The 47542-nt window shown below is 36.1% G+C and carries 44 protein-coding genes and 1 other annotated feature (1 of these 45 running past the window's edge); of the genes, 35 read left to right on the top strand and 9 right to left on the bottom strand.

Translation table 11 applies throughout. The features are described from left to right. Positions 1-452: 452 nt before the first annotated feature. Positions 453-815 carry a winged helix-turn-helix transcriptional regulator gene (locus tag BCI01S_RS17715; RefSeq protein WP_047943915.1) on the bottom strand — a complete coding sequence of 121 codons (363 nt, stop codon included), beginning with the start codon at positions 813-815 and terminating at the stop codon, positions 453-455. 195 nt (positions 816-1010) lie between these two features. Between BCI01S_RS17715 and BCI01S_RS17710 the strand changes: the two genes are divergently transcribed. From BCI01S_RS17710 to cydC, 21 genes are all read left to right on the top strand, one after another. After that, positions 1011-2195: an MFS transporter gene (locus BCI01S_RS17710; RefSeq protein ID WP_061800427.1), complete on the top strand. Its 1185-nt coding sequence runs from the start codon at positions 1011-1013 to the stop codon at positions 2193-2195. Further along, complete coding sequence (locus BCI01S_RS17705) at positions 2192-3031, top strand: aldo/keto reductase (RefSeq protein ID WP_061800421.1); 840 nt, start codon at positions 2192-2194, stop codon at positions 3029-3031. Before BCI01S_RS17710 ends, BCI01S_RS17705 begins: the two co-directional genes overlap by 4 nt. Positions 3032-3662: 631 nt before the next feature. Continuing rightward, on the top strand, positions 3663-3878 hold the full coding sequence (locus BCI01S_RS25355) for a DUF3923 family protein (protein ID WP_053215769.1): 216 nt from the start codon (positions 3663-3665) through the stop codon (positions 3876-3878). 330 nt (positions 3879-4208) lie between these two features. Next, positions 4209-4655: a ribose 5-phosphate isomerase B gene (gene rpiB / locus BCI01S_RS17695; RefSeq protein ID WP_047943918.1), complete on the top strand. Its 447-nt coding sequence runs from the start codon at positions 4209-4211 to the stop codon at positions 4653-4655. A gap of 237 nt (positions 4656-4892) precedes the next feature. After that, positions 4893-5756: a 6-phosphofructokinase gene (locus tag BCI01S_RS17690; protein ID WP_235844536.1), complete on the top strand. Its 864-nt coding sequence runs from the start codon at positions 4893-4895 to the stop codon at positions 5754-5756. A gap of 75 nt (positions 5757-5831) precedes the next feature. Next, entirely contained in the window at positions 5832-7847 is a 2016-nt protein-coding gene (gene tkt, locus BCI01S_RS17685) for a transketolase (protein ID WP_061800415.1), read from the top strand. A 392-nt stretch (positions 7848-8239) separates the two neighbouring features. Then, positions 8240-10294, top strand: coding sequence for a BglG family transcription antiterminator (locus BCI01S_RS17680; protein ID WP_061800414.1), 2055 nt, complete (start codon positions 8240-8242; stop codon positions 10292-10294). Positions 10295-10321: 27 nt separating this feature from the next. Further along, positions 10322-10789: a PTS sugar transporter subunit IIA gene (locus tag BCI01S_RS17675; RefSeq protein ID WP_047943922.1), complete on the top strand. Its 468-nt coding sequence runs from the start codon at positions 10322-10324 to the stop codon at positions 10787-10789. Positions 10790-10804: 15 nt separating this feature from the next. Next, on the top strand, positions 10805-11104 hold the full coding sequence (locus BCI01S_RS17670) for a PTS sugar transporter subunit IIB (protein ID WP_047943923.1): 300 nt from the start codon (positions 10805-10807) through the stop codon (positions 11102-11104). Positions 11105-11150: 46 nt separating this feature from the next. Further along, positions 11151-11432 carry a PTS sugar transporter subunit IIB gene (locus tag BCI01S_RS17665; protein ID WP_047943943.1) on the top strand — a complete coding sequence of 94 codons (282 nt, stop codon included), beginning with the start codon at positions 11151-11153 and terminating at the stop codon, positions 11430-11432. 102 nt (positions 11433-11534) lie between these two features. Continuing rightward, positions 11535-12812 (top strand): PTS galactitol transporter subunit IIC, encoded by a 1278-nt coding sequence (locus BCI01S_RS17660; RefSeq protein ID WP_047943924.1) that lies wholly within the window; start codon positions 11535-11537, stop codon positions 12810-12812. Between the two features lie 95 nt (positions 12813-12907). Next, a complete protein-coding gene (locus tag BCI01S_RS17655) occupies positions 12908-13960 on the top strand; it encodes a galactitol-1-phosphate 5-dehydrogenase (protein ID WP_061800413.1) in 1053 nt (350 codons plus the stop codon). Then, positions 13961-14992, top strand: a complete 1032-nt coding sequence (locus BCI01S_RS17650; protein ID WP_047943926.1) for a zinc-binding dehydrogenase — start codon at positions 13961-13963, stop codon at positions 14990-14992. It abuts the gene before it with no gap. A gap of 304 nt (positions 14993-15296) precedes the next feature. Further along, positions 15297-15743, top strand: a complete 447-nt coding sequence (gene rpiB / locus BCI01S_RS17645) for a ribose 5-phosphate isomerase B (RefSeq protein WP_082138413.1) — start codon at positions 15297-15299, stop codon at positions 15741-15743. A 90-nt stretch (positions 15744-15833) separates the two neighbouring features. Further along, the gene (locus BCI01S_RS17640) at positions 15834-16721 is read left to right on the top strand and encodes a 6-phosphofructokinase (RefSeq protein WP_061800411.1); all 888 of its coding nucleotides are present in this window, start codon (positions 15834-15836) and stop codon (positions 16719-16721) included. Beyond that, entirely contained in the window at positions 16718-18730 is a 2013-nt protein-coding gene (gene tkt / locus BCI01S_RS17635; RefSeq protein ID WP_061800409.1) for a transketolase, read from the top strand. Before BCI01S_RS17640 ends, tkt (BCI01S_RS17635) begins: the two co-directional genes overlap by 4 nt. A 228-nt stretch (positions 18731-18958) precedes the next feature. Continuing rightward, the gene (locus BCI01S_RS17630; protein WP_061800407.1) at positions 18959-20152 is read left to right on the top strand and encodes a PDZ domain-containing protein; all 1194 of its coding nucleotides are present in this window, start codon (positions 18959-18961) and stop codon (positions 20150-20152) included. Between the two features lie 374 nt (positions 20153-20526). Continuing rightward, a complete protein-coding gene (locus tag BCI01S_RS17625; protein ID WP_061800405.1) occupies positions 20527-21879 on the top strand; it encodes a cytochrome ubiquinol oxidase subunit I in 1353 nt (450 codons plus the stop codon). Next, positions 21876-22889 carry a cytochrome d ubiquinol oxidase subunit II gene (locus BCI01S_RS17620; RefSeq protein WP_047944877.1) on the top strand — a complete coding sequence of 338 codons (1014 nt, stop codon included), beginning with the start codon at positions 21876-21878 and terminating at the stop codon, positions 22887-22889. Before BCI01S_RS17625 ends, BCI01S_RS17620 begins: the two co-directional genes overlap by 4 nt. Positions 22890-22904: 15 nt before the next feature. After that, complete coding sequence (gene cydD / locus BCI01S_RS17615) at positions 22905-24635, top strand: thiol reductant ABC exporter subunit CydD (RefSeq protein WP_061800403.1); 1731 nt, start codon at positions 22905-22907, stop codon at positions 24633-24635. Next, positions 24635-26353 (top strand): thiol reductant ABC exporter subunit CydC, encoded by a 1719-nt coding sequence (gene cydC / locus BCI01S_RS17610; RefSeq protein ID WP_061800399.1) that lies wholly within the window; start codon positions 24635-24637, stop codon positions 26351-26353. Before cydD ends, cydC begins: the two co-directional genes overlap by 1 nt. Before the next feature lie 115 nt (positions 26354-26468). On the opposite strand, the gene BCI01S_RS17605 is transcribed toward cydC, so the two are convergent. Beyond that, the gene (locus tag BCI01S_RS17605) at positions 26469-27509 is read right to left on the bottom strand and encodes an NAD(P)-dependent alcohol dehydrogenase (RefSeq protein WP_061800397.1); all 1041 of its coding nucleotides are present in this window, start codon (positions 27507-27509) and stop codon (positions 26469-26471) included. A gap of 228 nt (positions 27510-27737) precedes the next feature. On the opposite strand from BCI01S_RS17605, the gene BCI01S_RS17600 reads away from it, so the two are divergent. From BCI01S_RS17600 to zupT, 5 genes are all read left to right on the top strand, one after another. Continuing rightward, on the top strand, positions 27738-28148 hold the full coding sequence (locus BCI01S_RS17600) for a MerR family transcriptional regulator (RefSeq protein ID WP_047944882.1): 411 nt from the start codon (positions 27738-27740) through the stop codon (positions 28146-28148). Between the two features lie 89 nt (positions 28149-28237). Continuing rightward, on the top strand, positions 28238-28663 hold the full coding sequence (locus tag BCI01S_RS17595; RefSeq protein ID WP_061800395.1) for a MaoC family dehydratase: 426 nt from the start codon (positions 28238-28240) through the stop codon (positions 28661-28663). Between the two features lie 194 nt (positions 28664-28857). Then, positions 28858-30375 (top strand): flavocytochrome c, encoded by a 1518-nt coding sequence (locus BCI01S_RS17590; RefSeq protein ID WP_061800393.1) that lies wholly within the window; start codon positions 28858-28860, stop codon positions 30373-30375. Positions 30376-30567: 192 nt separating this feature from the next. Then, positions 30568-30789, top strand: coding sequence for a hypothetical protein (locus tag BCI01S_RS17585; protein WP_061800391.1), 222 nt, complete (start codon positions 30568-30570; stop codon positions 30787-30789). A 285-nt stretch (positions 30790-31074) separates the two neighbouring features. Then, positions 31075-31884, top strand: a complete 810-nt coding sequence (gene zupT, locus BCI01S_RS17580) for a zinc transporter ZupT (RefSeq protein WP_047944888.1) — start codon at positions 31075-31077, stop codon at positions 31882-31884. Between the two features lie 108 nt (positions 31885-31992). Here the strand turns inward: zupT and BCI01S_RS17575 are convergent, their stop codons facing one another. Beyond that, positions 31993-32211 carry a hypothetical protein gene (locus BCI01S_RS17575; RefSeq protein WP_061800389.1) on the bottom strand — a complete coding sequence of 73 codons (219 nt, stop codon included), beginning with the start codon at positions 32209-32211 and terminating at the stop codon, positions 31993-31995. Between the two features lie 293 nt (positions 32212-32504). On the opposite strand from BCI01S_RS17575, the gene BCI01S_RS24875 reads away from it, so the two are divergent. The 5 genes from BCI01S_RS24875 (at position 32505) to ystJ (ending at position 35267) form a co-directional block, all read left to right on the top strand. Then, positions 32505-32675 carry a DUF1657 domain-containing protein gene (locus BCI01S_RS24875; protein WP_082810088.1) on the top strand — a complete coding sequence of 57 codons (171 nt, stop codon included), beginning with the start codon at positions 32505-32507 and terminating at the stop codon, positions 32673-32675. Beyond that, the gene (locus tag BCI01S_RS17570; RefSeq protein WP_061800387.1) at positions 32650-32907 is read left to right on the top strand and encodes a YetF domain-containing protein; all 258 of its coding nucleotides are present in this window, start codon (positions 32650-32652) and stop codon (positions 32905-32907) included. Before BCI01S_RS24875 ends, BCI01S_RS17570 begins: the two co-directional genes overlap by 26 nt. A gap of 2 nt (positions 32908-32909) precedes the next feature. Continuing rightward, positions 32910-33023 carry a DUF1657 domain-containing protein gene (locus BCI01S_RS26030; RefSeq protein ID WP_082810087.1) on the top strand — a complete coding sequence of 38 codons (114 nt, stop codon included), beginning with the start codon at positions 32910-32912 and terminating at the stop codon, positions 33021-33023. A gap of 91 nt (positions 33024-33114) precedes the next feature. Beyond that, on the top strand, positions 33115-33801 hold the full coding sequence (rpiA, locus tag BCI01S_RS17565; protein WP_061800385.1) for a ribose-5-phosphate isomerase RpiA: 687 nt from the start codon (positions 33115-33117) through the stop codon (positions 33799-33801). A 230-nt stretch (positions 33802-34031) separates the two neighbouring features. After that, positions 34032-35267, top strand: coding sequence for an NADP-dependent malic enzyme (gene ystJ / locus BCI01S_RS17560; RefSeq protein WP_061800383.1), 1236 nt, complete (start codon positions 34032-34034; stop codon positions 35265-35267). Between the two features lie 45 nt (positions 35268-35312). Here the strand turns inward: ystJ and BCI01S_RS17555 are convergent, their stop codons facing one another. Continuing rightward, positions 35313-36644: a nucleobase:cation symporter-2 family protein gene (locus BCI01S_RS17555; protein WP_373694334.1), complete on the bottom strand. Its 1332-nt coding sequence runs from the start codon at positions 36642-36644 to the stop codon at positions 35313-35315. 151 nt (positions 36645-36795) lie between these two features. Further along, positions 36796-38442 carry a PucR family transcriptional regulator gene (locus BCI01S_RS17550; RefSeq protein ID WP_061800374.1) on the bottom strand — a complete coding sequence of 549 codons (1647 nt, stop codon included), beginning with the start codon at positions 38440-38442 and terminating at the stop codon, positions 36796-36798. A 246-nt stretch (positions 38443-38688) separates the two neighbouring features. On the opposite strand from BCI01S_RS17550, the gene BCI01S_RS17545 reads away from it, so the two are divergent. From BCI01S_RS17545 to BCI01S_RS17530, 4 genes are all read left to right on the top strand, one after another. After that, entirely contained in the window at positions 38689-39924 is a 1236-nt protein-coding gene (locus BCI01S_RS17545; RefSeq protein ID WP_061800373.1) for a Zn-dependent hydrolase, read from the top strand. Between the two features lie 499 nt (positions 39925-40423). Then, the gene (locus BCI01S_RS17540) at positions 40424-41614 is read left to right on the top strand and encodes a pyridoxal-phosphate-dependent aminotransferase family protein (protein ID WP_061800425.1); all 1191 of its coding nucleotides are present in this window, start codon (positions 40424-40426) and stop codon (positions 41612-41614) included. A gap of 216 nt (positions 41615-41830) precedes the next feature. Further along, positions 41831-42048, top strand: a binding site (T-box leader). Between the two features lie 84 nt (positions 42049-42132). Then, entirely contained in the window at positions 42133-43566 is a 1434-nt protein-coding gene (gene proS / locus BCI01S_RS17535) for a proline--tRNA ligase (protein ID WP_061800372.1), read from the top strand. Positions 43567-43795: 229 nt separating this feature from the next. Next, on the top strand, positions 43796-44560 hold the full coding sequence (locus BCI01S_RS17530) for a TraX family protein (RefSeq protein WP_061800370.1): 765 nt from the start codon (positions 43796-43798) through the stop codon (positions 44558-44560). Between the two features lie 219 nt (positions 44561-44779). Here the strand turns inward: BCI01S_RS17530 and BCI01S_RS17525 are convergent, their stop codons facing one another. From BCI01S_RS17525 to BCI01S_RS17510, 4 genes are all read right to left on the bottom strand, one after another. After that, positions 44780-45658, bottom strand: a complete 879-nt coding sequence (locus BCI01S_RS17525; protein WP_047943751.1) for a cation diffusion facilitator family transporter — start codon at positions 45656-45658, stop codon at positions 44780-44782. A gap of 196 nt (positions 45659-45854) precedes the next feature. Continuing rightward, positions 45855-46706, bottom strand: coding sequence for an anti-sigma-V factor RsiV (gene rsiV, locus BCI01S_RS17520; protein WP_061800368.1), 852 nt, complete (start codon positions 46704-46706; stop codon positions 45855-45857). 12 nt (positions 46707-46718) lie between these two features. Further along, a complete protein-coding gene (sigV, locus tag BCI01S_RS17515; RefSeq protein WP_047943753.1) occupies positions 46719-47204 on the bottom strand; it encodes an RNA polymerase sigma factor SigV in 486 nt (161 codons plus the stop codon). A 180-nt stretch (positions 47205-47384) separates the two neighbouring features. Next, a protein-coding gene (locus BCI01S_RS17510) for an MMPL family transporter (RefSeq protein WP_061800367.1) crosses the window boundary here: on the bottom strand, positions 47385-47542 show its end. 2044 nt of this gene lie beyond the right edge of the window; only the last 158 of its 2202 coding nucleotides appear in the window; its start codon lies beyond the right edge, outside the window; its stop codon occupies positions 47385-47387.

Raw genomic sequence — 47542 nt, 5'->3', positions numbered from 1 at the left:
ACCTTAAGATACTATTAGGTTTTTCGGATAATTGTTCGGGTTATTTAATTTAAAGAAAGAAGAGTTGTGGAAATCACCCGCAGGCTGAATATGCTTCGCTTTCCATGGGGCTGCACTTGAACTTCTTTATCACTGCATTGTGCATGATGAAAAAGTAGGTTCATAATAAAGAGGAAAGAAGAAAATTTGAAAGAAGTAAGTATTTTACATAGATAAAAGGAAGAAGTAACAGAGGAATGTGCTCTGTGCCCGCTCCCAGAAGAAAAAGTGCAAAACCCCCTCATGCTGACCAAAATAATAAAGAAATACCTAAAGATACTGCGTTCTAAAACTTGCTATCCGGCGCATAGAGTGATTGCAGCGCAATGGAAAAAATGGTTTTCCTACTAAGTTAGAGGATGTTCATTTTTACTCATTTTATATTTTGTTTTGTCCACAGTCTCAATAATGTTTTATTTATTTAACACACTATCTTCCAGCATTAAGTTCTTATCTCCGTATATTTTTGTGATATGAGTATCTCCCCATTCACAAAGAGCATTTAAAATGGGCTCTAAACTTTTTCCATAGTCACTTAATTCATATTCTACTTTTGGTGGTATTTGTTGATAGATTATACGATTGATAACACCGTCTTCTTCCAATTCCCTTAATTGCTGTGTAAGCATTTTTTGCGTAATATTTGGCATTAAGCGTTTTAATTCACTTGTTCTTTTTTTGCCATGTGTTAAGTGGCACAAAATTACACACTTCCATTTACCGCCGATTACTTCCAAAGTTGCTTCAACTGAAATATTATATTTTTTATTTTCCATAATACCCTCCATTTTTTATAGGAACTTTTTTGTACCTATATTACCTTTAGGTTCCTACATTACAAAAAAGTACGTACTTTTCTATTTATCTTATATGATTCATAATAACACTTGCCGGTTAAAATGCAAAACTACAAAAAATACCACTAGTGGTTAGATATATGTAAGAGGAGGAAAAGGAAGTTGAAGCAAAATATGAATACTTTTGCGTTAATAGCCTTGGCTGTTAGTGCTTTTGCTATTGGTACTACTGAATTCATAAGCGTTGGATTATTACCTTTGATTGCCGATGACTTTCGGGTAGGGATTACAACGGCAGGATTAACTGTTTCTATTTATGCACTAGGCGTTACATTTGGAGCACCTGTTTTGACAGCTATTACCTCTAATATTTCACGTAAATCTTTATTATTGGGGATCATGATTGTTTTTATTATTGGTAATAGTATGGCTGCATTTGCTCCTAATATCACTATTTTACTGATTGCACGTATTGTATCAGCTTTTGCTCACGGTATATTTATGTCGATTGGTTCCACGATTGCAGCAGATTTAGTAGCGAAAGAAAAAAGAGCAAGTGCTATCTCTATCATGTTCTCCGGATTAACGGTTGCCACTGTAACAGGTGTTCCCTTTGGGACATTTATCGGTCAGCACTTTGGCTGGAGATTAGCATTTATCACCATTGTTATTATTGGAATCATTGCGTTTATCGCCAATAGTTTACTTGTGCCAAATAACTTATCGAAAGGTGGCCGTGCAACCTTTAAAGATCAGTTGCAGTTAGTTACAAATCCACGACTATTAATGCTTTTTTTAATTACAGCATTAGGCTATGGAGGAACATTTGTGGTTTTCACGTATCTTTCTCCATTACTGCATGAAGTAACTGGCTTTCAGCAAAATACAGTTGCAGGAATTTTACTATTGTATGGTGTAGCAATTGCCATAGGTAATATGATTGGCGGCAAGCTATCCAACAAAAACCCGCTTCGGGCATTATTTTTTATGTTTATTATCCAAGCTATTATCCTATTTGTTTTGTCCTTTACCCTTCCATTTAAGGTAATTGGCTTAATAAGTATACTTTTTATGGGCTTATTAGCATTCATGAATGTTCCGGGGCTGCAAGTTTATGTAGTAATGCTCGCAGAACGTTATGTACCAAGTGCAGTAGATGTAGCCTCTGCTGTAAATATTGCAGCTTTTAACGCAGGAATAGCAATCGGTTCTTACTTGGGAGGGATAGTGACCAATTCACTAGGGCTTATCCATACTTCGTGGGTAGGCGGAATCATGGTTATTGCCGCTATTCTCCTAACTGGTTTCAGCTTAATTTTAGAAAAAAATTCATTGAAAAAAGGAGTTATTTCACGATGAAAAACTTACAAGATACAGTTCAACTAACAAACGGAATCAAAATGCCTTGGCTAGGATTAGGTGTATTTAAAGTGGAGGAAGGGCAAGTGCTTGTGGATGCTGTAAGCTCTGCAATTAAGAATGGCTACCGTAGTATTGATACAGCGGCTATTTATGCTAATGAAGCAGGGGTTGGCGAAGGAATAAAGAAAGGCATGAAAGAAGCAGGCATTACAAGAGATGATTTATTTATTACTTCAAAAGTATGGACAGACGATTTAGGATATGAAGAAACAATAAAGGCATATGAAGTAAGTTTAGAAAAGCTCGGACTCGATTATTTAGATTTATATCTTATTCACTGGCCAAAAGAAGGAAAATATAAAGACGCATGGAGAGCTTTAGAAACACTATATAAACAAGGCAGGGTTAAAGCAATTGGAGTAAGTAATTTTCAAATCCATCATTTAGAAGACTTGATGAAAGATGCGGAAGTGAAACCAATGATTAATCAAATCGAATTGCATCCAAGGCTTACACAAAAAGAGTTAATAGCATATTGCCAAGAGAAAGGAATACAAGTGGAAGCATGGTCTCCGTTAATGCAAGGACAATTATTCGATCAGCCGGAATTAGTGGAAATAGCTGCAAGACATCAGAAATCTGTTGCACAAGTAATTATTCGTTGGGACTTGCAAAATGGTATTATTACGATTCCTAAATCCGTTAAAGAGCACCGTATTATCGAAAATGGAAATGTTTTTGATTTCATATTATCAAAAGACGAAATGGAACAAATTGATGCCTTAAATTTGGATCAACGAGTTGGTCCTGACCCAGATAATTTCGATTTTTAATGGAGTGTTAATCCCATTTCTGAAAAGAAACAAATAGAAGTAGTACAAAAGGGTGGGACATAAGTATTTCAATCAAATATAGCCCCGAACAATTATACGTACACACTAAAAAATATTCGTATAATTGTTCGGGGGTTAATTAAATTTAAGAAAGAAGGTTTGAGGTAATCACCCGCAGCCTGAATACACTTCGCTTTCCATGGGGCGAGCGCCAAGCCTCCTCGTCACTACGTTCCTGCGGGGTCTTGGACTTTCTCGCAGCTCCCATAGGAGTCTAAGTGTATTCAGGCTGCTCTGTTTTTTCCTAGTAATTTTAGTTTGCTGAAAAACAAATAATCTTTAAAAATGGAGTGTCTGTAGTGTAATGGAACGAATTGGTTTCACCACTAAATTAGAGATTGTTCGTCTTATTCATTATATATTTTGTTTTGTCCAAGACATTTTTAAAAACATCTGATTAAGCATACAAATAAATTCGCAACCAAATTAGTATAATAACAGCTAATAAGTCATTATATCAATTACTTATATTCTAAAATCATGGTGGGAATCTAAAAAAAATGTAACCTTTCTCTCGAATTACCGTAATACAATTTGTGCAGAAAATAGTAATGAAGGAAGGAGAAAAAAGGTGAAACTCTGGTGGATTGCAAATGTTTTTTGGGTAGTCGTTTTTTCAATACTATCGATTATCATCGCAACAAGGCAAATAGATGGATCGGGGGCTGTGCAAACTCCTGAAATCAGAATTATTACATTTATAATTTTGGCTGTTCCATTTGTATTTATCCTTATAGTCCAATTAATCTGGTTTTATTTTATTCGTAAAAGAACAAGACATTCCTAGTTCAGCTATCCTATGAATAAATAACTGTAATGCTTTCTTGTAAACTAATATATTTAGTTCACAAGAAAACATCCAAACAAAGAACGAGAGAATTTTAAAATTCATCGTTCTTTGTTTGTTTTTAAATATTACTAAATACATTGGGTTGGACTAAAGTATGTTATCACACAAATTTCTATATGATCTGGGAATTGTTTAGGTATAGATCTTATTCCCATTAGTTTGTGGCTGAAAATTAATAAAGTTTTCACATGCAACCGAATACAAATAGTAGTTTTTATGTTAGAATACATCTGAAATAGAACCATCTTATCTAGAAAGGATGAGTTTATGAAAATTGCAATAGCCAGTGATCATGGTGGATATCAGTTAAAGGAAGCAGTAAAAGCCCATCTTCATAATGCGGGGATGGAAGTAGAAGATTTTGGTTGCTATAGTAGAGAAAGTGTGGATTTTCCGGATTATGCAAAAAGTGTTGGTGAATCAATTGTGAATGGTGAAAACCAACTAGGTATTTTATGCTGTGGAACAGGAATAGGCATGAGTATTGCTGCCAATAAAATCACTGGAATTCGTGCAGCGGTTGTTGGTGATGTCTTCTCAGCAAAGGCAACAAGAGAGCATAATGATAGTAATATCCTTTGTTTAGGAGAAAGAGTGACTGGGGAAGGATTAGCGTGTCTAATAGTAGATACCTGGTTAAATGCAGAATTTCTAGGCGGCAGACATGAAAAGCGTATCAGTGGAATTAAAGAATTAGAATCATATTATTGTTAATAGTAGGACAAATTAACCTCGGATTTGTTAAATGAAACATATTATAACTTGTACGTACTATTAATAGGTTATACTAAATATGTATGGTTTATTCTTGGGAAGTTGTATGCTATAATGGTTTTGGAAAAATATATGATGGAGAAGAAAAGGGAAAATTAGTCCTTTTTCTTCAAAAAGTATGTACTTTTTTTCTGTATATTATTAGTTACTTATAGCTTGTAAAGGTTAGGGGGTAAGGTGTTGAAGGTTGGTGTAATTGTCTTAGGTTGTTTGCCTTCGGGAGTAAAGCAAATTCTTCATCGATTATATGAGGAGTTATCTTCTAAGCATCAACTATTTGGAATGGAAATAGATAGAGGGTCCGGTGAAGTCAATTATACGGAGATAAAAGAAGTGAGTGATTCACCATACTTAAGCCATACTATCTTAAAGGTAAGCGCTGCACCAGTAAATAATCAATGGGAACAAACACTTGCTCCGATGGATATGACTGTTGTATTGGGAGATGCGCAGGCAAAAGAAATATGGCAGACTTCTATAGCCGATAAAGAAGCGCTGCGTACATTATTTGTCCCAGTTTCCATTTACAATAATATTAAAGGAAATGATTGGACTCTAGGATATGATACCGCACTTAACAGTATTACTCAGAATGTGTTAAAGGTGCAAGATACCATTCATTCTCTTAAATATGATAAGCCAAGATTATTTGGTTTTTCAATAGAGGGGAACCCATCGACTAATATGCTGCAGGATATCTCTCTTGCGGTGGATGGTAACTATTTAGCAGTAGATTACGAGGAAGAAGAAATTACCACTTTATGTGATGCGATAAAGAAAAGCTATACATATACTAAAACTTCTAATGTTCTAATATATAGCCAAGCTTTACAAGAGGTAATTGAAAATTCAGTTATTAGTAAGCTAGAGGTAGATTGGAAATATACAGAAATTGACGAAGCACTATGTATGGGAGTAAACCCAACAGCCATCGATCGAATCCTTGCAAATGAACTTGCGGATGAAATCTTGCGATGGATAAAAAATAATTGTTTAACAGGTGAACTCACCGTTCAAAAGGATGGAATTCAATTTAAATAAACGCTAAGCCAAAATGAATAAATTCTTTTACTAATTTAGGGTTAGCATTAAATAAATCAAAAAAGGATGAGGAAAATGAGTAATCAAGTAAAAACAGATATCGAACAATTAGCTATTAACACAATCCGTACTTTATCCATTGATGCAATTGAAAAATCTAATTCTGGTCACCCAGGAATGCCAATGGGGGCAGCGCCAATGGCTTATACATTATGGGCTAAGGAAATGAATCATAATCCTGCTAATCCTAACTGGTTCAACCGTGACCGTTTCGTTTTATCAGCTGGACATGGTTCTATGCTTCTATATAGCTTGCTGCACCTTTTCAATTACGGTGTTACTGTAGATGACTTAAAGAACTTCCGTCAATGGGGAAGCAAAACTCCAGGACATCCAGAATTTGGACACACACCAGGTGTGGAAGCTACTACTGGTCCATTAGGACAAGGTATTGCGATGGCTGTTGGGATGGCAATGGCAGAAAGACATCTTGCAGAAACCTATAATAAAGAAAATTATCCAGTTGTTGACCATTATACGTACAGCATTTGCGGTGATGGTGATTTAATGGAAGGCGTATCTGCAGAAGCAGCGTCTCTTGCAGGTCATTTAAAATTAGGAAGACTAGTAGTATTATATGATTCCAATGATATTTCTTTAGATGGTGATTTAAATCTCTCTTTCTCTGAAAGTGTTCAAAAGCGCTTTGAAGCATATGGATGGGAAGTTATTCGTGTAGAAGATGGCAATGACTTAGCTGAAATTCAAGCGGCAATTGCTCAAGCGAAAAAATCAGATGTACCGACATTAATTGAAGTGAAAACAGTTATTGGCTATGGTTCTCCGAATAAAGGCGGAAAATCTGCATCCCATGGTGCACCACTTGGAGCTTCTGAAACACAATTAGCAAAACAAACATATGGTTGGGCATATGAAGAAGCATTCCACGTTCCAGCAGAAGTATCGGAGCATTATGCGGCATTAGCACAAGAAGGTGCAGAAAAAGAGAAAGCTTGGAATGAGCTTTATGAAAATTATAAAGCAGCATATCCAGAATTAGCTACTCAATTAGAAACAGCTATTAAAGGAGAACTACCTGCTGATTTACAAGAAAAATTACCTGAATTTAATGCTGGAGATTCTATGGCGACAAGAGATTCTTCTGGTAAAACAATTCAAGCAATTGCTAGTGCGGTTCCTGCTTTCTTCGGTGGTTCTGCAGACCTTGCTGGTTCGAACAAAACATTAATGACTAGTGAGAAAAACTTTGCCATCGATGGATATGCCGGCAGAAATATCTGGTTTGGTGTACGTGAATTTGCAATGGGTGCGGCATTAAACGGATTAGCACTGCATGGTGGAGTAAAAGTATTTGGCGCAACATTCTTCGTGTTCTCTGATTATTTACGCCCAGCAATCCGCTTAGCAGCATTAATGAAATTACCAGTAACATATGTATTTACACATGATAGTATTGCAGTTGGGGAAGATGGTCCAACACATGAACCTGTTGAACAACTTGCTTCCTTACGTGCAATGCCAGGGCTTTCTATCATTCGTCCAGCAGATGCCAAAGAAACAGCTGCTGCATGGCAACTGGCAATTGAAAGCACAGATACTCCAACAGCCCTAGTGTTGACTCGTCAAAACTTACCAACATTAGATTTAACAAAAGCAGAAGCATATGAAGGGGTGAAAAAAGGTGCTTATACAGTTGCAGCTGGTAAAGAAGCTGCACAGGCCTTAATCTTAGCATCTGGTTCTGAAGTATCTCTTGCAATCAAGGCACAAGCAGCTTTAGCAGAAGAAGGAATTTCTGTAAATGTAGTAAGTATGCCAAGCTGGGATCGTTTTGAAAAACAATCTCCTGAATATAAAGAAAGTGTATTGCCAGAAAGTGTTCAAGCACGTGTTGCAATTGAGGCTGGTGCATCTCTAGGCTGGAGAGAATACATCGGTTCTAAAGGAGAGCATATTACAATTGATCATTTCGGGGCATCTGCTCCAGCAGATAAACTATTCCAAGAGTATGGATTTACTGTTGAGAATGTTGTAGCAAAAGTAAAATCATCTATCGCAAAAGCAAAATAATATCCGAAAGTTCTAGGTGAAAAGGGCAGAAGCTAATAACCATGTGAGATGGTTATTAGCTTCTTTTTTGTACAAAGAAAAAGAAGTAGGCACCAATGAAAAAATAGAATAGTTAAATTTTGTCTTAGGAATTGGTGTCAACTTTATCATTAGTTTAAGTAGCAAAAGTAGTTAAATACAGTCACAATAAAGAAATATGCTTTATGCTGTACATACATAATCAGATTAATCTTGGCAACAAGTTTGTCTTTAGGAAAGAAGGAGAATAGATTGGGATTTGTGCAAGTTAATCACTTAGTGACACAATTCACAAACTAGTAATGGAAATGAAAACGGATACAATATCTTATTTTTACATGCTACAATGAAATCAAGTTAAGAGGTGATAGATAATGTATCTTGACGAAAGAAGTAATATCTTATTAAAGGAAGTATTGAGCAATCCGGATACTTCTAACATAAAGCTAGAGAAAAAATTTCAGTTATCTAGAAGGCAAGTTAGTTACAGTTTTCAGAAGATCAATGATTGGCTTGAATCGAATAATTATCCAGCTATCAAAAGAACAAATGGTGGAAAATTCATTATTAGCCCAGTCATTATGGAATTATTTGCTGAAAAGACAGACGAACAAGTAGATAAACATTATATTCCATCTGAAACGGAAAGAGCTCAATTTATTCTATTGTATATTATTAGTAGCAGTGAAGAGCTTTCCCTACTGCATTTTACTACCGCATTAGGTGTAAGTAAAAATACGGTCCTTCGTGATATGAAAAATGTTCAGCAAATGATCGAGCCATACGAACTTGAGGTTAGTTATTCAAGAATGAAAGGATATGAATTAAAAGGAAAGGAATGGGATGTCCGAAAATTATTAGTGGAAGTATTGGAAAATATCTTATCGATTTATAATGGCGAAGTTTATATTCAAAAGTTTATTGATATATCAAAAGACAATCTGACAACGATAAAAGAAAGACTTGCAGAAGTCGAAAGCAGTTTACACCTTCAGTTTATTGATGAACGAATTAATCTTTTGCCATATATTTTAGCAGTCATACTAAAGCGTATTCAACAAGGGAAAGTAATTCAAGATTTTTACCATATTGATTATCGAGCCTTGTCTGATACGAAAGAATTTATTGCTGCAGAAATCTTAATTAAAGACATGAAATCTATTCCGAAAGAAGAGCATCTGTTTTTAACCTTGCAGCTGCTTACATCCAAGATATTATCAGCCCAGTTTTTAGCTGATCATCAAATACCAGAGCTGACGAGGACCTTGGAACAATTTCTTCATACTTTTGAATATAAAGCGTGTATAGACTTCAAAGATAAAGCGGCATTACTTGAAAGATTGGTTCTTCATATGAAGCCTGCTTATTATCGAATGAAATATAATTTAACGACGAATTACACGATGATGGAAAAAGTAAGCGAAGAATTTGAAACGATTCATTTTATTGTAAAGGATTCGATTTCTCCTGTAGAAGAATATATCGGCTGTCCCATACCAGAAAGCGAATTAATGTTCATCACCATCTTCATTGGCGGCCATTTAATCAGTTCAGGAGAAACAATCCAGAAGAAGAAGAAAGCGGTAGTTGTTTGTCCAAATGGTGTATCTATATCACGCCTAATGGAAAGCACATTACGTGAGTTATTCCCTGAATTTTACTTTTATCAAGCTTTATCTATTCGGGAATTTCAACAACTTAATTACCAAGTGGATATTATTTTTTCACCAGTACCTTTACAAACGGATACAAAGCAATTTGTCATTAATCGCATATTAACAGATTTTGAAAAAGTTCAGCTTAGACAACGAGTATTAAGAGAAATATTTGACTTAAATACTAGTGTGATCAACATTGAACAGTTAATGGGGAAAATTGAGAAATATGCTTCAATAAAAGATAAAGAGTCTTTGCGCAGTACCTTACAAGAACATTTCTCTATTACAACAGCTATTGATTCACAAGAATCAATAGCGAAGACAGATTTATCCCTTTCCTCTCTCTTAGCACCAGACATGATTACCGTGGTGAAAAGAATAGAAGGTTGGCAGCAAGGAATCCAACTTGCAGCAGAAAAGCTGTTGAATAATGGCAGCATCACAGAAAATTATATTGCAGAAATGGTGAAACAGTATCCTACAATGGTCCAGCATATCTTACTAAGAAACGTGATAGCCATTCCTCATGCAGGTCCAGAAGATGGTGTAAATAAAGTTGGCATGAGCTTATTAAAAATAGAAGAAGGTATCCCATTTAATGATAATATTTGCGTGCATTTTATCGTGGTACTGGCATCTACAGATAAGCATAAACATCTTTATGCATTAAGACAGCTGATGAGTTTATCGAAAAATGAAGAAGATATCAGCAATTTAAAAAACAGTAATGATTCCAATCAAATATATGAAATCATTAAAAAATATTCTTAAAGTTAAGTGAAAGTGGAGGAGTTTAAAATGGCAGTTGCTTCATTTATTAAAGAAAGTTTAATAAACGTCGGATTAAAGGTAGAAAATCAAGATGAGCTTTTCAACGCAATGTTCGAAAAGGCATACAAGCAGGGGTTTGTAAAAGAAACATTTCTACCGAAAATTAAGGAGAGAGAATCGATCTTCCCAACAGGGCTCAGTGTCAATAATTATAGTATCGCTATCCCTCATACAGATCCGGAACATGTAGTGGAGCAATTTATCGCCGTTTCTGTTTTAGAAAAACCAGTATCCTTTCATTTAATGGAAGATAATACAAAAACAACGGAGGTGCAAGCTGTATTAATGCTTGGCTTAAATCAGCCACATAGCCAAATTGAAGTTCTTCAGGAATTAATGCAAGTCATCCAAGTAGAAGAGCATCTTGAAAAGCTTATTCATGCAAAGGATAAATCTGATATAACAGCATTATTTGAAAGCATTAAAATTTTATGAAAGGTGGTGATTAGATTGAACAAGCCAATAGTACTTGTGGCATGTGGTGCAGGGATTGCTACATCAACAGTTGTTTTAGATCATTTAGAAGAATTATTTAGACGAGAAAATCTAAAGGTAGAGCTTGTTCAATGTAAAATAGCAGAAGTGGCATCTTTACAAGATGATGCGTTTTTAATTATATCAACTACTATCTTGCCGACAAAATATAAAGTCCCAGCAATCAGTGCTACTGCTTATATTAGTGGGTTAGGTATAGAAAAACTAGATAAAGAGATTCTAAGTTATTTTGAAAAAACAAACAAAACAATCTAAATACAAGCCAATTAATAAGTTAAAAGAATGGAAGGGGATTTTAAAAATGAAAAAATATAAAATTTTAGTAGCATGTGGAGCAGGTATCGCAACTTCAACTGTAGTTTGTAATCGAGTGGAGAATTTGGTGAAGGATAACAATATTAATGCAGAAGTTATTCAATGTAAAATAGCAGAAGTAGCTTCAAAACAAAGTGAGGCAGATATTATCGTTTCAACTACTATTCTTCCTACAACTTATCAGATACCAGCAATTATAGCTACGGCTTATATCACTGGAATTGGAATGGAAAGTTTAGATAAAAAAATACTTGATCACTTGCAATAATGAAAAGAAGTTAAGTGAATTTGGGTGAAATTACTGTTTGTTGTTATATAACAACAAACAGTAATTAATTCTAATATATAACAAAAGAAAAGAGGGAAAAATATGCAAAAGCTATTAGATGGCGTTCAGTATGTACTAAATCTTGGACCAACTGTAATTTTACCTATTGCTATCATTCTATTGGGTCTTGCATTTAAGACAGGCTTTAAAAAGGCATTAAAAGCGGGAATAACTATTGGGATTGGATTTGTAGGGATTAACTTAGTTATTGATTTGCTTGTTAGTACTCTTGGACCAGCTGCACAGCAGATGGTTGAGCGTTTTGGATTAAATCTAACAGTTATTGATACAGGGTGGCCTTCAGCAGCAGCTCTATCTTGGGCATCACCTGTTGCAGCAATTTTAATTCCGATTTGTTTATTTGCAAACATCTTTTTCTTATTAACAAAGATGACAAAAACTTTGGATATTGATATTTGGAACTACTGGCACTTTATTGCAGCTGGTGCAACTGGCTATATTGTAACAGATAGTTGGTGGTTTGCAATTTTATGTGCAATTATTTATCAATATGCAGTACTGTTTGTTGCTGATAAAACGGCTCCTATGGTTCAAAAATTTTATGGGCTTGATGGAATTTCATTACCAACTGGTTCTACAGCGGCTTTCGGACCAATTGGTATATTAGTAGGCTGGGCTATCGCAAAAATTCCCGGAATAAATAAATTAAATGCAGACCCTGAAACCATTCAAAAGCGTTTTGGAATTTTTGGTGAACCAATGATGATGGGAATAATCCTTGGTGCACTTATTGGATTACTTGCTGGTTATGATATCGGAAAAATATTACAAACAGGTATTTCAATGGGAGCAGTAATGTTATTGATGCCGCGTATGGTTAAGATCTTAATGGAAGGTTTAATACCAATTTCAGAGTCAGCACGGTCGTTTTTGCAAAAGAGATATGGTGATAGAGAGATTTATATAGGATTGGATGCTGCAGTATCTGTAGGACATCCATCAGTGATGGCAACTGCACTTATTTTAGTTCCAATTACATTGTTTTTAGCTGTAATCTTACCAGGTAATAAAGTGCTGCCATTTGGTGATTTAGCGACAATTCCATTTTATATTGCGTTTGTTGTAGGATCTCGTAAAGGAAATATCATTCACTCTGTTTTAGCTGGAATCGTAATGGTAGCGTTATCACTATATATGGCTACTAATTTTGCGGAGGTTCATACTCAGATGATTTCTGGTGCACAATTTACTTTACCTGAGGGTGCTACCCAAATTTCTAGTTTAGATCTAGGAGGTAACTTATTTAACTGGTTAATATTAAAATTCTCTGAAGCGGTTGCCTTTTTGTTTGGAAAATAATTAGAACTTAATGAATAAAAGCAGATGATTTAAGCAATTAGGCTGGTGCGTCTGCTTTTATTTTGAAATGAAAATAATGAATGGAGGTTTAAACGATGAAAGCAGCAGTTCTCCACGCTGAAAACAAAATAATTTATGAAGATATAGAGTTAGAATCTTGTAATGCCACAGAAGTTAAGGTCAAAGTAATGGCTGCTGGTATCTGCGGATCTGATACACATAAAATGACAAGTGTTTGGAAATATCCATTACCAGCAATAATGGGACATGAATTTTCAGGAATTGTTACTGAAATTGGATCTAAGGTTACAAATGTGAAAGTTGGTGAAAGAGTTGTTGTCATTCCTTTTATACCTTGTAACGAATGTGAATATTGTCTAAAGGGACAATTTTCATTGTGTGAAAATCATGGAATGATAGGATCAAAATCTTATGGAGGATTTGCAGAGTATTGTAATGTTCCTGCTAAGAATATTTTATCAATTGGCGAAATGGATTTTGAAGAGGCAGCAATGATTGAACCAATGGCAGTTGCTTTACATGGAGTATTAAATATTAAGCCGCATTTAGGTGATGTAGTAGCAGTTTTTGGTGCAGGAACAATTGGTATGCTCGTTATTCAGTGGTTAAAAATAGCCGGGGTTAAAGAAATAATAGCTATTGATATTTCCGATGAAAAGTTAGCAGAAGCAAGAGCATTTGGCTGTGAAAAAACTATTAATGCAAAAAAAGAAGACTTATATCAAAAAATCGAAGAATATACCAATGGCCTTGGTGTAGATATAGCTTTAGAATGTGCAGGTTCAAAAATTACACAAGAACAATGTTTATTGATTACACGTAAGAAGGGAAAGATCGGATATTTAGGCATTGCATATTCTGATGTAACTTTATCACAGAAAGCATTCGAAAATATTTTTAGAAGAGAGTTAACCTTAAAGGGATTTTGGAATTCCTATTCAGCTCCTTTCCCTGGTGAAGAATGGACAAAAAGCATTTCATTTTTACAAAAGGGACAAATTAAGTTGAAAGATTTAATTTCTCATAGATTTTCTTTAGAAGATACTCAAGCGGCTTTTAATCTAATTATTAATCGTGAGGAGAACTATGGAAAAGTGTTAATTTTACCAAATGGGAGTGAGAATTAAATGAAAGCTGTAACAAAATTAAAATCTGGTTATGATGAAATGGAGCTAATCGAAATCGATGAGCCATCTGCATATGACGATAAAGTAAAAATAAAAGTTGCATACACAGGGATTTGTGGATCAGATATTCACACCTTTAAAGGAGAATACAATAGTAAAAATACTCCAGTAGTATTAGGACATGAGTTTTCTGGTGTAGTAGTGGAGGTCGGCAAAGATGTTACAAGAGTAAAAGTCGGAGATCGAGTAACAAGTGAAACGACCTTTACAACTTGCGGAGAATGTATCTATTGTCAAGAAAAGGACTATAATCTTTGTCCAAATAGAACAGGTCTTGGTACACAAGTAAATGGTAGTATGGCAGAATATGTGATTGCTAGGGAAGAGAGCATACATGTATTAAACGAAAAGGTTAGTTTAGAAGCAGCTGCTTTAACAGAACCATTAGCTTGTTGTGTTCATGCTGCGTTAGAAAAAACAATGATTGCAGAAAACGATACTGTTTTAGTATTTGGTCCTGGTCCCATTGGATTGTTATTAAGTCAAGTAGTAAAAGCACAAGGCGCCTTCGTTATATTGGCTGGCATTACAAAAGATAGAAAGCGATTAGATCTTGCAAAGGAATTAGGAATAGATGTTGTCGTGGATCTTTTACAAGAAGATTTGAACGAAATGGTTTACCAATATACGGATGGCTATGGTGCGGATAAAGTATTCGATTGTTCGGGAGCGGTTCCAGCTGTAAACCAAGGTCTTGCACTAACAAAGAAAAAAGGAACATTCGTTCAAGTAGGATTATTTGCAAAGAAAGCAAATGAAATCGATCAAGAGTCCATTATTCAACGCGAAATTAACTATATCGGCTGTCGTTCTCAAAAACCTAGTTCTTGGGATATTGCCCTGAAATTACTAGAGGATGGAAAAATCGATACAGATAAAATGATTACAAAGATCGTATCACTCGCTGAATGGCGCACTGGTTTTGAAAAAGTAATGGCTGGTGATGAGATAAAAGTTTTAATTGAATCTTAAGCAGCTGTCAGATAAGAATACTCCACTTACATCATAAAGCGGGGTATTTTTATCTATTTACTTTATTATTAATTATCTTTCATCACTAGATGGCACAAAAGAAATAACAATATTGAAGATGAAAACGTATACAGATAACTAGGGTTTATGTGATAAAATGAACATGCCAAAAAGGAACTAACAAAATGTAATGGGCATGAGAGTTGATTGTTTCATGATAGATTCTATTATTTGGTTCTTCCTGGAAGGAAATAATACGTTTTTTCCCGATTAATAGAGTTGACTAATAGAGAGGATGAAGAGCATGAAGTTAGCCATTGCATGTGATCATGGTGGATTTTTGCTAAAGGAAGCAGTGAAGAAATATTTATTAGAACAAGAAGTTGAAGTAGAAGATTTTGGTTGTCACAGTCGAGAAAGTGTAGATTTTCCAGACTACGCCAAACAAGTGGGAGAATCGATTGTTAGAGGTCAAAATGATTTAGGAATTCTTTGTTGTGGAACTGGCATTGGAATGAGTATTGCGGCAAATAAAATAAAAGGAATTCGAGCAGCTGTAGTTGGAGATGTTTTTTCCGCGCAAGCTACTAGGGAACATAATAATAGTAATGTTCTATGTTTAGGAGAGAGAGTGACAGGAGAAGGGTTGGCCTTGCTAATTGTAGAAACATGGCTTCAGGCGAAGTTTTTAGGAGGAAGACATGAAAGAAGAGTCGGAGCTATTGGGGAATTAGAAAAATATCTATGTTGATAGATAAAGAGTATAAAGATAAAAGGATGTAAAACAGCTAACAAATAGAAATCTATAAGACTAAATAAGGGGAAACAGGAGGCATCCAATTTGAAGGTAGGTATCATGATTGCAGGAGTACTGCCTGGGGGAGTAAAGCAGATTATTTATAAAATATTTAATGAATTGACTCCAACTCACCAATTATTTGGGATTGAAGTGAATAAAGAAACAGGGAAAGCGGACTATCTTGAATTTATTGTTAATAATGATTCTCCCTATTTAAGTGATTCTGTATTGAAGCCAACTCCATTATTAGACAATATTAGATGGGAAGAAATCTGTTCCCCGATGGATAGTATAATTTTTATTGGCGATGCACAGGCAAAAAAACGGTGGGCGCAGACATTTGCAATGAGCAAAACGATTCATTCCTTATACGTTCCCGTTTCTATTTATAACAATATCAAAGGTTCAGATTGGTCTTTAGGCTATGACACCGCTATTAACAGTATTACACAAATGGTTCTGAAGGTAAAAGATACCATTCATTCTCTGAAATACGAAAAACCAAGATTGTTTGGCATTGCTATAAATGGATACCCTTCGAATCATATGCTCCAAGATATTTCCATGGCGGTAGATGGCCATTTTTTAGCAAATACGTTTGAATTAGAAGAAGTAGAGCTTTTATGTAATAAAATCGATAATAGTTTTAATTCTCTTCAAACTTCTTCAGTACTAGTATACAGCCATTTAAATAAAGCAAGTGTAGAGAAGAAGCTGATTCGCTCTTTAAATGTGGATTGGAAATACACGGAAATTGATGAAGCTCTATGCATGGGAACCAATCCAACAACAATTGATCGAATATTAGCAAATGAAATAGCGGAAACCATATTATTATGGATAAAAAATGATAATCCGACAGGAGAAATAGCAGTGAAAAAAGAGGGAGTTCTTTATTTAAATAAAAAATACGAAGGAATGATAGTATGACTAATACAGTTGTTGCAAACGTAGAAAAACTAGCAGTAAATACAATTCGAACATTATCCATTGATGCCATTGAAAAATCAAATTCTGGTCATCCAGGTATGCCAATGGGGGCAGCACCAATGGCATATACACTATGGGCAAAGGAAATGAATCATAATCCAGCTAATCCTAATTGGTTTAATCGTGACCGGTTTGTTTTATCAGCAGGACATGGTTCCATGATTCTTTATAGCTTATTACATTTATTTCAATATGATGTAACCATTGATGATTTGAAAAATTTCCGTCAATGGGGAAGTAAAACGCCAGGTCATCCAGAGTTCGGCCATACTCCAGGTGTGGAAGCAACTACTGGCCCATTAGGACAAGGAATTGCGATGGCAGTAGGAATGGCAATGGCAGAAAGACACTTGGCAGAAACTTATAATAAAGAAAATTATCCAGTAGTAGATCACTATACGTACAGCATCTGCGGTGATGGCGATTTAATGGAAGGCGTATCTGCAGAAGCAGCATCGCTTGCAGGTCATTTAAAATTAGGTAGATTAGTAGTATTATATGATTCCAATGATATCTCGTTAGATGGTGATTTGCATCTTTCTTTCTCTGAAAGTGTTCAAAAGCGTTTTGAAGCATATGGATGGGAAGTTATCCGTGTGGAAGATGGAAATAATATAGAAGAAATTCATAAGGCTATTACAAAGGCGAAACAATCAGAGATTCCTACTCTCATCGAGGTGAAAACCATAATTGGATACGGTTCTCCAAATAAAGGTGGAAAATCTGCATCACATGGTGCACCACTTGGAGCTTCAGAAACACAATTAGCAAAACAAACGTATGGGTGGGCATATGAAGAAGCATTCTGCGTTCCAGCAGAAGTATCGGATCATTTTGCGGCATTAGCGCAAGCAGGCGCAGAAAAAGAGAAAGCATGGAATGAACGTTATGAAAAATATAAAGCAGCCTATCCAGAATTAGCTGGCCAATTAGAATCCGCAATCAAAGGGAAGTTACCAGCTGATTTGCAAGCAAAGCTACCTGAATTTACTGTAGGGGAATCGATGGCAACAAGAGAATCTTCAGGGAAAGCAATTCAAGCAGCAGCAAAAGAACTTCCATTTTTATTTGGTGGCTCAGCTGATTTAGCAGGATCCAATAAGACGTTAATGAATGCTGAAAAGAACTTTGCCATCGATGGATATGCTGGTAGAAATATTTGGTTTGGTGTACGTGAATTTGCAATGGGTGCAGCATTAAATGGATTAGCACTGCATGGCGGAGTAAAAGTATTTGGCGCAACATTCTTCGTTTTCTCTGATTATTTACGTCCAGCTATGCGTCTAGCAGCATTAATGAAACTACCAGTAACATATGTATTCACACATGATAGTATTGCTGTCGGAGAAGATGGGCCGACCCATGAGCCAATTGAACAATTAGCTTCCCTACGGGCAATGCCAGGATTATCGATTATTCGTCCAGCAGATGCCAAAGAAACAGCTGCTGCATGGCAGCTGGCATTAGAAAGTACAGATACACCAACAGCGCTAGTATTGACACGTCAGAACCTGCCGACTCTCGACATAACAAAAGAAGAAGCATACGAAGGGGTAAAAAAAGGTGCATACATTCTTTCCCGGGCTTCAGAGGAAGCGCAGGCATTAATTTTAGCAACAGGATCAGAAGTTTCTCTTGCAATCAAGGCACAAGCAGCTTTAGCAGATGAAGGAATTTCTGTAAATGTGGTAAGTATGCCAAGCTGGGATCTTTTTGAAAAGCAATCTCCTGAATATAAAGAAAGAATACTGCCGAAAAGCGTTCAAGCACGTGTTGCTATCGAGGCTGGGGCCTCTCTTGGCTGGAGAGAATATATCGGTGCAAAAGGGGAACATATCACAATTGATCATTTTGGTGCTTCAGCTCCGGCAGATAAACTTTTCCAAGAGTATGGATTTACGGTGGAAAATGTTGTTGCTAAGGTGAAAGCTTCCATGGCAAAAAACTAAACACTAATGAATACGAGCTAACGACTGTAATAAGTTGTTAGCTTTTTTAGTATGAAAAAACTAGTATATAATTAGAAATACTGATAAAAAGATAGATATTTCTTCCACATAGTCTTTCTATTACCATATTAGTAGAATATAATAGATTTATATTATCAAAAAGATTAAATTCCTTTATTTCGAGGAATGAATAGATTGAAAGCTTATTGTAAGGATGGGGGAAGTTTTATGTGGCAAGATTGGCTGCTTGAACTATTAAAAGGATTTGGTAAATTATTTTTAAATCCTGTTTTTTATTTATCATTTTTATTTGCCGCTTTTTTAGGGGTTTCTAGAGTGAAAAAGGAAAGAAGAAATTTCACAGTAAGAGCACAGGATGCTTATTTTGAACTGAAACAATTACTTCCACGAGGGATAATTGTAGGGCTATGTGTTTCTGTTCTTTCAATTGGCCTTGTTTTAGTAGTTCCAATGGAATTTATTATTTTCACAGGAATTTTCACCATAATATTTGCTTTAATTGGAAAAACAAGAATATTATCACCTGTATACACGGCTGGTTTAGGCATTATCGCAAGTAGTGTATCTGTTTTCCTTGGCTTGGATTATTTCTTGTTTTCTAAAAGCAATCTTCAGCCTTCTGAGTATATTTTTCCAACTGCCATTATTTTATTAGGCTTATTGATTATTTCCGAGGGAATATTTGTTCGTGGAAACGGAGTAAAGGGGACTTCGCCGCGATTGAAGAAAAGTAAGCGAGGTCAAGTTATAGGTGTTCATTTACTTGAAAGAGCATGGATTATGCCGGTATTTTTATTTATCCCATCAGGCGTACTGACGATTCCATTTGAATGGTGGCCAATGTTTACTATTGCAAATCAAACCTATTCTTTAATTTTCGTTCCGTTCTTGATTGGTGCAAAACTAGAAGTACAAGGAGAGCACCCTATTATTGCTATTAGAAATGTGGGACGAAATCTAATTATTCTTGGTTCTTTTGTTATAGTAGGTGGAGCGGCAGCTTATTTATACCCGCTTGCATCGCTTGCCCTAGTGATTGTAGCCATTATCGGTCGGGAATGGATTACTTTAAAACAGAGAAATAAAGAAAAAAACAGATCTTTTTATTTTTCTAGAAAAAATAATGGGGTAGTAATTTTGGGAATTGTACCAGATTCGCCCGCTGATAAAATGGGACTTAGAATCGGAGAAATGATTTCGAAAGTAAATAGCATTCCAGTTCAAGATAAAATTCAATTATACAAAGCATTACAGAAGAATTCTGCCCATTGTAAGCTGGAGGTCTTTGATACTCATGGCGAAATTCGTTTCGTGCAAAGAGCTCTATTTGAGGGCGATCACCATGAATTAGGTTTGTTATTGATTCCAGATGAAAAAGTTCATGGAAATGAAGCAGTGTAAAAGTGTACTGCCTGCTGAATGTTCAAGCAAATTAATTTTACTAACCATTTCAAGTAGAAGAAAATAAATAAGCCAGCAAGAACCAATTCTAAAATGGAGTTGGTTCTTTTTTATGTAAAAATGCCACTGGGAAAATGGGAAAAAAATCCTTCTAAAAGTGTACACATATTAATTTATTCTTCTATGTTAACATTATAAGCGTAGTGTTAATATTCGTATTCGTATTCGTATATTTTGGATAAGTACATAAGTACTTAATAATTTGGGTATTAATAAAGAAGTATAGATAGTACCTGTGTATTAAATTCCAAAATAGTTAAAAATATAGCTTAAACTTGCTCAATATTTCACTAAGAAAAACAGGAGGGAGAAACATGGAGTTTGATACAGTCACCATTAGCAGAATGATTACAGCAATGACCCTTACCTTTCACATTATCTTTGCTACCTTAGGGGTCGGAGTACCATTGTTTATTTCTATTGCTGAATTCATCGGTATTAGAAAGCAAGATAAGCACTATGAATTGCTAGCCAAAAGATGGTCTAGAGGATTTGTGATAACGGTTGCAATTGGAGTAGTGACAGGAACAGCCATTGCCTTACAGCTATCTTTAGTATGGCCCAATTTTATGCAGCTTGCAGGTAATGTCATAGCACTGCCGCTATTTATGGAAGTATTTGCGTTTTTCTTTGAAGCTATTTTCTTAGGAATTTATTTATATACTTGGGATCGCTTTAAAGGAAAATATACGCATTGGCTATTAACATTACCAGTTGTAATCGGTGCAGGGATGTCTGCGGTTTTTATAACGACAGTAAATTCTTTTATGAATTCGCCAAATGGATTTAGCATGGTTGATGGAGAATTTGCTGCGGTTAATCCGTTAAAAGCAATGTTAAACCCATCATCGCCGACTAGAATTTTTCACGTCTTAGGAGGTTCTTATTTGACGGTAGCAGCTATATTAGCAACGATTGCTGCGATTGCGTTATTGCGAAACAAAGGTGCACGGGAATATCATAAAAAAGCACTAAAGATGACGGTTATCGCTATGTTTGTCTTTTCCGTGATTACAGCATTAGCAGGGGATGTATCAGCCAAATATTTAGCAAAACATCAGACGGAAAAGTTAGCTGCTGCAGAATGGCTGTTTGAATCAGAAGAGAATGCAGATCTCCTTCTATTTGGATGGTTGAATGATGAGAATGAGGTCGTGGGAGCGATTCGAGTACCTGGCTTTTTAAGCTTTTTAGCACATGGTGATTTTACAAGCGAAGTAACGGGGTTAGAAGCTACACCAGAAGGAGAAAGACCGCCATTGGTTATCCATTATTTATTTGATTCGATGGTATCTATTGGATTCTTCCTTTTAGGAATTTCGTTTATATATATTGTATTAGCTAGGTTTAAACGCTGGAATCAGCATAGTAGATTAATGCTATGGTTAATCGCAATAAGTGGGCCATTAGCAATGTTAGCTGTAGAACTTGGGTGGGTTTTTGCAGAGCTGGGAAGACAGCCATGGATAGTAAGAGGATATATGACTGTAGACGAGGCAGCTACATCATCTCCTTATATTCTGCATATGTTTTTTCTATTTCTAGCACTGTATATAGTCCTTGGCACTCTATTTACGATCACCTTACGAAAATTATTTAAAGATAATCCAGCAGAATTGGAGTTAGAAAAGAATTACCCTGAATGGAAAGAGGGGATTGAAAAATGAGTTATGAGGTAATCGGGATTACGGTACTATGGTTGTTCTTGTACGGCTATCTAATTGTAGCATCGATTGACTTTGGCGCAGGATTTTTTGCATATTATGCAAAGATTACCAAGCAAGACCATATCATTAATCAAATCATTTCGCGTTACCTATCACCAGTATGGGAAGTAACAAATGTATTTTTAGTTTTCTTTTTTGTAGGTATTGTTGGTTTCTTTCCTTCTTCAGCCTATTATTATGGCTCCGCATTGCTGGTACCTGCAAGTTTTGCGATCGTTTTGCTAGCTATTCGGGGTTCCTTTTATGCTTTTGAAAACTATGGTTCTAAGCAAAGTAATGTTTATATGTTTCTATATGGAGCGACAGGCCTATTTATCCCAGCTTCATTATCGGTCGCTTTAACGATATCAGAAGGAGGATATATTTCTGAACACAACGGCCAAGTTTCGTTAAAGTATTTCGAATTATTTACGAGCCCGTTAGCTTGGAGTATTGTTGCGCTGGCGATTGTATCTGTTCTATTTATTAGTGCAAGCTTTATTACTTATTATGCATCAAGGGCAAAAGATATAGCTGCACTTCAGTTAGTACGTAAATGGGCATTATTCTGGGCAACGCCAACCATTATTATGGCGTTGACAACGATGATTGCTTTAAGTCAGAGAAACCAAGTTAATTACGAAAATATGCTGGATTTATGGTGGATATTTGGCTTATCAATGGGCTTTTTTATTATTGGGATTGGTCTATTATATATAGGCAGGAATTATGGGATTGCTTTTATTGCCATTATGCTGCAGTTTCTCTTTGCCTTTTTCGGATACGGAATGGCTAAATATCCTTATTTGCTCTATCCATACATCAATATTGAGGATAGTGCTACAAATCCATCCATGGCAATGGCGCTTATCATTGCCTTCATTGGGGGACTCTTACTGCTAATTCCGTCCCTAATCTTATTGATGCGCCTGTTTTTATTTGATGCAGATTATGCCAAGGGAAAAAAATAAGAAGGCGGAATCATTATGCAAAATATAAAGAAAACAGTTTGGATGCATAAGAAAAAGATTTATTGGTTATTTGGACTAACCTTGATACTAGGGCTTGCAATTGTTGCCCAGGCCTATGTGATGACGTCCATTGTCGACGGTGTTTTCCTAAAAAAACAGTCGTTTTCAGCGATTATACCGTGGTTGATGCTGCTGCTTGTTATCCTATTTGTAAGGTCTAGTACCGATTATATAAGTAAACGGATTGGTGTTTCGATTGCGAGCAAGGTAAAAGGGGAAACACGTAAGAATTTATTGGCAAAATATACTGCTAATTCTGTCCAGCTGAATGAAAAAGGACAGACAGGCGAAAAAGTAAGTATGCTACTTGATGGTGTGGATGAGATGGATAGTTTTTATAGCCAGTTTATTCCACAGGTTATGCAGAGTACATTTGTACCGCTTTTAATGCTGCTTGTTATTCTTACTCAGCATGTAAATTCAGGGATTATTTTAATGGTTTCTGCCCCGTTTATTCCAATTTATATGATCGTAATTGGAATCAGAACCCAAAAAAAATCGGAGGAGAAGCTGGAAAAACTAGCTTCTTTTTCCGGTAAGTTTTTAGAAACTTTACAAGGGCTAGTAACCTTAAAACTATTTGCTCAAACAAATCGGCAAAAAGGAGAATTAGAAAAAAGTAGTTTAAGCTTTCGTGATACAACACTAGAAATATTGAAAATTGCTTTTACACAATCCTTTGCACTTGAACTTATATCGATGCTAAGTATTGGAATTGTGGCTTTAGAACTTGCTATTCAATTAATTATTTATAAAAGTATTTCTTTTTTCACGGCTTTTTTAATCTTAATATTGGTTCCAGAATTTTATACGTCCCTAAAAGAACTGGGTGTAACGTTTCATAATGGCAGAAGCAGCATGGGAGCTGCACAAAAGGTATTAGAGGTGTTTGAAGAGGAAGATGAACCTACTTTATGGGGAAAACAAACCTTCCCTAAGTGGAAAGTGCCCCCAACGATTGAGCTTCATCAAGTTGACTTTGCTTATACGACTACTAATTTCCGACTAGAGTCGATCACAGCAACTTTTTTACCTAACCAGCAAATTGCCATTGTAGGCGCAAGTGGTGCTGGAAAGACAACCTTGCTTCACTTATTAGCAGGTATGATTACTCCTGAAAAAGGGACGATTTATATTAATCAAGAAGCACTCACTAAATTTGCAGAAGCCGCTTGGTTAGAAAGGATTTCTTATATATCGCAAACTCCTTATATTTTTTCAGGAACGATTGGCGAGAATATTGCGATGGGAACGACAGAGGAAGTTGGGATGGATGCAATTAAAACGGCAGCACAATTAGCGGGAATTGCACCGCTAGTTGCTTCATTAGAACATGGCTTTGATACTCGAATTGGCGAAGCTGGCAGAGGGCTTTCTAGCGGTGAAAAACAAAGAGTTTCGATAGCACGTGCTTTTCTTAAAAAGCCTCACATTGTATTGTTGGATGAACCAACGCGCGGGCTCGATTTAGCTACTGAAAAAATATTGCAGCAGTCGATTCAAAAATTAAAGGAGACAGCTACGGTGATTACCGTTGCCCATCGTTTGCATACGATCAAAAATGCCGACCAAATTCTTTTTTTAGAAAATGGGAGACTCCAGGCTGTTGGGACACATGAATCATTATTAGAAATTTCACCTGCATATAAGGAGTTAGTAATGATTCAAAAAGGGAGGGAACAATAATGAGTGCACTGCAGAAAATAATGAGATTAATGTTAATAGAGAAAAAAGACATTAGCGTAGCTGTAGTATGTGGTTTTATTGCTGGAATTAGCAGTGTCGGCTTATTTGCTGCAAGTGGTTATCTTATATCTAAGTCTGCATTAATTCCTCCCTTCTATACTTTAATTATACTAACTTCAACCGTTAAGTTACTTGGTCTTGTGAAAGCAGGAGCAAAATATGGAGAGCGCCTTTCATCACATCGAGCTACTTTTACGATTTTAAGTAATTTGCGAGTGGCTTTCTTTGAAAAATTGACGCCGCTTATTCCGCAAATATTTCATAAATATAGAAGCGGGGACCTGCTTGCGCGTGTAGTTGGAGATGTAGAAAGTTTGCAAAATTTCTTTTTAAGGGTGTTTTACCCACCGCTTGTGCTCTTACTTGTTTTTGTCAGCACGATCTTATTTACTAGTTTTTATTCCATCGCCATTGCGCTGATTCTATTACTTGGTTTTTTCCTGACGACGATTATCATTCCAGCACTATTTTCCTTAAAGCAAGTCAACATTAAAGGGAAAGTTAGGCAGGAGCGTGGTGATTTATCCATCCATATTACAGAGATGATGTATGGGTTTCGTGAATTAAAGCTGTTCCATCAATTACCACATAAACAACAGCAGCTATTAAATCGTTCTGAATCGTATATTAATGAACAAAAACGAGAAAATTTAAATAAAGTATCGAGTCAATCATTTAATGGTTTTATCACGTTGGTTACAAGTTGGTTTGTCATAGGAGTTGGAGCCTATTTAGTTGCGAATGGCATGCTTGAAGGGATATTTTTAGCAATGCTTGTTATGATTTCTTTAACTGTCTTCGAGTCTGCAGCGTCAATGGCTGTATTTCCTATTTATATGCAAGAAAGTAGAGATGCATCAAGACGCTTATATGAAGTGGTAGAAGATCCTAGTTATACAAAGAATCATAGTGATCCTGATATTAATAAGTTATCTAGTCTCCCGCCGTCATTAGAATTTAAAGATGTACAATTCACTTACATGGGGGATTGGCGCAGCACGATTCCTAACATATCATTTACGATACCAGCTAGGTCAAAGACGGCAATTGTCGGTGCCAGTGGCTCTGGAAAATCCACTGTCCTTCAGCTGATTTTAAAGCTGCAAGAAGTTGATGCCGGAAAGATTTATTGGGGAGATTTGGATATATCGTCTGTATCTTCTGAGGCTATATGGGAACAAACGAAAGTTGTCTTGCAGGAGAATTATTACTTTTATGGAACGATTCGTGAAAATCTTCAATTAGCAGCATCAGAACTTAATGACACACAAATGGAAGCAGCATTAGCAAAGGTGCAGCTAGAACATTTTTCCCTAGATCATCGCGTGTTAGAAAAAGGAGAAAATCTTTCAGGCGGAGAAAAACAACGCTTAGCACTTGCTAGAGCATTTTTGAAAAAAGGACATCTATGGTTATTAGATGAGCCAACCTCATCACTTGATGCACAGACAGAACAAACTATTTACAAAGAAATTTTTAAAGATGCCGATCAGGATACATTTATTATGGTCAGCCATCGCTTAAAAGGTTTAGAGTCTATGGATCAAATTATTGTAATGAATCATGGCGAAATTATGGAGTACGGTTCTTATAAGGATTTAATGGAAAAGAAAGGTTATTTTTATCAAATGAAGGTACTAGAAGAAAGCTTGCTTTAAGGAAAAAATGAAAAGTTATTTGTTTTGAAACTTTGTAAAGATGAGGGGGAATTAGCAGACTGAATACTATAGGATTCAGTCTGCGGGGAATATCCACTCCCCCACTTTTCATCTGCTACATAGTACTCGTATCAATAACGAAACGATATTTTACATCAGAAGCTAAGACACGCTCATAAGCCTCATCAATTTGGTCTGCGGAAATTACTTCTATTTTTGGTACAATATCGTGCTTCGCGCAGAAATCCAGCATCTCCTGTGTCTCCCGAATTCCTCCAATTAGGGAACCGGCAAAGGAACGGCGGTGTCCAATCAATGACATCACATTTAATGACAATGGTTCCCCAGGAGCACCGACATTTACCATCGTACCATCAAGGGTAAGTAAAGAAAAATACGCATCAAGATTGATTTTTGCACTTACAGTGTTAAGAATTAAATCAAAGGAGCCAGCAAGTTTTTCAAATGTCTCTGGATCATTTGTAGCGTAATAATGATCCGCTCCAAATTCTAAACCGTCCTCTTTTTTCTTTAATGATTGAGACAGGACCGTTACCTTTGCTCCCATTGCATGTGCAATCTTAACAGCCATATGGCCAAGACCACCCATTCCGACAATCGCTACTTTTTTACCTGGACCAGCTCCCCAGCGATTTAATGGAGAGTAAGTGGTGATACCTGCACATAGTAATGGTGCCGCAGCATCCAGTTCGATGTTATCAGGGATTCCTACTACGAACTCCTCTGTTACAACAATATGGGTTGAATAGCCGCCTTGTGTAGGCTCTCCGTATTTGTCTACGCCAGCATATGTAGGAATATTACCTTTAAGACAGTATTGTTCTTCCCCCTTTAGGCAGTTCTCGCATTCTCCACATGAGTCCACCATACATCCGACACCCACACGATCGCCGATTTTATACTTCGTTACTTCCGGTCCGATTTCTGTAACAATTCCTGCAATTTCATGCCCTGGTACAAGAGGATAATTAACAGGTCCCCATTCCCCATGAGCTGTGTGGATGTCTGAATGACAAATGCCTGCATACTTAATTTCTATGAGAACATCGTGTAAATCTAAGTCACGTCTTTTAATTTCGGTTGCTTGAAATGGTTTATCTGCACCATATACTGCTCTTGCTTTAGCTGAAATCATTCTAAAACCTCCAATAATTTGATAGTAGAAAAAGTTCCTTCTCTTTTTTCCTTACAAAATTAGCATAGCCCCTATAGTTAACTCTAGGGCAAGTGAAAAGTATCAATAGTTATATAAATAGTTCTTTCTTCGTAAATCTTTGACAGGGGTCATCTGTCATGATAGGATTCTGCTTAAATCACAGAGTTAATGCAAAATCTTGATCCGTAGGTGGAAAGGGGAAAGCGAATGAAAACATATTCGATCAGTGAAGCAGCCAAAAAATTAAATCTTACTATATATGCTTTACGATACTATGACAAGGAAGGACTGATGCCTTTTGTAACTCGTGATGCTAATGGAAACAGATTGTTTAAAGAATCAGATATAGAGGCATTAAAAGTTATTCAATGTTTAAAAGCAACAGGAATGCCGATTAAGGAGATAAAAGATTTTATCGCTTGGTGTTCGGAAGGGGATTCCACTTTACAGCAAAGATATGAGATGTTCCTGGAACGAAAAGCTGCAGTAGAAGCACAGATAGAAGAGTTGAAACAGACCATGGAAGTTGTTAATCATAAATGCAATTATTATAGGAAAGCTATCGAAGCAGGGACAGAAGATATTCATAAAAAGAATAAGATCAGTAATTTCAATTGATAAAAATTAGTATAATCATTATTAATTGTGAATCCAGTACGTTGGTTTAGAGAAAAAATAGTATTTATTAGAAGAAGAGGTAAGTAACGATGAAACTAGATAAATTTACAATCGGACAAATTTTTCGGACAAAGGCGCTTACATTAACGAAAGAAGAGATTATAAAGTTTGCAGGCGAATTTGACCCGCAATATTTGCATGTAAATGAAGCGAAGGCGAAAGAAGGAAGATTTAATGGCATAATTGCTTCAGGTATTCATACTTTAGCTATTTCCTTTAAACTATGGGTCGAAGAAGAGAAATATGGTGAGGATGTTATTGCCGGTACCGGGATGAACAATATACAATTTATTAGGCCTGTATATCCCGGTGATAAGTTGTATACGATTGTAAAAGTTCTTGAAAAAAAAGCTAATAAAAGTGCTACCGGTATTCTTACTGTATTGCTTAAGACGTACAATGATAAAGAAGAGCAAGTATTTTCAGGGGAATTATCTGTATTAATAAAACGATAAAAAGATGAAATTAGGCTGTCGATATGCTTTTTGTAAGAGTATCGGCAGCCTTTTTGATATACCTAATTGTAACAGGTAAATGAATTTTTAACTTTTTTGTGAACTTATGCACAAACTATGTTTTTGATGCTATACTTTGGTAGATGAAAGTACCGGAGTAATGAATAGAGTAGGTGCTATATGGAGGTAATAAGATGAAAAAAAGAATAACATCTATGCTTATCTTAGTTTTTTCCCTAGTGCTTGTCCTTGCTGGTTGTGGAAACGACAAAGCAAGTAACACGCAAAAGCAAGAAAAAAAGGATAAGGAAGCAGAAGCGGTATCAGGAGCATCAAAAACTAGTTATACGCCATATGAAGAACTTAAAGAGGGCTATGATATTATCATTGTAGGTGCTGGCGGAGCTGGAATGACTGCTGCATTGGAAGCGAAGGCCAAAGGATTAAATCCGGTTATCCTTGAAAAAATGCCGGTTGCAGGAGGAAATACAACAAAGGCTTCTTCTGGAATGAATGCATCAGAAACAAAATTTCAGAAAGAGCAAGGCATTAAGGATAATAATGATAGTTTTTATGAAGAGACATTAAAGGGTGGTCATGGAACGAATAATAAAGAGATGTTACGATTCTTTGTTGATCATTCTGCAAGTGCTATTGATTGGTTAGATTCCATTGGTATCCGTTTGAATAATTTAACGATTACAGGAGGAATGAGCGAAAAACGTACACATCGTCCTGAAGATGGCTCAGCAGTTGGGCAGTACATTGTAGATGGATTACTGAAAAATGTGCAAGAAAAGGATATACCACTATTCGTTAATGCAGATGTGAAAGAAATAACAGAAAAAGACGGGAATGTAAATGGTGTCCGTGTATTATTCAATCAAACAGATGAAAAAGCAATTGCTGCAAAAGCCGTTGTTATCACTACTGGTGGATTCGGCGCCAATATGGAAATGATTAAAGAAGTAAGAAGTGATTTAGGGGACTATGTGACAACAAACCAAGCTGGTAGTACAGGTGACGGAATTAAAATGATTGAAAAATTAGGTGGGACAACCGTTGATTTAGATCAAATCCAAGTCCATCCAACTGTACAGCAAGATGAATCCTATTTAATAGGAGAAGCGATTCGTGGAGAAGGTGGGATAATGGTCTCTGCAGAAGGAAAAAGATTTACAAACGAATTAGACACGCGTGATAAAGTTACTGCGGCAATCAATGAGCTTCCAGAAAAAGCGGCATTTTTAGTGTTTGATGCTGGGGTGAAATCTCGTGTAAAAGCTACTGATCAGTATAAAAAAATGGGATTTGTATTAGAAGGAGAAACAGTCGAGGCTCTAGCAGAAAAGATGAATGTTTCTGCTGACGAGTTAACTTCAACGCTAGAAACATGGAATAGTGCCGTTAAGAATAAGGATGATCAAGCTTTCGGAAGAACAACAGGAATAGACAATGATTTATCTTCAGCTCCATTCTATGCTATTAAAATTGCCCCAGGTATCCATTATACAATGGGGGGAGTAAAAATTAATACAAACACAGAAGTCCTTAATAAAGAAGGAGCACCAATCCCAGGCTTATTTGCAGCAGGGGAAGTTACCGGTGGACTTCACGGAGAAAATAGAATTGGCGGTAATTCTGTTGCAGAAATAATTATCTTTGGTCGTCAGGCTGGTGTGAAGTCTGCTGAATATGTAAAGGCAAAATAATCGATATTACTGTGAAAGTTCAATTTCAGTTTCAGTTTCAGTAGTATATTAGGCTGATAGATAGGTAAAAGGTTCAAATCACTTTTGATTTGGACTTTTTATTTTGCCATTAAGATTATCGCCTGAAATTAATTAAGGACATCGGACAATCTCTTGCTTTCATACGCTAAATGCAAAGGGGAGATGCGGAAAATGAAAGAAACTAGAAGAAAAGAGTTAATGATTGTGGTTGTAGAATTTTCGCAATTGAAAAAATTTTTAATGCTGGATATGGGAATCGGTACTTTGTCTTATTATTTAGTTAAAATGATTAATGGCAATCTCCTTATTGATTTAATAGGAAGTACTATTATTACGGAAGGAGTAAAAAGAGTGTATAAAGGGATGAACAATAAAAATAAGACTATTACTTAGAAAGAATGAAGCAAGTTTCGAAAAAACAAAAAGGAAGGAAAGAAAGTGATTTTTTTGCGTATAAATGTATTAAGTGATGTTAATGGTTAGGGGAAGAAGGATAAAAAGGTAGGAAGAATAGCTTGGAGATAAAAATAATTTACCTATAATACATAATGTTATAGATTGACGAATATTTGGAATTTAGTTAAAATTTTTCCTGAGTGAAACTTTTTTTAATTAAGATATAAATTTTATATAAATGAAAAAATGCAGAAATATTTTGGAAGATAAAGGGGGATTTAAATGCCCGAAAATTTATTAATTGCCTTTGGTTTAACTTTATTAGCTGGCCTTGCTACTGGGATAGGAAGTATACTTGCCTTTTTTACATCCACTACAAACACAAAGTTTCTCTCTTGGATGCTTGGCTTTTCAGCAGGAGTAATGATTTATGTATCGATGATTGAAATTTTTGTGAAGGCGAAGGATGCATTAGTCGGATCATTGGGAGTACAAACAGGGAATTGGCTTACGGTGGCGGGATTTTTTGGCGGAATTTTACTTATTGCATTGATTGATAAATTTGTTCCAGAGCAAGGAAACCCACATGAATTAAAGAAAGTAGAGGAAATTAATAAATCCAATCTAAAAAGGACGGATCATTCTTTATTAAAGATGGGAAGTTTTACAGCATTGGCAATCGCTATTCATAACTTTCCAGAAGGAATTGCAACCTTTACCGCAGCTTTACAAGATCCAGGACTTGGGGTAGCAATCACTGTTGCCATCGCCATACATAATATTCCAGAGGGGATTGCGGTGGCAGTACCCATTTACTTTGCAACAGGTGATCGAAAAAAGGCGTTTAAACTTTCGTTTTTATCAGGATTAGCGGAGCCTGTTGGTGCATTAGTTGCTTTTCTCATCTTAATGCCATTTTTAAATGATGTTATGTTCGGTCTCATATTTGCAGCAGTAGCAGGAATCATGGTATTCATTTCTTTAGATGAATTACTGCCAGCAGCTAAAAAATACGACGAAGGCCACTTATCCATATACGGCCTGATAGCAGGAATGGCTGTGATGGCAGTAAGTTTGTTATTGTTTATATAATGAAAAATCATATAGTCAATGTCTTTAATAGAACAGGATTGATTCAGCCGGAGTACACGCACCCGAAAAGGAAGTGTACTCCGGTTTTCGTCTTAATAGGATTCATCATTACTTCCTCTCTAATAAGTTGTTTTCCTTCTCCATTTTTTCCACTTCTACTTTCATTTTTTCTGTTTCCAATAAAAAATTCTCATGTTTTAATCGTTCAAGCTCTAATTGATCTTTTAGGATTGCTCTGTTGAGCTTAGTCCTTTTTTCTAAATGATCCGTGATAATTCCAGCTAAGGAAATCAAGAATATAGCTAATACAATCACAATAACAATCATCATATAACTCCCTTGTATCGTTTAGTAATTAATACGATAAACGCGCAAAAAAGTTTCAAATGAAAGCCATAAGAAATATGACTCTGCAAATTGGCATTTTTTTGAGGAATAACAAAGAAAGGAAATGAAATCATATAAAAAGGAACAAGAAAGAATTCGGACAGCATAACTGTCATCCATTCATGCAAATTTGAAAATCGATGTAGAAATATATTCTACAGAAATCAAAAAGCTTTCTAGCGGAATAACTTCCCTTCAAAAAATATATAATGGTTTCTTTTATGGAGGAAAATATGATTATTGCATCAGAAGGGAAGCAAACTTTAGCAAGTTTAAAAGGAATTGAATCCCAGCTATCTGTCTTTGCACTTCATTTCAGGGAGGAAGCGGCCCAGAAAGCTTTTCATGAAGCGATGGTGTTAGTTAGTGAAATGAAACATGAAATTCAGTTGCAAGTGTATTAAATATAAAAGTGCAAGGGAAAAAGCACCGCAAACAGTCATAATGGATGGCAAGATTGTTTATGAGTCTTTAACGAAAATAGAAAAGACCGCTTCATGGCTGCAGACGGAATTAGATAAGCTAGATGTAACACTTGAGAACGTTTTTCTAGGACGGGTCAATTCCTATGGGGAACTTACGATTGATATATATGTTGATAAGATGGAACTGGCAGAGCCGCAAGAAAGACCGTAGAATTGTACTCCTTGCAAACGGATAACACAGCAGCAAAAGCAATCTATAGGAAGAATGCAGATAAAATGGTACAAATGAAAAATAAAGTAAAAGTATATTTAGGAGAAAATTTCTAAGGAAAATAGATGAAAGAGAAGGCGTTATCATCTATTATAGAAGGAGGATAACTATTTGGATGAATACAATAAAAGTGTGTAGGTGAACAGAATGGAAAGACAGGATGAAAAAGTAATAGTCGGAGAAGCAGCGGTCGTTCAATTTGTGAAAGATGGGATGACAGTGGGACTAGGCACGGGAACTACTGCCTATTATGTGATAAAAAAAATGGGAGAAATGATTAAGGAAGGGATGGAATTAAAAGGTGTAGCAACGTCAAAGGCTACAGAAAAGTTAGCCAGTGAATGTGGAATTCAGCTGGTTGATATAAATGAAGTGGAGCAATTAGACATTGCTATTGATGGAGCGGATGAAATTGATGATAACTTCTTTGCAATAAAAGGGGGAGGCGGAGCATTATTGCGTGAGAAAATAATTGCTAATGCTGCTAAAACCTTTATTGTAGTTGCTGATGGAAGTAAGAAAGTGCAATCATTGGGGAAATTCCCTCTGCCGATTGAAGTCGTACCTTTTGGCTATGAACATACAGAGAAAGCTATTCAAAAATTCGGCTGCAAAACAGCAATACGGCAGAAAGATGGCGAGCTCTTCGTAACAGATAACGGAAATTATATTATAGATTGTTCCTTTCCTACTATCCAAAACCCCACTCAATTACATCAAGACTTGAATAATATAGTAGGGGTAGTAGAGAATGGCCTTTTTATTAATATGGTAGACGTATTAATTTCAATAAATGAGCAAGATCAAATTAGCGTGGAGCACAAGAACAGATAATGCTTTAGATATAGGGGATTTATGTAGAATAAGTTCCCTTGTAACGGAAGGATAATGACAGTTTATGGAAATGCTTTGGAGCTGTTTTAAAGATATCTTTATTTTTGCTTGAAAGCGTTTCTTTTTTTGTTTCTACGTTATATTATCGTAGATAGGTAGGGGAATCCTTATCTAAGAAATGCATCCAATGGAAGGATGCAATCATGTTACAGAAATAAGGGAGAGATAGAATGTCTTTACGAGAAGATGCTTTACATATGCATCAAGTCAAACAAGGGAAATTGGAAATCCATGCAAAAGTGGAAGTGAAAAATGCCCAAGATTTAAGTTTAGCTTATTCTCCAGGAGTAGCAGAACCATGTAAAGAAATTTTTGAAAACCCGGAAACTGTCTATGACTTTACCATGAAGGGCAATATGGTGGGACTTATCACTAATGGTACATCCGTACTTGGTTTGGGGAATATTGGTGCTGAGGCATCATTGCCAGTAATGGAAGGGAAAGCAATATTGCTTAAAAGTTTTGCAGGAGTAGATGCCTTCCCAATTGCTTTAAATTCAACAGATGTAGACAAGATAGTAGAAGCAGTTAAACTAATGGCTCCTACTTTTGGTGCCATCCACCTTGAAGACATTGCTGCTCCGCAGTGTTTTGAGATTGAAGAAAGATTAAATCAAGAATTAGCCATTCCTGTTTATCATGATGACCAGCATGGTACAGCAATCGTAGCTTTGGCGGGACTTCTGAACGCCCTTAAGATTGTAAAGAAAGAAATGAAGGATTTGAAAATAGTAATAAATGGTGCTGGCGCTTCAGGCATTGCTATTACCAAGCTTTTCAACTCTTATGGTGTAACTAATATGATTATATGTGACACAAAAGGGGCGATCTTTGCTGGCAGGAAAGCTGGGATGAATCCAGCGAAAGAATCTGTAGCAGCATATACGAATGCTAAGTTGGCGACAGGTACACTGAGAGATGTTTTGGTAGGAGCAGATGTATTTATTGGCGTTTCTGTAGCAGACACTTTAACGAAAGAAATGGTACAGACAATGAATAAGGATGCGATCATCTTTGCACTGGCAAATCCAGTACCAGAAATAAGTCCTGCACATGCGAAAGAAGCGGGCGCCATCATAGTTGGAACAGGAAGATCAGATTTTCCGAACCAAGTTAATAATGTATTGGCCTTTCCAGGTATTTTTCGTGGTGCTTTAGATGTTCGTGCGACCACTATTAATGAAGAAATGAAAAAAGCAGCAGCAGAAGCGATTGCAGGATTAGTTGCGGATGCCGAGTTGAATGAAGATTATGTAATTCCAAGTCCCTTTGATCCTAGAGTTGCTCCCGCTGTTGCTTCAGCTGTGGCAAAAGCAGCAATGGAAACAAATGTAGCAAGAATTCAAGTTAATCCAGAAGATGTAAGGCTGAAAACCATGAAAGCGACGATTATTGATAAACAATAAAGAGAGAGAGAAAGAGGCTCGAGCCAAATGGCAGCCTCTTTTTGTTTACAATGTATGTGTTTCGCCTATTTGTTTGCTCAAGAGAGAGGCATTAGAGCTTTTCTTACTTGTTTTAACATTAAAAAGAAGATTTAATAAAATGGCAGCCAGACTTCCTGTGATAATCCCATCACTTACAATGATTCTTAAGGCGGAAGGAAGCTGGTCAAATAAATTAGGAACTGCTGTTGCTCCTAAACCGACAGAAATAGAGCAAGCCATGATTAATAAGTTAGCCTGATTGGTAAAATCAACTTTGCTCAGCATTCTGATGCCAGAAGCAACAACCATTCCAAACATAACAACGGTTGCTCCGCCTAATACTGGTGTCGGAATAATAGTGGCAAAAGCCGCAACCTTAGGAATGAAGCCTAAAAAAACAAGAATTCCTCCTGCCGCAATCACGACATTTACTGTTTTGACTTTTGATAGCTGAACAAGACCGACGTTTTGAGCAAAGGTATTATAGGGAAAAGCATTAAATAGTCCACCTATAGTAATGGCTAAACCCTCGGCACGATACCCACGCGTTAAATCCTTTTCACTTAGTGGAGTCTCCGTTATTTTACTTAGTGCGAAAAAGACACCAGTTGATTCAATCACAATAACTAAACCGACAATTAGCATAGTAAGAATTGGCCCAATTTCAAAGCTGGGTGTCCCAAAATAAAATAGTTCAGGAAAATGGAACCAACTAGCTTCTCTTACTGGGGTAAGGTTCACCTTACCAAGAACAGCAGCAATGATAGTACCAGCAATAATTCCAATTAGGACGGACAATGATTGTATAAATCCTTTTGTAAACCGGTTTAACAAAAGAATGAATAATAGGACACCGAATGCCAAAATCAAATTTTCAATGGAGCCAAAGTCTTTGCTTGTTGCTCCTCCACCCATATTTTTAATACCGGATGGGATAAGAGATAAACCGATAATAGTTACAACTGTTCCAATTACAACTGGAGGAAAAAGCTTGGTAATTTTGCTGAAAAAGGGAGCAAAAATAATCATAAAAATTCCTGTAATAATAATGGCTCCATAAATAGCAGTGACTCCATAATTTGTTCCGATCGAAATCATCGGAGTAACCGCAACGAATGAACTACCTAGTACAACTGGTAAGCCAATGCCTAAATATTGGTTTTTCCAGGCTTGGAGCAATGTCGCAATTCCACATGTTAAAAGATCAATTGCAACAAGATAAGCTAGTTGTTCGGTTGTTAAATTCAATGCTCTTCCAACTAATAGTGGAACAAGGATAGCACCAGCATACATAGCAAGAACATGTTGAAGACCTAAAGAAAAAATTTGTAATCCCTTTTCGTTATTTTGAGGCAATATGAACACTCCTTCTCCTTGTGCCATTTAATTAACACATATTGTTATGTTAATTAACATCATAAGCAGCGAGAAGAAAGAAGTCATTGGTTACATTACACAAAATATTTAGAAAATATAGATTATATATCTAAGACGTTAAAGAAGCTTTTTAGATTTGTATTTGTTTTTTTCTTTCATTCATTTTTAAAATCGATTTAATCCGAAAAGCAAAACGAAGGTGGAAGGTAGTCTCTGGATCCTTAAGACTTTTTCCTAAGAGATCCTCACATTTTTCTAAGCGATAAATTACTGTATTACGATGTACATAAAGTCGTTTCGCCGTCTCAGAGATTTGGCAATGGGTCTCTAAGTAAACAGATAATGTATGGAGTAATATTTGTTCTTCTTCTTGCTGGTGACTGTTAGAAAAAGAATGGAAGATATGGTCATAAAATTCCTGCAGATCCTTTGTTGGAATGATTCTTAACATTTCAAAGGCATCCTTTGGTCGATGTATCTGGATAAAAGGCGTGTTTCCAGAAAGCTGTCCAGTATGTAAAGCACTAAGCGCCTCCTGATAAGCATTGGGTAAATTTAACAGACGCTGATAAACATTGCTGATACCGAATGAGATACTTGTTTTAAATGTGTTCGCAAGATAGGTTTGGATATTTTGTAAATAAGGAAGAATGGTTTTGTCTAGCTCATAAGAGGAATGGGTAACTTCCATGATAATAATACAATGATCTTGTATAAGAAAAAGCTGAGAAGCGAAAGGTGCCTTTTTTATTTCTGTTTCGATAAATTCATATACATAATCTACCTCAACAGAATGCTGTGTGAAAGATTTATATTGATCGCCGCTATCCAATTTGCCAATTATTGCGATGGAAGCCTGTTCTTTTTTTAAGAAAAATTCTTTTGCTCTGCTTTCGATTTCCTCAGCAAAGCTAAACTTTCCTTCCATAAAGTGAGCGAAGAAGTCATTTCTTGCTCTTCTAGTATATTGCTTCACTGTATTTTCCCTCATTAGCTCAAAAGAAAGCACGTTAGTTGCCTGTTCAATCGTAAGAAGTAAGCTGTGATCTTTCATGGGGATTTCTCCCAGAACAACTAAAAAAGCTGGTTTTCTCATATGAGTATAAATGGGGAAAATGGTAAACACTTCTTCTGTATTTCTACTCGAAAAACATGAATAAGGTGCGTTAGCTAATAAAAATTCAAATCCTTTTGCATGGAGAGAGCTAAAAAAGTTATCGATGGATGTTCGATTATAAGAAGAAGTGTGTAATTGGAAATGGGCATCCAGTAAAACAATCGGCTTGTTAATCATTTGAGATAAGTCATCAATAAGCCTTTTTATCCCTTTTCCTTTCAGAATATGCTGCGTAAATTTTCGATGAGTTTCAAAGGCAGTGGTTAACTCTGCTGTTCTTTGACTCAACATATAGTTTAAAGAAGCATTAACGATTTCCCCTAGTGAAGTTTCTAAAGGTATTTCTAATAGGGGAAATCCTATTTCATCAGCGAATTGAATCGCCTCTTGTGGTATATGTCCTAAAAATCTCTTGGACTTAATTCCTAAGGCTGTACAATCTCTTTTATGCATACTTTTTATTAAGGAGAGCAGAACACCAGGATTATCTTTAAGATGATAGGCAGTAGTGACTAATAAATCGTTCGGGTTTAAGAAGTCGACGATATCAGGTGCATCCATCATGGTAATATGCTTTATGTCTTTATTTAATCCCTTGTGACCTGCAATTACTTGCACCTCTTTAAAGGCAGGTTTTTGTAATATCTCTGCTAATTTCAAATGTATCCCTCCTAAAGTAATCCAATTAATCAAGAAGCTTCTTTAGTTATTTTATACAAACTATTTAGATAATTCTAACATTTTGTCTAATGAATTGCTAGCAGGTGACTATTAAAATAATGGTTACATAATATGAGTGCGTTTTAAGTAGTTTTAAATATTATTAGAAAATAACAAAAGGAGAGAGGAGAGTCCTTTCTTTTTATTTTGAATGTGGGGAGAGTATCAGGGAGGGGAGCGGAATCAATGAAGACAACTATTGATATTGAAACAAAAGAGGTAGGGGATTGGCTAGAATGGCTTGCTCGATTTGGAAAGACGAAAAGTGGTGGAGTTACACGACTTCTCTATGATGAAAACTGGCGCTTAGCACAACATTCTCTTTTTCAAAAAATGAAAGAAAGTGGTTTGAATCCTTATTTTGATGGCGTTGGCAACTTATTTGGCAGGTTAGAAGGAACAGATCAAGAGGAGAAAGCTATATTAACAGGTTCTCATATTGATACTGTTGTAGATGGCGGAAAATACGATGGAGCCTTCGGGATTATGGCGAGTTTTATCGCTGTCAATTATTTGAAGAAGCATTATGGCAAACCAAAAAAGACAGTAGAAGTAGTCTCGTTATGTGAGGAAGAGGGGAGTAGATTTCCTTTAGCTTTCTGGGGATCTGGATCGGTAACAGGAAAATTTACTAAAAGGGATTGTGAAGGATTAGCTGACGTAAGAAATATTTCCTTTGCTCAAGCTATGACATCGGCGGGTTTGCAGCCAGATGAAAAACAAGTAAAGCGAGAGGATATTGAATGCTTTATAGAAATACATATAGAACAAGGGGCTGTCTTAGAAAAAGAGCAGAAGTCTATAGGGATTGTCTCTCATATAGTAGGACAAAGAAGATTTACAATCAAAGTAATGGGGGAGAGTAACCACGCAGGTACAACCCCAATGCTCTATCGGAAGGACAGTGTACATCTTGCAGCAGAATTAATTACATATGCTATTAAACAAGTTACGGAAATAGACGCTCACTTAATGGCGACAGTGGGGAAAATACAGGCAGTTCCTAATATTCCTAATGTGATTGCCAAAGAGGTTACGTTTACACTGGATGTCCGCCACCACCAAGAAGAAGTACTAGATTACTATTGTGAGAAAATTTTTGCTTATTTTAAACAGAGAGGTAAGACTGCTGATATGGAAGTAGGATGGAATCAATGGCTGGATGTTAAGGCCGTTGCAATGGACGCTAAATTAACGCAGCTATCGGAGAGAATTGTGGAGGAAATAGATATTCCTTATCAAAAAATGATTAGTGGTGCCGGTCACGATGCACAAATTTTCGGAACCTATTGCCCGACAGCGTTACTATTTGTTCCTAGTGTAAATGGAATCAGTCATTCACCAAAGGAACATACGAAACTAGAAGATTTAAAAAATGGGGTTGTTGTCCTTATAGAATTACTACACCGTCTGGCTTATTGATTTTTTAGATCGAACATACTTAAGGCGCAGGAAAGGCGGAAAGTGGTGTACAGGAGATTGATGAAAGCCGAAAAGTGAGAGAGGAAAGGAAAAAGTGGTGTACAGGAGGTTGATGAAAGCCGAAAAGTGAGAGAGGAAAGGAAAAAGTGGTGTACAGGAGATTGATGAAAGCCGAAAAGTGAGAGAGGAAAGGAAAAAGTGGTGTACAGGAGATTGATGAAAGCCGAAAAGTGAGAGAGGAAAGGAAAAAGTGGTGTACAGGAGGTTGATGAAAGCCGAAAAGTGAGAGAGGAAAGGAAAAAGTGGTGTTCAGGAGTTCGATGAAAACCGAAAAGTGAGAGAAGAAAGGAAAGAGTGGTTTTCATCAATTAAATAACAGTATGAAAAACGAAGAAGTAATCACTTATTCCCCAAGTAGAGGGATTTACCAATAATATAGATAAGGAAAGGAAGTAGCATAGTGACTTTTTTAGAACTAAACACACCCTTAAGAACAATTATGACACCAGGACCAGTGGAGGTTGATCCGAGAGTGTTAAGGGCGCTAAGCACACCTATTTTGGGACAATTTGATCCTGCATTTACTTCCATCATGAATGATGTTATGAGAATGATTCAACAAGTTTTCCAAACTAAAAATCAATGGGCATATCCAGTTGATGGAACATCAAGGTCTGGGCTGGAAGCTGTATTGGCCAGTGTCATCGAGCCAGGAGATAAAGTGTTAATTCCAATTTACGGAAGATTTGGGCATTTGATAACGGAAATTTCTGAAAGATATGGGGCTGAGATTCATTTGCTCCAGTGTGAATGGGGCGAGGTTTTTGATCCAGAAGTAATTATTGCAGAAATGAAAAAGGTGAGACCGAAAGTAGTTGCTCTTGTTCATGGAGAAACATCAACAGGGTGTATGCAGCCATTAGAAGAGGTCGGCAAAGCATGTCGAGAACAAGATATTCTCTTTATCGTTGATGCTGTTGCAACAATTGGAGGAGTAGATGTTCAAACAGATAATTGGTATATAGATGCAGTAATTGGGGGCAATCAAAAATGTTTATCTGTTCCATCTGGAAATGCCCCTATTACGTATAATGATCGAGTGGAAAAAGTGTTAATTGCACGGAAGAAAGTAGAAAGAGGAATAGCTACTGATATTGAACTAGCAGAGATAAATGCTCATGCCCCAATTCGCTCGAATTATTTAGATTTGGCACAATTGCAGGATTATTGGAGCCCGCGAAGGCTGAATCATCATACAGAAGCAACTACCATGTTATATGCTCTTTATGAAGGATTAAGAATTGTTTTAGAAGAGGGATTAGAAAATAGATTTGCTCGTCATCAGTATCATGAACAAGCGCTAATAGAAGGAATAAAAGGAATGGGTCTTGAATTGTTCGGTGATAAAAGGTGGAAGCTGCCAACGGTAACATGCATCAACGTTCCAGAAGGGATTGATGCAGAATCTGTTCGTAGCATGATGCTTGAGCAATTTGGAGTAGAAATAGCCAGCTCTTTCGGTCCATTACACGGAAAAATATGGAGAATTGGAACAATGGGCTATAGCTGTCGCAAAGAAAATGTCTTATTTGTGCTTGCGAGTTTAGAGGCATGCCTCATTAGACATGGGGTAAAACTCCCTGCAGGCCAAGCACTGCAAGCAGCGCTAAATTTTTATTCAAGAGGATAATATTTAAGGGGCCAGAGAAACACTCTCTTTGCCCAAAGGCAAGAACTCAAAGAAGAAGAAGGTACAGATAATCACTTTCTATGCCTAAAAGCACACAGAGAAGCCACTTACTCCTTCGCCATTTTTCAAAAATACCCTATCGGTTAAAAAAGAATAAAAAAATCTATATTGACAATAATGTTTCTATCCGATATGATTTTTCACAAAGAAATGAATAATGAAACTATAAAAAGGATTAGTATGCAGCAATGTCTATAAAAAGAGAGGGTCTAAATGCTGAAAGGACCTATAGGCTTACCTGTTGAACCTGCCTTTTTCGTTCTGTATCGAATAGACTTTGTTTAAGAAGATTCAGCGGTTCAATACCGTTAACATGGAAGAGTGTAAAGCTTTGCTTTGAATTAGGGTGGTACCGCCATTAATTGGTCCCTAATGAATAGCAAAGTTTTTTTTTATGGTCTTTTACTAAGAAAAGACCACTTGAAATAAAACACAGATAAAATAGGAGGCCCTTTAAAATGGCGAAGGATTTTGTAAAAAGCATTACTAGCATGGAAGATGATTTTGCCCAGTGGTATACAGATGTAGTGACAAAAGCGGAACTAATCGATTATTCAAGTGTAAGAGGTTCTATGATTATTCGACCATATGGAACAGCGATTTGGGAGAATATTAAAGAAGCTTTAGATAAACGTATTAAAGAAACAGGGCATGAGAATGTTTATATGCCATTATTTATTCCAGAAAGCCTTTTACAAAGAGAAAAAGATCATATTGAGGGATTCGCTCCAGAAGTAGCATGGGTTACACATGGCGGAGACGAGAAATTAGCAGAAAGACTTTGTGTGCGCCCAACATCAGAAGTGCTTTTTGCAGAGCATTATAAAAATATTATTCATTCCTATCGCGATCTTCCTAAGCTATATAATCAGTGGGCCAATGTTGTGCGCTGGGAAAAGACGACACGTCCATTCTTACGTACTTTAGAATTTTTATGGCAAGAAGGGCATACATGTCATGAAACGGAAGAGGATGCAGATAGAGAAACAATTCAAATGCTTCAGGTCTATGCCGAAATATGCGAAAAGTACTTGGCGCTTCCAGTGATCAAAGGGCGTAAAACAGAAAAAGAAAAGTTTGCAGGCGCGAAATACACCTATACAATTGAAAGCCTGATGCATGACGGCAAAGCATTACAATCAGGTACTTCGCATAATCTCGGCGATGGCTTTGCGAAATCCTTTGGAATTCAGTTCTCGGACAGAGATGGCAACTTGCAGCATGTTCAGCAGACATCATGGGGCTTTACGACAAGAATCATTGGTGCCATGATTATGGTTCATGGGGATGACCGCGGCTTAGTAGTACCGCCAATGATTGCACCAACACAAGTAATGATTGTTCCAATTGCCCAGCATAAGGAAGGGGTATTGGATTTTGCCTACGATTTACAGAAGAAACTAAGTAATTCGCTCCGCGTTGGTATCGATGCAAGTGATAAAAAGCCAGGCTGGAAATTTAATGAGTATGAAATGAAAGGAATTCCTCTCCGTCTAGAAGTGGGACCAAAAGATATCGAGAAAAATCAAGTGGTTCTTGTGAGAAGAGATACTGGAGAGAAACAATTTGTCTCTATGGATGGATTAGAAGAAACAATAACGCAATTATTAACAGATATCCAAGACAACTTGTTAAAGAAAGCCACAGATCATAGAGAAGAAAACACTCATACTGCTGTAAATTTTGATGAATTTAAACAGTTGACGGCAAAAGAAAAGCCAGGATTTATTAAAGCAATGTGGTGTGAAGATCAAGCGTGTGAAGATAAAATAAAGGAAGAAACAAGTGCAACATCTAGATGTATGCCTTTTGAGCAAGAAACCATCGCTGATACTTGTGTATGCTGTGGCAAAAAAGCTAATAAATTAGTATATTGGGCAAAAGCATATTAATATTTTTGCCTAAATTAAATGGATAGTAAAAAACGAGGAATTTGGATTCGAAAATATGTAGATGGTTCTAGTAAAAAAAGCTGGAATTTATGTAAAAGGTAGGTAATGTAAGATCATCTACTTGGACAACCATGAAATTCTAAGTTTAAATATAAATAATAAAAAACACTAAATGACAAATATAAAGCGCCTAGTTCTATAGGTGCTTTTCTTCATTAAGGAGATGATCATGAATACTACTTTAATAAAAATAATAGCTTTAATTTTTATGCTAATAGATCATATAGGGGAATTTATTCCTGGTACTCCAGTATATTTAAGATGGGTAGGGAGAATAGCAGCACCGATTTTTATTTATTTTGTGATAATAGGTATGACTCACACATCTAATAAACATCGATATCTCTTCCGTTTGTATATTGCTAGTGTTATCATGGCTTGCATTAATGTGTTTATTAATCAAAATTATAATACGGGAGTAGGAATTACTAATAATTTTTTTGCGACATTATTTGCAATTGCATTATTAATTTATGTAATCGATAAGCGAAGTTGGAGATATTTCAGTATCTACTTAATATGGCAGATGATAAGTACGGTGCTTTCTACCCTCTTTAAAGAAATATTTATATTAAATGCAGCTCTGACATATCCTTTTTATGGAGCTATATTTGGAAATGTACTGCATGTAGAAGGGGGAATCTTGTTCGTTTTATTAGGTATTGTTTTTTATTTATTTAGAAATAAAAAACAACTAGTAATAAGCTATTCGATTTATTGCCTTTTTATCTTTTTAGTATATGAAAAATGGGGAGGTAGTTTAAATTGGTTTTCCCGACTTTTACTTCCGTTTGCAGACTTCCAATGGATGATGATTTTAGCTTTGCCATTGCTCTATTTTTATAATGGGGAAAAAGGAGTTGGCTTAAAATATTTTTTCTATTTCTTTTATCCAATACATATTATTATTTTATATTTTATTGGAACGAGTTAAAGAGTAATGATGTAAGCCAACTCAATGAGTTGGCTATTTTCTTACTCTATACAACATAATAGTGTGTGTGCTCATATATACTCATGATACTCAAAAAAGCAAAAGGCAGCATTAGCCTATAGTGAGGAAAATTCCGCCTTTTTGTATTTGGGGATTACTTAAAAAAGTCGATCTCCAGATTTCTCCGTTATACTTCTAAATACTATCTCATTTGTTTTTTTATTGTTTTTCTTCGTCTGGCTCAATATGGACATGGACCTCTAATACATTAAATTCATTTATTAAAGCATTCTCTACAGCAGAAGAGATATCATGGGCATCGGTAATATCTAGTTTCTGATTAACAGTAATAACAACATCCACAACTGGGCTGTTCCCATAGTTTCTCGCTTTAATTTCTTTTACAGCTTTAACGCCATCTGTATGCAAAATGGTCTTTTTATATTTATCAATCAATAAAACATCAAAACCATCTGTCAGATAATGAGTGGTTTCTCGGAAAATTCCCCAAGCTGTTTTACAAATTAACAGGCCAACGATACAAGCCGCTAGTGGATCTAAAAATTCCAAGTTTAATTGTGCTCCAAAAATGCCGACAGCAGTACCAAAACTAACTATCGAATCAGAAAAATTATCTTTCGCTGCTGCTTTTACAGCTTGGCTATTTATTTTTTTTCCTAATCGTAAATTGATCCGATAGACAAAGAACATAACAGCACCACAGGCGATAGCTGTATATGCTGCCACTAAATCAGGTGCTTGTCTAGAATGAGTAAAGAAGGAAGAGATTGCTTGGTATAATACTTGTAATCCAACACTCATCATAATAAAGGAAGCAATTAACGAAGCAACAGTTTCCGCTTTCCAATGACCATAAGGATGGTCTTTATCAGCTGGTTTTTGAGATAGTCGCAAGCCAATTAAAACGGCAACAGAAGCAATAATATCGGTGAAATTATTCCATCCATCTGCTTTTAAAGCTTGCGAATCTGTGCTATTTCCAATAATTAATTTCACTGATGCTAAAATAATATATGTAATAATGCTTAATATCGCGGCTCGTTCTCCGAGCTTTAAGTCTGCATATTTTTTATCCATTGCAAATGCCTCCTTAACTACCTCACTAATCATATCAAGTCACTATAGGGTGGGTCTAGAGCAACGTTTTTATACCTATCAACAAAAGTATGAGGAAGAGAAAACAGTTTGCCAGAGGAAAACTTTTCAATTATAAAAGAAGAAAAGTCAGAGGGAAGGAATAAATCCTATCCTCTGACTTATCATTGATAACCAATTATCTTATATATAAATCACTTACTAAATAATCCTTTATTACCTCGGATGGAACGAGAAATTCAACTGTTCCCATATATCCAGGTGCTACTTCGTATTCATTAAAGCAAATGACCAATTTATGCTGTTTGTTTATATAGAAATTTTGGTGTGGATCGATTTTATCAAATCCTTCTGGATCGGTATCATTTTTTATGAAATAGCTTCCGGTGTCTGCTTTCATTTGCTTGTTCATTTCATGTAAAATGTACGAACTAATAGCATCAATGTAAGAATCATCTTTAAATAAACTTGGTAATGTAATTAACAGTTCGTTTTGTTTATCGATTGTATCATAGTGAATAGATTCTGCAGCAGATGCTTTTGTTTCGACCGTATATCGACCCAGCGATAATAACAAATCATCATCTGTTTTAACGATATAGCCACTTTCGAGCGAGTAGTTTCCATTCTCATTTGCTGTTTCTTGTTGAAATTTAGAATAAAGCTCTTTTGATTCTTGAACGTATTGTTGGTTTAATGTCTGTGAAAGAGTTTTATTCTCTAAGCCAGTTACTTCAGGTGTTTTGATATCAAGCTGATTGTTCTCTTTCGTTTCTTTCCACTCTGTTATTGTAACGACCTTAATGACTTTGTTTAAAAAAGGGATATCTGATAAGGTGCTTGCTGCTGCCGGACTTATATTAACCGTTGTAATGAATAAAAGGATGGAAGCAGCTAAGAAGATAGCGTTTTTTGAAACACTTCTCAAAGTACGATATCGTTTAATCGATTTATGTGTCTGTTTCTCCAATTCATTTGGTATGGGTATATTTAAATAATCCTTTTTCATCTTTTCTAATTTTCTATCCATTATATTCCTCCACTATTTCATTTCTATACGAAGTATTTTTAGTGCCTTATAAAGCTTTGTTTTTACTGTATTTATATTTTCATCTAATACAGAAGCGATTTCTTCGAGCTTTAAATCTTCAAAAAAACGAAGAATCACAATGGTTTTATAAGATGGTGGAAGTTGATTCATTGCTTGTTCTAAATCTAAATTTTTGTAAGTATCGACAGAACTTGAAGCAAGCACTTCTAAACTGTCATCGTCTGCCACATACCACCGTTTCTTTTTTCGCAAAAAATCAAGAGACGTTGTAGCGACAATACGATAAAACCAACTTTTCATCATAGCAGTATCTTTTAATTGATGTTGTTTTCTTAACGCTTTATGAATAGAGTCTTGTACAATATCCAAGGCATCTTCTTGATTCCGTACATAAGAGTATGCAAATCGGTAGAAGCTTTCCTTATGATCCATAATAAATGTAATTAACTCCGTTTCTTTTTTATTTTTGTTTAACATAGAAGAGCTCCTTTATGGAAGAAATACGTAATAACTTAAGTTTTACAAGGAATAGACGTATGGAAAGGGGATTTTGTTTTAAGAAAATCAAATAAATTAAAAAAAGAAGGACTAAATGGAAGGGAGAGAAGAAAATCCTCCAAGCTTTCTGGTGAGACAGGACTTGGAGGAATAAATAATCTATTCTTTTTCTTTTACATGTAGTTTCTTGCTTGGCCAAAAGGCAGCATTTCCTAATAGGGAAGTTATTCCAGGCACTAAAAATGGTCTTACAATAAAGGTATCCAGCACAATTCCGATTGCAGTTATGGTTCCAAAATGGACAAGTACTTGCATTG

This window comes from Niallia circulans NBRC 13626 (assembly GCF_001591585.1).
Classification (GTDB): Bacteria; Bacillota; Bacilli; order Bacillales; family Cytobacillaceae; genus Niallia; species Niallia circulans.
Note: the sequence above shows the minus strand (reverse complement) of the source record. Positions and strands in the feature narration are given on the sequence as shown.

Excerpts from the sequence above, each read along its gene's own strand:
- BCI01S_RS17715 (WP_047943915.1), bottom strand. The coding sequence starts at position 815 with ATGGAAAATAAAAAATATAATATTTCAGTTGAAGCAACTTTGGAAGTA.
- BCI01S_RS17710 (WP_061800427.1), top strand. The coding sequence starts at position 1,011 with ATGAATACTTTTGCGTTAATAGCCTTGGCTGTTAGTGCTTTTGCTATT.
- BCI01S_RS17705 (WP_061800421.1), top strand. The coding sequence starts at position 2,192 with ATGAAAAACTTACAAGATACAGTTCAACTAACAAACGGAATCAAAATG.
- rpiB (WP_047943918.1), top strand. The coding sequence starts at position 4,209 with ATGAAAATTGCAATAGCCAGTGATCATGGTGGATATCAGTTAAAGGAA.
- tkt (WP_061800415.1), top strand. The coding sequence starts at position 5,832 with ATGAGTAATCAAGTAAAAACAGATATCGAACAATTAGCTATTAACACA.
- BCI01S_RS17680 (WP_061800414.1), top strand. The coding sequence starts at position 8,240 with ATGTATCTTGACGAAAGAAGTAATATCTTATTAAAGGAAGTATTGAGC.
- BCI01S_RS17675 (WP_047943922.1), top strand. The coding sequence starts at position 10,322 with ATGGCAGTTGCTTCATTTATTAAAGAAAGTTTAATAAACGTCGGATTA.
- BCI01S_RS17665 (WP_047943943.1), top strand. The coding sequence starts at position 11,151 with ATGAAAAAATATAAAATTTTAGTAGCATGTGGAGCAGGTATCGCAACT.
- BCI01S_RS17660 (WP_047943924.1), top strand. The coding sequence starts at position 11,535 with ATGCAAAAGCTATTAGATGGCGTTCAGTATGTACTAAATCTTGGACCA.
- BCI01S_RS17655 (WP_061800413.1), top strand. The coding sequence starts at position 12,908 with ATGAAAGCAGCAGTTCTCCACGCTGAAAACAAAATAATTTATGAAGAT.
- BCI01S_RS17650 (WP_047943926.1), top strand. The coding sequence starts at position 13,961 with ATGAAAGCTGTAACAAAATTAAAATCTGGTTATGATGAAATGGAGCTA.
- rpiB (WP_082138413.1), top strand. The coding sequence starts at position 15,297 with ATGAAGTTAGCCATTGCATGTGATCATGGTGGATTTTTGCTAAAGGAA.
- tkt (WP_061800409.1), top strand. The coding sequence starts at position 16,718 with ATGACTAATACAGTTGTTGCAAACGTAGAAAAACTAGCAGTAAATACA.
- BCI01S_RS17630 (WP_061800407.1), top strand. The coding sequence starts at position 18,959 with ATGTGGCAAGATTGGCTGCTTGAACTATTAAAAGGATTTGGTAAATTA.
- BCI01S_RS17625 (WP_061800405.1), top strand. The coding sequence starts at position 20,527 with ATGGAGTTTGATACAGTCACCATTAGCAGAATGATTACAGCAATGACC.
- BCI01S_RS17620 (WP_047944877.1), top strand. The coding sequence starts at position 21,876 with ATGAGTTATGAGGTAATCGGGATTACGGTACTATGGTTGTTCTTGTAC.
- cydD (WP_061800403.1), top strand. The coding sequence starts at position 22,905 with ATGCAAAATATAAAGAAAACAGTTTGGATGCATAAGAAAAAGATTTAT.
- cydC (WP_061800399.1), top strand. The coding sequence starts at position 24,635 with ATGAGTGCACTGCAGAAAATAATGAGATTAATGTTAATAGAGAAAAAA.
- BCI01S_RS17605 (WP_061800397.1), bottom strand. The coding sequence starts at position 27,509 with ATGATTTCAGCTAAAGCAAGAGCAGTATATGGTGCAGATAAACCATTT.
- BCI01S_RS17600 (WP_047944882.1), top strand. The coding sequence starts at position 27,738 with ATGAAAACATATTCGATCAGTGAAGCAGCCAAAAAATTAAATCTTACT.
- BCI01S_RS17595 (WP_061800395.1), top strand. The coding sequence starts at position 28,238 with ATGAAACTAGATAAATTTACAATCGGACAAATTTTTCGGACAAAGGCG.
- BCI01S_RS17590 (WP_061800393.1), top strand. The coding sequence starts at position 28,858 with ATGAAAAAAAGAATAACATCTATGCTTATCTTAGTTTTTTCCCTAGTG.
- BCI01S_RS17585 (WP_061800391.1), top strand. The coding sequence starts at position 30,568 with ATGAAAGAAACTAGAAGAAAAGAGTTAATGATTGTGGTTGTAGAATTT.
- zupT (WP_047944888.1), top strand. The coding sequence starts at position 31,075 with ATGCCCGAAAATTTATTAATTGCCTTTGGTTTAACTTTATTAGCTGGC.
- BCI01S_RS17575 (WP_061800389.1), bottom strand. The coding sequence starts at position 32,211 with ATGATTGTTATTGTGATTGTATTAGCTATATTCTTGATTTCCTTAGCT.
- BCI01S_RS24875 (WP_082810088.1), top strand. The coding sequence starts at position 32,505 with ATGATTATTGCATCAGAAGGGAAGCAAACTTTAGCAAGTTTAAAAGGA.
- BCI01S_RS17570 (WP_061800387.1), top strand. The coding sequence starts at position 32,650 with ATGAAATTCAGTTGCAAGTGTATTAAATATAAAAGTGCAAGGGAAAAA.
- rpiA (WP_061800385.1), top strand. The coding sequence starts at position 33,115 with ATGGAAAGACAGGATGAAAAAGTAATAGTCGGAGAAGCAGCGGTCGTT.
- ystJ (WP_061800383.1), top strand. The coding sequence starts at position 34,032 with ATGTCTTTACGAGAAGATGCTTTACATATGCATCAAGTCAAACAAGGG.
- BCI01S_RS17545 (WP_061800373.1), top strand. The coding sequence starts at position 38,689 with ATGAAGACAACTATTGATATTGAAACAAAAGAGGTAGGGGATTGGCTA.
- BCI01S_RS17540 (WP_061800425.1), top strand. The coding sequence starts at position 40,424 with ATGACACCAGGACCAGTGGAGGTTGATCCGAGAGTGTTAAGGGCGCTA.
- proS (WP_061800372.1), top strand. The coding sequence starts at position 42,133 with ATGGCGAAGGATTTTGTAAAAAGCATTACTAGCATGGAAGATGATTTT.
- BCI01S_RS17530 (WP_061800370.1), top strand. The coding sequence starts at position 43,796 with ATGAATACTACTTTAATAAAAATAATAGCTTTAATTTTTATGCTAATA.
- BCI01S_RS17525 (WP_047943751.1), bottom strand. The coding sequence starts at position 45,658 with ATGGATAAAAAATATGCAGACTTAAAGCTCGGAGAACGAGCCGCGATA.
- rsiV (WP_061800368.1), bottom strand. The coding sequence starts at position 46,706 with ATGGATAGAAAATTAGAAAAGATGAAAAAGGATTATTTAAATATACCC.
- sigV (WP_047943753.1), bottom strand. The coding sequence starts at position 47,204 with ATGTTAAACAAAAATAAAAAAGAAACGGAGTTAATTACATTTATTATG.